Source organism: Burkholderiales bacterium (genome assembly GCA_036262035.1).
In the GTDB taxonomy this organism is placed as follows: Bacteria; Pseudomonadota; Gammaproteobacteria; order Burkholderiales; family SG8-41; genus JAQGMV01.
In genome coordinates this window covers 1-46,637 of record DATAJS010000016.1, presented here as the reverse complement: position 1 = coordinate 46,637, position 46,637 = coordinate 1, and the positions used below count along the sequence as shown (strand labels likewise).

The window sequence follows — 46,637 nt, the reverse complement described above, 5'->3', positions numbered from 1 at the left end:
GCTGCTTGCAAGTGACGGGCGGTTGAACGAGTCGAGCTGGTGCGGCGAGTTCGCAGCGCCGTCCTTGTCGGGCGTCGCAGGGTTCCGATGCCGCAGCGGCAGCGCAGGCAGCGGCGCGAGGAGGGCGGGAAGGGTGTGGGGGATGCGGCGCGGATTCCAGTGAGCACGCGGAGTGTTCAGGCGGTTCGACAAAGCGACGCCGGAACACCAGATCGACGGCGCCGGGCCGCGGCGCGGCTCACATGCGTGCAGCGACTCCCGCCGGATGGCGCGGCAGCACGAGCCTGAACATCGTCTCGCCGCCTGAAGAATCGACCTCCAACCCGCCGCCGTGGGCGCGCGCGATGGCGCGGGCGATGAAGAGGCCCAGCCCGAGGCCTTCGCCGCGCTGCGCGTGATGGCGTCCCGAACGGAACGGCTCGAAGATGCTCGGCAGGATCTCGCCCGGAATCGTGCCGGCGTTGCGCACTTCGACCGCGACACGCTGCTCGTCGCCGGTGACCCGCACACGCACGTCGGAGCCCGGCGTGCCGTGCTGCATCGCGTTGGAGGCGAGGTTCGAGATGGCCTGCAGCACGCGATGCTCGTCCCACTCGCCCCGGCCGTCCACTTCGCAATCGAGGGTGATCCTGCGGTCGCGCGCGATCGCCTCGAGCTCGTCGATGATCTGCCGGCACATCGCGCGCAGGTCGGCGGGTTTCGGCTCGATCGGGATGCCCGCCCCTTCGCGCTCGCGCGACAGGTCGAGGAGATCGCCGACGATGTGCTGGATGCGGTTCACCCCGCGAGTGACGATCTCGGCGTGCCTCGTCACGACGCCGGCGGGATCGGGGATGGTGCGCAAGCCGCGTGCTGCGAGCTGGATCGCGTTGAGCGGATCGCGGATATCGTGGCTCACGATCGCGAGGATCCACTTCTCGAAATCGCGGGCGAGCGCGAGCTGTTCTTCGCTGTGCTGCTGCAGCGCTTCGTGCGCCATGCGGCGCTCGTCGACGTCGACGCAGCTCCCGATGAAGCCCGCGAACGCCCCGCCGTCGTCCGCGAACGGCACGCCGCGATCGAAGATCCAGCGGTAGACGCCGTCGTGGCGGCGCAGCCGGTACTCCATCTCGAACGGCTCGCGCCGCCCGAAGTGATCGAGGTAATACGCGACGCAGCGCTCGAAGTCGTCGGGATGGACGCCCTCGGCCCAGCCGTCGCCCATCTCCTGCGCGAGCGTGCGGCCGGTGAACGCGAGCCACGTCTCGTTGAAGTAGTCGCATTTGGCGTCGAGGCCCGAGCGCCAGACCAGCACCGGCGAGTGCTCTGCCAGCAGGCGGTATTCGGTGGCGGTGAGCGCGCGATTCATGCGGGCGAATATGCCGTAAGGCCGCGGGCGATCACTGTTTTACGCCGAGCCGCTCGGCGAGCTTTTCGTAGAGCTGGTATTGCTCGCGCACGAACTGGTCGGTCTCGGCCGGCGAGCGCACGGCGGGTATGGCGCCCAGCTTCTCGACGCCGGCGAGGTACGCCGGGTCGCGCGCGAGCTTTCCCATCACTTCGGTCCAGACGCCGACGACCCCGAGCGGCGGCAGGCCTCGCGGTCCGGCGAGCGCGGACCACGCCGCGAGCTGCTCCATCTCGGGCCAGCCGAGGCTCCTCGCGGTCGGCACCTTCGGCAGCTCCTTGAGCGGCTGGCGCGTCGTCGTCATCAGCGCCTTGAGCGTGCCGGCCTGGAACTGGCCGAGCATCGCGCCGAGGTTGCTGCACACGAACTGCACCTGGCCGCCGACGAGCGCGGCGGTGATCTCGCCCGAGCCTTTGTACGGAACGCCGACCGCGGCGTCCTTCGGCAGGCCGGCGAGGTTGAACAGATACTGCGGCCCGAAGTTCTGGATCGTCCCGTCACCCACCGTGCCGAAGTTGAGCTTGCCGGGATGTTTGCGGATCTCCGCGACGAGGTCTTTCATCGACGCGTACGGCGCATCGGCTTTCACCGCGCACACGTACGGATTGATGTCGAGCAGCGAGATGAAAGTGAAGTCGTTCGCCGCGTAAGGCGTCTTGCGATCGGTGGCGGGCAGGATGACCTGGTTCGCGATGCGCGTGAGCAGCAGGCGATAGCCGTCGGGCGCGGCGTTGCGCACCGCGACCGTGCCGATCGAACCCGAGGCGCCGGGCTGGTTCATCACCACGACGGTCTGCCCGAGATGGCGCGAGGCGTGCTGCGCGAGGTTGCGCGCCGCGAGGTCCGCATCGCTGCCGGCGGTATACGGCACGACGAGCAGGATCGAGCGGGTGGGATACTGGGCGTGGGCGGCCGCCGCGAACACGAGCAGCGCCGTGAGAGCGAGTGTTCGAATCATCATCCGCGGCAGTATAGCGGGGGCGCCCGGGTCTCGCGCCTGGTTTACTATTCACGCGGCATTCCGACCGATGGACAGTGCCGTGACACGTATGCATCGAACCCTGCGCCGACGCCTTTTGGCCGTCTCGCCGCTAGTCGTACTGGCGCCCTGGTCGGCGCTCGCGGCCCTGAAGGCCGATGAGCCTTCGGGCGAACCGCACTTCCGCGATCAACTGCGAGGCGCACTCGACGAGCTTCAACGCTCCGGCCATCCCGCGATCCGCCGGTTGTATGTGGCCGCTGCGGCGTCTCCCGCAACCATCGCCTTCCGCCGGATGACGGACGATCCCGCAACCTGGTCGAACGACGGCGATCCCGATCGCGGCCATACCGAGCCTGACGACGGACGTCCGAAACGCGAGGGCCGCACCGAGCCGACGAACGCCACGATCTTCATTCCCATCAGCGCCGTCGAGCCCGGCAGCGCCCGCTGGAAGAGCGGGTTGCTCGTCCACGAGCTGGTTCACGCGCTCGATCTCACGAGCGGCCGCTACAACCGTGATTACACCGTGCGCGAGCGCCGGGCCGTGTTCATCCAGAACATCTGGCGCGAGCACGTCGGGCACCCGCTTCGCGTCTCGTACCATCGCCGTTTCGCCACTCTGGACTATCAACACGCTTCCGCGCACGGACAGGTGACGGAGTATCTGCAGTACATCTTTTCGCGACCCGACTTCCCGGCGCCGCCGCCCGCACCCTAGCTCCGATCCGGCCGCAGATATCCCGAACGCGACGAACGGACCCAGGGCAAGTCCGATCAGGTGTCGATGTCGTTGCGAGGAGCGATCGCGGCCGACGCGGCGTCTAGTCCACCTTGACGGCGGCGAGCGCCACGATCTGCCGATAGCGCTCGACCTGGGCCTTCGTGAACTCAGCGAAATCGGCGGGCGCAAGGACGTCGACTTCGACGCCGGCGCTTTGCAGGTGCGCCGCGACCCTGGGGTCTTTCACCGCTTTGGCGAGCGCGGCGTAGAGCTTGTCGACGATCGGCTTCGGCGTTCCCTCGGGTGCGTAAAAGCCGTGCCACGCGAAGGCGGTGAAATCGGCGATGCCGGTCTCCTTCACCGTCGGCAGGTCGGGCAAATACGAAAGGCGCCTGGCGCCGGTCGCGGCGAGGAGCCGTATGCGGCCCTGCTGCAGCATCGGCGTGAGCGGCTGATAGGGATAGAACATGACCGCGACCGCCCCGCTCCCGAGATCGATGAGCGCCTGCGGAACGCTGTTGTACGGGATATGGACGAGCTCCACGCCGGCCTTGATGTTGAACAGCGCGCCTGAGAGATGCGCCGTCGTCCCGTTGCCCGACGACGCGTAGTTGAGCTGGCGCGGGCGGCTTTTCGCATACTTCACGAGCTCGGACACCGACTTGACCGGCAGCGACGCGCTGACGGCGAGCACGAAGCTCTGCGTCGAGATCCGCACGATCGGCGCAAAGCTCCTGACCGGATCGTACGGCAAGTCCTTGTACATGCTCGGCGCGAGACCGTGTGTCGGCGCGTTGCCCATGAGCAGCGTATAGCCGTCGGGCGTCGCTTTCGCCACGAGACTGGCGCCTATCGTTCCGCCCGCGCCCGCGCGATTGTCGACGACGACCTGCTGTCCCAGGTACTCGGAGAATCTCGGCATGATCTGCCGCGCAGTGATGTCGATGTTCGATCCCGACGCGAAAGGCACGACCATGCGGATCGGCCGTTCCGGATATTCCGCCGCAGCGACCGTCGCCGAAAACGCGAACAGCCCGACGAGCGCCGAAGCGCCCCGCCCGATCGAATGCATGCCTGTCATGACGTCACTCCTCACTTATCGTTGTTTACCGCCGCGCCGCCGGAAAGACGCGCTCGAGCAGCTCGGACGCTGCCTTCACCATGATTTTTGCGGCGTACCCGAGCGACACCAGGTTGTAGCCTTTCGCAATCGCCGCCTCCGCGACCTCGACGGTACCGGCGTAGGTGCCGCTGAAGATCGAATGTTCCCGGGCGATCGCGATCGAATCGTCCATCGCACGTATCACTCGCGCATCCGATGCCACGTACGTGGGCTGGCCGCCGTGATCGATCGTCAGATCGTTGGGGCCCACGTAGAGCATGTCGATGCCGGGCGTCGCCGCGATCTCGCGCATGTTTTCGACGCCTTTCACCGTTTCGATCAGCGCGATCTTCACGATCTCGCGCTCGTACGACGCGAAGTAGTCGGCGCCCCCGTAGAGCAGGCCGCGTGTCGGTCCCCAGCTCCGGCGGCCGCGAGGCGCGTAGCGGCACGCCTCGACGAAGCGCCGGCAATCGGCCGCGGTTTCGATCTGCGGACAGATGACGCCGTAGGCGCCCGCGTCGAGCACGAAGCCGATCTCGGCCGGATCGTTCTGCGTGACGCGGACGAGCGGCGCGCCGTCGCCGAGCGAGAGCACCTGCAGCATCTGCACGGCGGTCGCGCGGTCTATCAGGCTGTGCTGGAGGTCGAGCGTGAACGAGTCGTATGGAAGTCGCGCCAGCGCCTCCACCGAGACACCCCAGCCGAGATCGATCCACAGGCATGAAGCGGGTTTGCCCTGCGCCCAGAGCTGACGGAGCTTGTTCGGCCTCATCATTCAGTGTGCGGCCGCCCGGGGCTCGCAAATCGTGGTTCGGAGGAACTTGCGCAACTGATCCTTCGGATAATCGGCGCGACCCGAATGCCACGCGGAGCGGTTCTCCCACATGATCGTGTCCCCGGGACGCCACTCCTGCTCCCACTGAAATTCCTCGCGCGAGCACCAGTCGAAGATCTCTTCGAGCAGCGCGTCGCTGTCCTCGCGCGCCAGGCCGGCGATGGCAAGCGTATGGTGGGGATTCACGAACACCGATTTCCTGCCGGTCTGCGGATGAATCCTGATCACGGGATGTGTGACGTCGTTCATCCTCTTCAGCTCGTCCGCGCCGACGATGCCCTGCGTCTGGCTCTTGCGGCCGCGCAGCCTGAAGAGCGCCAACTTCCCGTCGACGCGGCGCTTCAGGCTCTCGGGCATCCTGTCGTAAGCCAGGTACATATTCGCGAACATCGTGTTGCCGCCGCGGTCCGGCAGCGCCACGGCGTGCAACAGCGTCGCCTTCGGCGGCACCGCTTCGAACGTACCGTCCGAATGCCAGCCGACGCCGCGCTCGGCGCCGACGCGATCGTACTTTCCGCTCGCGTCCTGGTTCGTCATGACGACGACCTCGGGCACTTCGGGATGGCGATAGTCCTTCGCGATGTGCTCGCGCAAAGGCCCGAAACGGTTGCCGAAAGCGCGCAGCTCGTGAGCCGACATCGGCGCGTCGCGAAAGCGCAGCACGAGGTGATCGAGAAAGGCCTGCTCGACCGTCCGGAATTCTTCATCGCTCATCGGCGATCGCGGATCGAACCCGCGCACCTCCGCACCCAGCACAGCGCCGAGCTTCCTGATTTCGACCATATCCCCTCCGTTGGCGGTCGAGCAACCATAGCAGCGGGCGGACTTACGGGGGAAATACCAGGCGCGTATGCCGTCTATACGAGCCGCGGTATACCGGACGCAGGCATGTTGGCGCCCGGCCACAGGCCGCCGGCAATCAACCCGGAGAGACTCTCCCGCGCGAGCCCCGCGATCTCGCGCGCCGCCCGCGATACCGCGCTGCCGCTGCGGCTGACGAAGCACACTTCGCGACGAACGCGCGGATCGACGATGCGGGCGGCGAACACCCCGCGTCGCGACATGTCGCGGCGTATCGTCGCGCCGGACAGTATGGTGAACCCGGCGCCGTCGAGCGCCATCTCCCTGCGGATCGCGACCGAGTCGATCTCCGCCACGACGTTCAACCGGACCTTGCGCGCCCGCGCCATCTGCTCGAGCTCTTCCCTGAAACCGTTGGTCCGGGCGGACAGATAAAGAGGGACGTGCCGCAACTCGCTGAAGACGATTTCCGCGGCCGTGCTCTTGCCGAGGCATTGCCGGGCAACGGCGCTCGTGCCGACGACGAAGAGGTCTTCGGAGAAGAGGTCGGTGCTGCGTATGCCGCGCCCGGCAGGAATCGCGTAGGACAGCGCGAAGTCGATGGACTCGGTGCGCAGCAGATCCGGGATGTCGCTGCTCATGAGCTCACGGATCTGCAGGTGCACTCGAGCCAGCCGTTTCGCCGCGAGCGCGACGAGCACCGGCGCCAGAACGGGACCGATCGTTTGCGCAACGCCGATGACGACCGAGCCGGTCGGCTCGCGCACGTCGTCGCGCAACCCTTCGCGCACCGATCTGAGATCGGCCAGCAACTCCCGGCATTGCGCCGCCAGCGTCTGCCCCAGCTCGGTGAGCCGCACACCCTGCGGCCCCCGCGCGAACAGCTCACCGCCGACTTCGCCCTCGAGGAGACGCATCTCGCGCGAAAGCGCCGGCTGCGCGACGTGCAGCTCGCTCGCCGCGCGAGTGACCGAACCGAGCTCGGCCACCGCGACGAAGTAGCGCAGCCGCTTGAGATCGAAGCTACTCACCGGGCGAGTCTACACGGCTCTGTTATTCTCGCCGGCACCAGTAACTCCTGTGGATTCGCCGTGAAACCTGCCCTGCTCGCGCTGCTGTTGTGCTCTCCATTCGTCGTCCATGCGCAGTCGTTCCCGACCAAACCGATCCGCATCATCGCCACCGCGACGGCGGGCGGCGGCGTCGACACCAGCGCGCGTATCGTCGCGCAGGGCATGCAGGACACGCTCGGGCAGCCGGGCGTGGTCGAGAACAGGCCCGGCGGCGGCGGCGCGGCGGGCAGCGACTTCGTCGCGAAGTCGGCGCCCGACGGGCACACGCTGCTCGCGATCTCGATCAGCCATGCGGTGCTGCCGAGCTCGCACAAGAACCTGCCGTACAGCCCCGAGCGCGATCTGACGCCGCTCGCGGTGATGGTGAACTCGCCCAACATCCTCGTCGCGCATCCGTCGCTGCCGGTGAAGTCGATCAAGGAGCTGATCGCGTACGCGCGCACGCGCCCGGGCCAGATCGACTACGCGTCCTCGGGCAACGCCAGCCCTTCGCATCTCGCGACCGAGAACCTCAAGCTGCTCGCGAAGATCGACCTCACGCACGTGCCTTATAAAGGCACCGCGCCCGGACTGAACGACGTGCTCGCCGGACGCGTCTCGCTCATGTTCACGAGCATCATCTCGGCGCGCCATTTCGCCGACGCGGGCAAGGTGCGCGTGCTGGCGACGGCGGGCACGAAGCGCGCGGCCGCGATGCCCGACCTGCCGACGATCGGCGAGTCGGTGCCGGGCTACGCCGTCGACGTGTGGTACGCGATGCTCGCGCCGAGCGGCACGCCGCGGCCGACGCTGGAGAAGCTCAACGCCGCGATCGCGAAGATCCTGCACTCGCCCGACGTCACGAAGAAGCTCGCGGCCATGGGTCTCGAGCCGGTCGCGGATGACCTGGCCGCCACCGACGCCTACATCAAGTCCGAGATCCGCAAGTGGGCGCGCGTGGTCCAGGCCGCGAAGATCACCGCGAATTGAGGAGCACGCCATGCGCAGCCGCTACGCCATCGATTTCCACACCGCCCGCGAAGCGTTCGCTTCCGGCAAGGACACGCCGCGCGACTATCTCGAGCGCTGCATCGCGGCCATCGAGTCGCGCGACCGCGACGTGCGCGCGTTCGTGACGCTGGGTCTCGACAACGCGCGGCGCGCCGCCGACCTTGCGACCGCGCGCTATCGCGAAGGCCGGCCGCTCTCGGCCGTCGACGGCATGCCGATCGGCGTGAAGGACATCATGGAGACCGCGGACCTGCCGACGCAGATGGGCAACGCGATCTACAAGGACTGGCAGCCGCGCTGGGACGCGGCGTGCGTGCACGCGCTGCGCTCCGGCGGCGCGGTCGTGGTGGGCAAGACCGTGACGACGGCCTTCGCCGGCGGGGAGACCAACGAGACCGGCAATCCGCTCGATCTCGCGCGCACGCCCGGCGGCTCGTCGAGCGGCTCCGCCGCGGCCGTCGGCGCGGGCATGGTGCCCGCCGCCCTCGGCACGCAGACGCAGGGCTCGACGATCAGACCCGCCGGTTTCTGCGGCGCGTTCGGCTTCAAGCCCACGCACGGGGCCCTCACCATGCAGGGCGTGCACCCGATCTCGATCACGCACGATCACCTCGGCGTGATCGCGGCGAGCCTGGAAGACCTGTGGTCGGTCGCCTCGCGGATCGCGCTCGGCGTCGGCGGCATGCCGGGCGCGCCGGGCCTGGACGGCGCAGGCGATCTCCCGCCTGCGCGGCGTCCGCGCCGCCTCATCGTTCAGCGCACCCACGCCTGGGAGACCGAGGTCGACGCGGCGACGAAACAATCGTTCGAAGCGCTGTGCTCGACGCTGCGTGCGCGCGAGGTCGAGCTCGTGGACAGCCGTGACGAGCCGCGCTTCGCCGCGGTCGAAGACGAATTCTTCGGCGGCTTCGCCGAGCGCTCGGTCGACATCAGCGCGTACGAGATGAAGTGGCCTTACGAGCAGTACCTGGCGAGGCACCCGGACCTGCTGGAGACGCGCCAGAAGAGCCGCCTTGCGCGCGCCCGCGAGATCACCCCGGCGCTCTACGCCGAGCGCCTTGCGGAGAAAGCGGCGATGAAAGCGCGCGTGAGCGAGGCCATGCAGGGCGCCGACGCGATACTCACGCTCTCTTCCTCAGGCCCCGCTCCGGTCGGCCACGGCCATACCGGCAGCCGCGCGTACCTGCTCTTCGCGAGCTTTCTGCACCTGCCGGCCTTCAGCCTGCCGCTGCTGCGGTCGGCCGACATGCCGGTGGGCGCGCAGCTCATGGGGCATCTGCAGCGCGACGGCGATCTCGCAGCGGTCGCGCGCTGGATCTCGGAAGCGTCCGCTCAGCCCTGATCGTCGATCGGCTCGGCCGCATCGGCGCACTTCATGAGCTCCGCGGCGAGCGCGCGGCTCGCCGCTCCCGAGAGCACGACCGGCGCGGCGACGCTCACGCCGTTCAGCGCGGACGCGATCTCCAGCACCAAGCGCGAGCCCTGCGTGCGCACGCGCACTTCCGCGCTGTCGACGTCGGTCCCGTCGGCGTCCTTCAGCTCATTCGCAAATTCCGGCTCGATCACTTCGTGCTTGAACATGGGTTCCCCCCTCGACGTGTGCCGAGACTATGGCGCCCGAGTATTGCGGTCACGTCTCGAAACGGCCCGCAAACCATGGAGTGAAGACCAAGGTTCCGGGTTCATCTGTGTTGTTCGAGCGCAACGCGAAGGCGCGCGCGAAGCGCGCGGCGGCGTAAATGTGTAGCGATGCGATGAACGATCGTTCGATACTCTGCACAGCTTCCATCCGGAAGCGCGCGTGCGGTTGGTTTGCCGCGCGCATTTTCGACATCGTCATCGAGGAGATCTCATGAATAAAAAGGTACTGGCAGCGGCTCTTGCCGGCGCGTTCGGCGCACCGGCCCTGGCGCTTGCTCAGTCGAGCACGGTGCAGGTGTTCGGCACGCTGTACGTCGAATACACCGTTCGCGCCGATCAGGCGGACGCAGCGGCAGGGGTATCGCGCAGCAATGCGGACTTCATCCAGACCCCCGGCAGCGAAATCGGCTTCAAAGGGGAAGAGAAGCTCGGCGGCGGTCTGTCGGCGTGGTTCCAGTGCGCGAGCACGGCGGATCCGCGCGGCCAGAACCAGGACGGCTGGTGCTCGCGTAACAGCGCGCTCGGCCTGAAAGGCGGCTTCGGCAACGTCTTCATCGGTAACTGGGACACGCCGTTCAAGCGCACGATCAGCCCGACGGCCGTCGGCGGCAACGACACCGGTATCTTCGGTACCGCGTTCCTGCTGACCGGCAACTCGACGACGACCGCAGTCGGCGGTGCGCGCACGACGTTCAAGCGTCGCCAGAACAACCTGATCACCTACGACAGCCCGACGTTCGCCGGCTTCCAGGTGATGGCGGCGTTCACGTCGTCGCAGACCTCGACCGGCACGCTCGAAGCCGCGACCAACAACAAGGCGCGCGTGATGTCGATCGGCGGCCAGTACTCGGCCGGCCCGCTGTACATTTCGGCCGGTTTCGAGCAGCTCCGCGACTTCGCGGGCGCGGGCGGCCCGGACAGCAGCAAGGACAACGCGTGGCACGTCGGTGCGGCGTACACCTGGGGTCCGGTGCGCTTCGGCGGTCAGTACACCGAGCAGCGCTTCGACACCACCGCGGGTGACGTCAAGGCGAAAGCCTGGCACGTCGGTGTGGACTGGCACATCGTCGGACCGCACGGTCTGCGTGCCGCGTTCACGCAAGCGCGTGACATGAGCGGTCCCGCTGGCTTCGCGACGCCGGTCGTCGCCGGCGTGGGCGGCTCGTTCGTCGCCGGCCCGGCGGGCGGCTCCGGCTATCGTCCCGGCCCGGGCAACGATACCGGCGCGAATCTCGTGCAGGTCCGCTACGTGTACACGTTCAGCAAGCGCACCGAGTTCACGCTCGGTTACGTGCGTCTGGACAACGACAACAACGCCGGTTACCGCCTCGGCGGCCTCGGCGGTGCCATCGTCAACGGCCAGAACGAAGACGCGATCGCTTTCGCGGTCCGCCATCGCTTCTAAGCACGACAGCAGTAATGAAAACGGGCGCTTCGGCGCCCGTTTTTTTTTGCCCTCGTCGTGCGGCTAGGTCACGGTTCCACGCTCGCCGCTTCGAACGCGACGATGACGGGCAGCACCCCGCGTTCCTCGGCGTCGCTGCGTGCATCCACCAGCAGCGTGAGCGTGCGCTCCATGCGTCCGAGCGCGTCACGCAGCTTGCGGATGTCGGCGAGCTTGCGCGCGGCGAGGTCGAGGCCGGCCTGATGCTCGCCCCGCGTGTCCGACGCGAGGAGAAGCTCGCCGATCTCGGTCAGATTGAAACCGCACTGTTGCGCGTGCTTGATGAAGGCGAGGCGTCGCACCGAGCGATCGTCGTAGAGCTTGTAGCCCGACGCGGTCTTGGTCGCCGCCGCAAGGAGTCCCTGCCGTTCGTAGAAGCGGATGCTGTCCGCGGTGACCTGCGCGCGGTGGGCCAGACGGCCGATGGTATACAACTCGTGTTCCCCGATGCTTTCCCGAAATGCCCCCGGACGATACCACGCCCCGCCCCTCACATACAGAGCCTTGAAGCATGGTCTTACCTCATCGCATTGCTCGTTGCGCTCTGCGGGCGGCAGTTGCTATCTTTCGGGTGGGCCGCTTCTGCGACCCATCTCCTGTAACTTCACCGACGAGCCTCCGGGGAGTTGGCGGATCGTATCTGGTGCAAGCCCGACCCGCGAAGGTCGGGCTTTTTTTTGCAGTATCGGCCGACGGGCTCGGGTGATCTTGCGTCTCATGCCGCGCTCGCGATAAATTCGGCGTGATGGGCGCGCTACGCGCCACAAAAAGAAGCGGAACGCACCCCGCGGTCCGCACAGAGGAGGAAGTAAGTAGATGAAGAAGTCCCTATACGCGCTTTCAGCGCTATTGCTCACCTCTTGCGCCGCGACGACCGAGCAGTCGTCGACGATGTCGGCGGCGGAGCTCTCCGATTGCCTGCAGCCGAACCGGCGCGTGATGGTCGAGGTGAACGGCCGCGTGGCGAAGCCGCCCGCCAAGAAGCCCGAAGCCAAGGCCGAGGCCGGGAAGCCCGAGGCCAAGCCGGAGGCCGCTTCGACGGCTAAAGCCGAAGCCGCGCCGCCCAAGCCCAAGAAGCCCGAGCTCGCCACCTTCACCCAGCAGACGTACGTGCAGGGCAACAGCGCGTTCGATCCGAACAGCGCCACGCTCAAGGACGGCGGCAAGCAGGAGCTCGACAAGCTGGTGGCGCTGCTGAAGAAGCGCGCGGTTCAGGTCGGCGCGATCATCATCACCGGCCACACCGACCGCCTCGAGACCGGCAACAAGGACCTCGACGAAGCGCGCGCGGTCGCGGTGAAGGACTACCTCCAGACCAAGGGCCTCGACACCAAGCTCATGTTCTGGGAAGGCAAGGACTCGAAAGAGCCCGTCGCCGTCACCAAGTTCTGCACCTAAGGCCTCCGCGGGCCGCGATCGCACGATCCGGCCCGCCGCTTCAGCTCACCCGCTTCCTCAGGTCCTCGGTCACGTCGCCGGCGTTGCGTCCCGCGTTCACGCCGACGTAGACCTTCTCGATCCGGCCTTCGGGATCGACGAGAAACGTGTTGCGTTTGGCGAAGCGCAGAAAGCCGAGGTTGACGAGCGAGCCGTAGCGCTTCGCGATCTCGCCGCCGACGTCCGCGAGCAGCGGGAACGGCAGCGCGTATTTCTTCGCGAAGCGCGCGTGGCTGTCGGCGCCGTTCACGCTGATGCCGCACACCGCGGCGCCCAGCGCTTCGAGCTCGCGCATCGCGTTGCGATAGCGCATCGCCTGCTCGGCGCAGCCGGGCGTGTCGTCGCGCGGGTAGAAATACAGCACCAGCCACTTGCCGCGGTACTTGCCGAGGCTGTGCAGCGTGCCGTTCTGGTCGGGCAGGGAAAAATCCGGCGCGGGATCGCCGCGCCGGGGTACCGCCCTGCTACTCCACATCAATGTGCGGCCGCGACGGGCGTGTGCGCCTCGAGGAAGGTGCGCACGTGTCGCACCGCTTCGGCGATGCCCTCCGGCGTGTCCTTCCACGGGAAGATGCTCGCCTCCGCGTTGGGCGCGAGGCGCGCGCTCTCCATCGCGACCGCGTAAGGGTGCGGCGGCGTATCGTCGGGCAGCACGAGGATCGGCGTCCTGCAGCTCTTCACGAAGTCGCGCGTCACCGTGAACACGAAATCGGGATTGGTGCAGTACATGCTCTTCAGGAACGCGTCGCACGTCTGCATCGTGGTGTCGGGACGTCTCGCGACCACGCCCGGCGCCCAGCCCTTGATGTTGTTGTTGTAGAAGAGGTCGGGCAGCTCGGGGCGGTAGCCGCTCGGCTGCGCGGGTATCGCGGCGACGATGCGGTCGGGCGCATGCTTGATCAGGTTCCAGATGAACGGGCCGCCGATGCAGAAGCCGAGCACCATGAATTCGTGGATGCCCAGGTGGTCCATGAGCCCGAGCATGTCGTCGGTGTACGAGTCCCACGGCCGCTCGACGTCGAGCGGACCGGTCGACTCCCCGCCGTTGGCGTTGCGCAGGTCGAACGAGACGCAGCGATACTCGTTCTTGAATTCCTCGATCGGGTTGAACGGCGCCTTGGTCGCGTGGTAGGCCATGTTCGAGTTCAGCCCGCCGCCGGCGATGAGCAGCAGCGGGAAGCCCGAGCCGGTCACTTCATAGCGGATGCGTGCGTCGCCTCGTTCGTAGAACGGCATGTGTCTCCTCCCTCGTCCGGGTCGTGTGCGGTTGACGATAGCACGAACGGAAGAGCCGACTGTCGTCGGGAAAGCTACGTGCGGCCCTTGGTCTCGCGCCTCGCGCGGCGGCGCTCCTCGGCATGAGGTCTGGACTTGGCCGCGCGCCGCCGCTCCATCGGACCGCCCGCCGGCGTCTGCCGCCGGCGCGGGAACTGGGCGAGCTGGCTGCGGGCGTGCACGGAAAATTCGCTGTCGCGAAATCCGTAGTTGCGTGCGTCGTCCATGCAGCGCGCGAGCTCGGCGTGGTCGTGGACGCCCTCGCGCACGACGCCGCCCAGGTCGTCGACGCAGTACCAGCGCCACTCGTCACGCACGCCTTGAAAGAAATGCCAGTCAGCCACTTACGTCACCCGTCGGGCACTTATGCCTCAGGCTGCAAACCGTATGCCGACTCTGTAGCATAGGAACGCGTCACTTCACAAAAGCCGGGGGAGGCAATATGAAGGACACGACCAGGGGCATACGGTTCGCGCTCGCCGCCGCCGCGGCGATCTGCGCGACACTGGCGATCGTCGCGTGCCGGACGCTGCCGGCGCAGCTCGATCTCGACGCGGCGGACCCGGCGCCGCCGAAGCGGATGGTGACGCAAGGCACGGCGACCCGGGTCGTCGCGCAGAACCTCACGAAGTGCGCGCATACGAATCCGAAGATGAACGTGCGCGTCGCCGCGGTCGGCGAGATCGCGGCGAGCGACGGCACCGTGCTCACGATGCCCGCGGCGACCGCGCTGCAAAGAGGCGAAGGGCCGCTCTCCCACGATCTCTACAACGAATGCAACCAGGTGACGCCGGCGAACGCCGCCGCGGTCTCGACCGCGAACGTGCCGGTGATCGAGATCGATCCGGACGGCGTAGTGGTCACCGGCTTTATCGTCGCCGACAACTACTACGAGATGTACGTGAACGGCAAGCTCGTGTCGGTCGACAACACCCCGTACACGCCGTTCAACTCGGCGATCGTCAAGTTCAGGGTGAAACGGCCGTACACGATGGCGTTTCTGGTCGTCGACTGGGACGAGCACCTCGGCGTCGGCATGGAGGTGTTCCCGGTGCCGGTGACGCCGAAGACCAACAAGTACTACCCGGGCGACGGCGGCCTCATCGCGAAGTTCAGCGACGGGACGGTCACCGACAGCACGTGGAAAGCGCAGAGCTTCTACATCGCGCCGCTCGTGGATCCCAGGGAAGTGGTCGACCGCGGCCACATCCACGACACGCCCAACCTCGGCGGGCGCACGCATCCCTACGCGCGGCGTCCGACGTGCGAGGACAAGTGCTACGCGGTGCACTACGCGATTCCCGCGAACTGGCAGTCGCCGCGATACGACGACCGCTACTGGCCGCGCGCGTGGGAATTCACCGACCAGGAGATCGGTGTCACGAACCTGCCCGCGTACACGCGCTACCCCGAGCTTTTCGAAGGCGCGCGCTGGATCTGGTCGCAGAACCTCGTGCTCGACAACGTCGTCATCGCGCGCAAAACCGTCCGCTGATTAAATCCGGGGCAGAGTCAGATTTCTCGCGCCTAATGTGACTCTGACCCGGATTTTCGGTTGCGGAGCACGGGGCGCAGCGACTCGGCCGCGTCGAGGATCATCTCCTCGGTCGTGTCCCAGCCGACGCACGCGTCGGTGACCGAGCAGCCGTAGATCAGCTTCGACACGTCCTCGGGTATCGACTGTTTGCCCTCGACCAGGTTGGACTCGATCATGATGCCGACCAGCGAGGTGTTGCCGAGGCGCACCTGGTTGACGACGTCCTTCATGACGAGCGGCTGCAGCGTGTGGTCCTTGTAGCTGTTGGCGTGCGAGCAGTCGACGATGATGTTCGCGGGCAGCTTCGCCTTCCGGAGCGCCTTCTCGGCCATGGTCACCGACACGGTGTCGTAATTGGGCCGCCCTTCCCCGCCGCGCAGCACGAGGTGTCCGTAGCGGTTGCCGCCGGTGCGCACGATGGACACGCGCCCTTCGCTGTTCAGTCCGAGGAAGGCGTGCGGCCGTGACGCCGACACGATCGCGTTGATCGCCACCGTCACGTCGCCGTTGGTGCCGTTCTTGAACGCGACCGGCGTCGACAGGCCCGACGCGATCTCGCGGTGCGTCTGCGACTCGGTGGTGCGCGCGCCGATCACCGTCCACGCGATCAGGTCGCCGAGATACTGCGGCGAGATCGGGTCGAGCGCTTCGGTGCCGGTCGGCAGGCCGAGCTCGCACACGTCGCGCAGGAACGCCCGCGCGTTCGCCATGCCGCGCTCGACGTGGAAGGAGTCGTCCATGTCCGGGTCGTTGATGTAGCCCTTCCAGCCCACGCTGGTGCGCGGCTTCTCGAAGTACACGCGCATGACGAGCAGCAGCGTGTCCTTCACCTTCTCCTGGAGGGCGTGCAGGCGCTGGGCGTATTCGAGGCCCGCTTTCGGGTCGTGGATGGAGCAAGGTCCCACCACGACGAACATGCGGGGGTCCTTGCGGTCGAGGATGTCGCGCAGGTTCGTGCGCTGCTGCACGACGACGCCGGCCGCGCGCTCCGACAGCGGCAGGCGCCGGTGGAGGTCCTCCGGCGTCGGCATCGCGTCGAAGGACGTGACGTTGATATTTTCGAGGAGAGTCGGGTTCATTGCGGCACTTCAGGCTGTTCGTGATCGTTCGAACGCCGCGTGCCGCCGACCTCCGTCAGACCAGGCCGGCCTCCAGCTCCGCGGCTTCACGCGTGCGACAACGGCCGATCACGATCGCCCTCGCCGCAACCCACACTTCGTAAATCCACCCGCCCGCGGATGATTCGTAGATCGATACGCGCCTCATGACGGTGCCCGTTGCAGAATGCCTCAACGAACATTCGGCAACGGCCGTGCCGGCGCGCGGCGGGCAGAGGGCGCATCGTACGACGCTTCGTGAGATTTTGCACATCGGCGCTGCACGCGCGGCCGGCATGTCGGGCAATCGCGACAGCGTCAGCGCGTCGCGGCCGCGGGCCGCCGGGCATGCCACGCGATCGTGGCGCGGCGCTCTCCCGGCACGATGTCGGCGAGCGTATAGCGGTCGAGCTCGCGATAGAACGCCTGCTGCGCGCCGCGCAGCGCCGACTTCAGCGTGCACGACGGCGCGATGCCGCAGCCGCCGGCGTAGCCCTCCGACAGGCAGTCGAGCACGTCGAGCGTCTCCTCGGTCTCGCGCACCACGCGCCCGACGTTGATCTCGCCGGGCCGGCGCGCGAGCGTCACCCCGCCGCCCTTGCCCCGCACCGTCTCGAGGTAGCCGAGCCCGGCGAGCTGGTGCACGAGCTTCATCACATGGCTGCGCGGGATTTGATAGCCCGCGGCGATGTCGGCGACCGTGCAGCGCGCTCGTTTCCGGGCGACGTACATCAACACGCGCAGCGCGTAATCGGTGTGCTTGGTGAGCTGCATGCCCGTGATGCTGCGCCACCTTCCGCGCGATCGTTTGATCGAGATCAACCCGCCTCCACGCGACGCGGAGCAGTATCCGCTCCAAAGATACCTCTCAGATGGATCTTCAAAACGCAAACGTACAGAGACAGGAGGTCTCAAAAATGAACGCAACACGCAAACTGTGGCGCTGGCTCGGGATCGTTTTCCTGATGTCCTTCGCCGCGCTCGGCTGGATGGGCCGCGAGATCTACCTCGCGGCGCCGCCGATTCCGACCAAGGTCGTCAGCGAGTCCGGCGAAGTGCTGTTCGGACCGGGAGACGTCGAGCGCGGCCAGCAGGCCTGGCGCGCCGCGGGCGGCCAGCAGCTCGGCACCGTGTGGGGTCATGGAAGCTACGTCGCGCCCGACTGGTCGGCGGACTGGCTGCACCGCGAGGCGGTGGCGCTGCGTGAAGCGCTCGCGCAACAGCAATACCGCAAGCCCTACGACCAGCTCGCGCTCGACCAGCGCGCGGCGATCGATGCGGGCATGAAGTCGCAGATGCGCGCCAACACCTACGACGCGCAGACCGGAACGATCTCGGTTTCGAATGCGCGTGCGCGCGCACTGCGCGAGACCGCCGCGCATTACGAAGGCCTCTTCGGCGACGACCGCGCGCTGGACACGCTGCGCGAGCAGTATGCGATGACCGCGGGCTCGCTCGCCTCGGCCGAAGACCGCAAGGCGCTCGCCGCGTTCTTCTTCTGGTCGTCGTGGGCCGCCGGGACCGACCGCCCCGGCGAGACCGGCCTCTCCTATACCAGCAACTGGCCGCACGAGCCCCTGATCGACAACACGCCGACCGCCGGCAACGGCATCTGGTCGGTCGTCAGCGTGATCCTGCTGATCGCCGGCATCGCGGGCCTGATCTGGTACCACACCGCGCACAAGGAAGAAGCCGATCCCGTCGCGCCGAAGACCGATCCGCTGTCGCTGCTGAAGCCCACCGCTTCGATGCGCGCGACGCTGAAGTATTTCTACGTGGTGATCGGGCTCATCCTCGCGCAGGTCGGCATGGGCATCGTCACCGCGCACTATGCGGTCGAAGGCAGCAGCTTCTTCGGCATACCGCTCGCGGAGGTCCTGCCGTATACGGTGAGCCGCACCATACACACCCAGTTCGCGGTGCTCTGGATCGCGACCGCGTGGCTCGCGACGGGGCTTTACATCTCGCCCGTCCTGTCGGGCTACGAGCCGAAGTATCAGAAGCTAGGGGTCGACGCTCTGTTCTGGGCGCTCATCTTCGTCGTCGTGGGCTCGACCGTCACCGGCTGGCTCGGCACGCTCCAGCGCCTCGGCGTCGACTACTCGTTCTGGCTCGGCAACCAGGGGCTGGAGTTCACCAGCATGGGCCGCGTGTGGCAGATCCTGCTCTTCGTCGGTCTCCTGTTCTGGCTCTTCCTCATGGGCCGCGCGCTGATGCCGGCGCTGAAGAAGCCCTCCGAGAGCCGCGGCCTGATCGCGATGGTGTTCATCTCGGCCGCGTGCATCGGCCTGTTCTACGCGACGTCGCTCACGTGGGGCCCGCGGACGCACTACTCGATGGTCGAATACTGGAGGTGGTGGCTGGTGCACCTGTGGGTCGAAGGCTTCTTCGAAGTGTTCGCCACCGCGGTCGTCGCCCTCATCTTCTCGCGCCTGGGCCTGATCCGTACCGCGACCGCGAACACCGCCATCGTGCTCGAGACGATCGTCTTCCTGTTCGGGGGCATCCTCGGGACGCTGCACCACCTCTACTTCACCGGCACGCCGACCTCGGTGATCGCCGTCGGCGCGGTGTTCTCCGCGCTCGAAGTGGTGCCGCTCGCGCTGATCGGCTTCGAAGGCTATCGCAACTACCGGCGCAGCCAGGCCGCACCGTGGGTCTCGGCGTACAAGTGGACGATCCTCTCGTTCGTCGCGGTCGGCTTCTGGAACACGGTCGGCGCGGGGCTGCTCGGTTTCGCGATCAACCCGCCGATCTCGCTCTACTACGTGCAGGGCCTCAACCTGACGGCCGCGCACGGCCATGCCGCGCTGTTCGGGGTCTACGGCATGCTGGGCCTGGGCCTCATGCTGTTCTGCCTGCGCGGCCTCACCGAGCGTGCACGCTGGTCCGACGCGCTGCTGAAGCCGACGTTCTGGTCGCTCAACATCGGTCTGGCGATGATGGTTTTCATGTCGCTCCTCCCGGCCGGCGTCTATCAGGCGTGGGCCAGCGTCTCGAAAGGCCTGTGGTACGCGCGCTCTCCCGAGATCGTGCATTCGAGCGTGATGGAGACCCTGGTGTGGCTGCGCGTCCCGGGCGACATCGTCTTCGCGCTCGGCTGCGGGCTGCTCGCGGTGTTCGCGGTGAAGCTGCTCGGACGCAGGAAGACTTCAGTCGGACGGCTCCGCGCCGCCCCGGCCGAGACCTAGGACTAATCGGGGACAGACCCCGATTTACGGTGAAAGCCGCGGCCTTGCCGCGGCTTTCGCGCTTCTTACGAGGCGAGCGCCTCGCGCCTGGCGCGGAATTCGTGCATGTACTCGAGCGAGCGGCCGATATTGGCCGCTCGCGCGTACCACTGTTCGGCCAACGCCTCCGGCAGATGCTTCGCCAGAGTCTCGCGGAACAGCGCGAGCCAATCGACGAGCAGCGCCGGCGTGAAGCCCGCCGCGGCATGCTTGTCCGCGACGCGGTAAGGCTGGTCGCGATAAGGCTTGCCGCCCAGCGTGACCCACCAGAAGTGCGCGAGATGCCGCTTGTGCTCGTCCCAGTCGTGGACGATGCCGAACGGCACGCTCAGCGTCGGATGGCGCTGGATCGCGTCGTAGAAGTCGCTGACGACACGGCTGACGGTGTCCGGGCCCAGCAGATGGGAGATGTCCTGCATGGCCTGATTATATCACCACGTGATGTATTCAGCTTCGATAGGAAAGGAGGTTCAAGGAGGGAAACCTCGGTTTCCCTCCTTGGCGTAACCGGCGACCGCGAGCGCAGCGAGCGGGTAGCAGCGCGACCGCGAGCGCAGCGAGCGGTGCTACGCAACTGCCGCGAGCTTGCGCGACTGCGCGAGCATGTAGGTGCAGGCGTCGGCCGGCATCGGTCTCGCGACGTAATAGCCCTGCATCTCGTCGCAGCCGCGGTGCCCGAGGAAGGCCGCCTGGTCCGCGGTCTCCACGCCTTCGGCCACGACGATGAGCCCGAGCGCGTGCGAGAGCGTGATGACCGCTTCGGCGATCGACGCGTCCTCCGCGTCCTCGGTGACGCCCGTGGTGAAGGCGCGGTCGAGCTTGACCGCGTCGATCGGGAAGCGCTTGAGGTACGCGAGGCTCGAGTAGCCGGTGCCGAAGTCGTCGATCGCGATGCGCACGCCGAGGGCCTTGAGCGTGCGCAGCGCGGCCGCGGCGGCCTCGGGATTTTCCATCGCGGCGCTCTCGGTGATCTCGAGCTCGAGCAGGTGCGCCGGCACGCCGTGATCGTCGAGCGCGCGCCGCACGACGTCGGTGATGTTCTCGTGGCGCAGCTGCACCGCGGACAGGTTCACCGCGATCGGCACGTCGCCGATGCCGGCGTCGGCCCACTCGCGGAGCTGCGAGCACGCGGCGCGCAGCACCCATTCGCCCACCGGCACGATGAGCCCGGTGTCTTCGAGCAGCGGAATGAACTTCGCCGGCGGCACCAGCGTGTCGGCCGACATCCGCCAGCGCAGCAGCGCTTCCACTCCGGTCACCGCGCCGGTGCGCACGTCGGCCTTCGGCTGGAAGTGCAGCACGAGCTCGGAGCGCGGGATCGCGTAGCGCAGGCGGTTCTCCATTTCGAGCCGCGCGGCGGCCTGGCCGTCGAGCGCGCGCGAATAGAGCTGGAACGTGTTCTTGCCCGCGGCCTTGGCGCGATACATCGCGACGTCGGCGTTGCGGATAAGGCTGTCGGCGTCGGCGCCGTCGAGCGGATAGGTCGCGATGCCGATGCTCGCCGTGACGTACGCCTCGTGGCCGTCGAGGTCGAGCGTGCCGGAGAGCGCGTCGAGCACTTTCTGCGCGACGACTTCGGCGTCGCCCGCGCTGGCGAGCTCGGTCAGCACGATCGCGAACTCGTCGCCGCCGAGCCGGCCGACGGTGTCCTCGCCGCGCACGCACGCCTTGAGGCGCTCCGCGACGGTCTGCAGCAGGCGGTCGCCCATCGCGTGGCCGAGCGTATCGTTCACGATCTTGAAGCGGTCGAGGTCGATGAACATCACGCCGACCGCGCGCTCACGGCGCGTCGCCTGCTCGAGCGCGTGGCGCAGCCGGTCGTGTATCAGGCTGCGATTGGGAAGATCGGTCAGCTTGTCGTGCGTCGCGGTGTGCTGGAGCGCGTGCTCGAGGCGCTTGCGCTCGGTGATGTCTTCGGCCACGCGGATGAAGTAGGCCGGCTCGCCGCCCGGATCGCGCACCATCGAGATCGTGCGATGCAGCCACTTGATCGAGCCGTCCTTGCACACGCAGCGGCGCTCGGCGCTGATCGTATCGATCTCGCCGGCGATCAGCCGCTTTCGGTTGACCGCGCCCTTGCCGACTTCGTCGGGATGCGAAAGGTCGTGCATCGACATGCCGAGCAGCTCCTCGCGGCTGTAGCCCACCATGCTGCACAGCTTCTCGTTCACGCGCAGGAAGCGATCTTCCAGCGTGGTGTGGGCGATGCCGATGGCCGCCTGCTCGAACGTCGCGCGGAACTGGGTTTCGCTCGCGGACAGCGCGACGAGCGCGCGGTTGCGGCGGCTCACGGCGGCCAGGAGCAGCGCCGCGAAGAGCACCACGACGAACGAGAGCGCGCCGGCGGCGACGAAATAGTTGCGGCGGTTACGTATCGTCGGCGCGAGCACTTCCGCTTCCGAAGTGGCGACCGCGACGATGAGGGGATACTCGCCGATGCGGCGGAAGCTCTGCAGGCGCGGCACGCCTTCGACACGGCCGGCCGTGATGAACGAGCCGCTGTTCGCCACCCTTGCGGCCTTGATCAGCGTCGAACCGCTCATGTCGACGCCGACCGTGGCGACGTTGCCGGCGCGGCGCGCCCGTGCGATGCCGTCGAGCCCGACCAGATGGATGAGCCCCTGCTCGCCGATGTTCGCCTTCTCGTAGAAATGGAGGAAGTAGCGCGGATCGACCAGCGCGCTCACGACGCCGCCGAAGCGGCCGTCCGGCTTGTCGATCCGCCGCGACATCGGGATCGCGGCGTTCTGGTAGCTGCGCGAGACCAGCGGCTTGCCGATCTTCAGCTCCGGGCCGGGATCCGCCGCGTGCGCCTTGAAATACTCGCGGTCCGCTATGTTGAGCGGGACCAGTGCCTGGCTCGAAACCACGAGATCGCCGTGCTCGTCGACCACCACGATGTTCGTGAACAGCCGCCCGTCGATCAGGCCGTCCTCGATGAGCCCCGCGATGTCGACCGCTTTGCCCGAGCGCTCGTACTCCCTGCCGAGCAGGAGCAAAGCCTCCTCGACGTCGCGGATCGTGCGCACGGTCTGCTCCTCGAACGCGATCACGAGGTTGGAGTTCTGCCGCATGGCCGCGTCGATGACCTGCTGGCGCTCGCGGTCGGACTGGAACACCGCAGCCCACCACAGGGCGCCGATGATCGCGAGGCTGACCGCTACGACGGCCGTCTCGATGCCGTGGAGGCGCGCGAGCATGCCGGCGAGGCGCGAAACGGCCTGCCGTGCAGCGCGCGGTTCCTGTGTGGGCATCGGTTTCATGGTCGTGCCCGGAAGATAACGGCAATCCCCGCCGAACCATGGGCGCATTAGGCGTGAAAGTTCGTGCCTTTTTCACGGTTTGGCTTCAGTGGGGCGTCCCGGCCCGCTGCCAAGACCGAACCGGACCACGACATCGATCGGGCGGTCGCCCCGAAAGCGGGCAGCGCGGCGAGGCTGAAGACGAGCGCGAGGACCGCGTGGATACGGCATGACGTCATGACGGATCCCCCGTTTGACGTTTTCGGTCCAGGCGCGTCGGGGATCGGGCAAACTTTGTCGAAGGCCGCGCGTTTGTCGTATTCTCCGGCGACGGCCTCGCCGTCCATAAAAGGAGAATCCCATGGCACTGCAACCCGGCTCCCAAGCGCCGGACTTCTCGCTCGCTTCGCACAACGGGGACACGGTCTCGCTCTCGAGCTTCCGCGGCCGTCCCACCGTGGTCTCTTTCCTGCCCTTCGCCTTTACGGGTGGATGAAAGAACCAGGTCCAGGGGTTCCGTGCGAACCTCGATGAGTTCAAGAAGCTCAACGTCGAGATCCTCCAGATCAGCGCGGACACGATTCCGAGCCTGAAAGTCTGGGCGGAGCAGCTCGGCGGCATACCGTTCCCGCTGTTGTCGGACTACTGGCCTCACGGCGCGATCGGCAAGGCCTACGGCGTCTTCAACGACGAGCGCGGCATCGACAAGCGCTCGGCCTTCGTCGTCGACGCGAACGGCAAGATCGCGTGGTCGAAGGAGTACGCGCCGGGGACGATCCCGGAGAGTCCCGAGCTTTTAGCCGAGCTGAAGAAGCTGTAACCCGCCGGGTGCGCTATCGCGCACCTGCGGCGCGGTGCGCTCGCGCGCACCTACGGGCAGCCGATGGCATACCGTAGGGTGCGTGGTAACGCACCGCGCCTTTCAAAGCCTCCGTTCCCGAGCGGCACGCCGCATGCTTTTGCGCTCAGCATGCACGCCGCAGCGGAGATCAACGCGATCCTCAACGCCATCGAGATCGGCGTCTACGGCATCGACGCCGCGGGGCGGTGCACGTTCATCAACAAGGCCGGGCTCGACATGCTCGGTTACGCGCCCGACGAAGTGGTGGGCGCGAACATGCACGCGCTCATCCATCACACGCATCCCGACGGCACGCCATACCCGGAGCCCTCCTGCCCGCTCCTGCAGACGCTGGAGACCGGCCGCCCGGTTCAGCTCGACAACGAGATGCTGTGGCGCAAGGACGGGAGCTTCTTCAACGCCGAATACGCGGCGTTCCCGGTGTTCGACGAGAACGTCGTCACCGGCAGCGTCGTCACCTTTCAGGACACCGCCAGCAGAGGGCAGGCGAGAAAGCGCCTCGCGGTCCAGATCAGCGTAAGCCGCATCCTCGCCGGATCGTCCGAGCTCGATACCGCGATGACGCAGGTGCTCGGCACCATCGGCGCGACGCTCGGCTGGCACGTCGCGACGTTCTGGGAAGTCGACGAAGGCGCGGGCGTGCTGCGGCGCGCCGCCGGCTGGCCGGGCGCGGACGGCGGCGGCGAATCGTTTCTCGCCGACACGCGCGAGGTGACGTTCACGCGCGGCAGCGGATTGCCCGGCCGCGTGTGGGAGATCGAGACGCCGTCGCACATGTCCGACCTCGCGAACGATCCGTGCTTCGCGCGCCGCGAAGCGGCCCGCGACGCGGACCTGCGCTCGGCCTTCGCGTTTCCGCTGAAGACCGGAACCCAGACGGTCGGCGTCATCGAGCTCTTCAGCCGCCGCTGGCAGCACTTCGACGACGACTTCCTCGAGAGCATCTCGACGCTCGGCCACCAGATCGGCCAGTACCTGCGGCGCAAGCGCGCCGAAGAGCAGCTGCGCGAGAGCGAATCGCTGAAAGCCGCGATCCTCGCGACCGCGATCGACTGCGTGATCTCGATCACCGCCGACAGCCGCATCGTCGAATGGAACGCGGCGGCCGAGCGCACCTTCGGCCACACGCGCGAGGAAGTGCTCGGCAGGACGATGCCCGAGCTCATCATCCCCGAAGAGCATCGCGCCCGGCATTACGCGGGCATCGCGCGCTTTCTCGAGACGGGCAAAGGCCGGCTGATGGGCAAGCGCATCGAGATCGAGGCGCTGCGCCGCGACGGCACGCGCTTTCCCGTCGAGCTCGCGATCACGTCGGTCGCGCAGAAGACCGCGCCCTACTTCACCGCCTACGTGCGCGACATCACGGTGCGCAAGCAGTACGAGCGCGACATCAAAGCGGCCAAGGAAGAGGCCGAAGAAGCCAACCGCGCCAAGAGCCAGTTCATCGCGAACATGAGCCACGAGCTGAGGACCCCGTTGACCGCGGTCATCGGCTACGTCGAGATGCTCGAAGAGGAAACCGAGGACCGCGGACTCGCCCAGATGCTCGACGACCTGCGCAAGGTCAACGCCAACGCGCGCCACCTGCTCTCGCTCATCAACGACGTGCTCGATTTCTCCAAGATCGAGGCCGGCAAGATGGACGCGCACCTCGAGCGCTTCGATGTCGCCGCGCTCGTGAAGGAGCTCGGTGCGACGGTCGAAGCGCTGGTCGCGAAGAACGAGAACACGCTGCGGATCGAGCACGGACCCGGCCTCGGCACCATGTGCTCGGACGCGGTCAAGGTGCGCCAGAGCCTCATCAACCTGCTCTCGAACGCGGCCAAGTTCACCGAGCGCGGCACGGTGACGCTCGAAGTCGAGCGCGCAGGCGCAGGCGACGACGGCACGATCGTCTTTCGCGTACGCGACACCGGCATCGGCATATCGCGCGAGGAGATCGGCAAGCTCTTCCGGCGCTTTTCCCAGGCCGACGCTTCGACGACCCGCCGCTTCGGCGGCACCGGTCTCGGGCTTTCGATCACGCGCGCGTTCGCCGACATGCTCGGCGGAAAGATCGAGGTCGAGAGCGAGCCCGGCCGGGGCACGACGTTCGAGCTCAGGCTCCCGGCGAACGCGCCCGCGGCGCGGCCGCGGCCCGTGGAGCACGCGCAGCTCGCCGGCAGCGCGTCGGGAAGCGTGGTGCTCGTGATCGACGACGATCCGCACGCCCGCGCGCTGATCTCGCGCTTCCTCGTGCGCGAAGGTTACGCGGTGCAGACCGCGGGCGACGGCGCCACCGGCCTCGACCTCGCGCGCAAGCTCGAGCCGTGTGCGATCCTGCTCGACGTGATGATGCCGCACATGGACGGCTGGGCCGTGCTCTCGGCGCTGAAAGCGGACAGCGCGACGGCCGACATCCCGGTCATCATGACGACGATCGTGCAGGAGAAAGGCCTCGCCTACTCGCTCGGCGCCGCCGACTACCTCACCAAGCCGATCCGGTGGCCGCGGCTCGCCAAGGTGCTCGCGAGGTACCGTTCGCGGCACGCCGCGCCGCGCGCCCTGATCCTCGACGATTCCACGGCGCCCGACGAGGTCTACGCGCAGCTCGAGGCCGAAGGCTGGAAAGTCGAGCACGCGCGCGACGAAGAAGCGTTCTTCGACCGGCTGCGCGAGAATCCGCCGGCGCTCGTCCTCGTCGATCTCGACATGTCGGACATCAACGGCTTCGCGGTGATACGCGAGCTGCGCAAGCGCGATGCTTTAAGCGAGATGCCGATCGTCGCGCTGAGCGCGCAGGACCTCACCGCCGACGAATGCAAGCGGCTCGAAGGGCGGGTACAACAGATCGTGAACACGGAGCACGACGTCCAGCAGGCGCTGTCGTCGGTGCTGCGCGAGCTGCCGGGAAGAGACCGGCGAGAAAAGGAAGGTCATGGCGAAGATACTGCTCGTTGAAGACCACCAGGAGATCTGGGATTTCCTGTCGCGGCGCCTCAAGCGCCGCGGCTACGACGTCGACGTCGCCGAAGACGGGCAGCAGGGGCTCGACCACGCGCGCGCCGACAAGCCCGATCTCATGCTGCTCGACATGAACCTGCCGGTGATCGACGGCTGGACCGTCGCGAAAGAGCTCAAGGGCGACGAAGCGACGAAGGCCATGCCGATCATCGCCCTCACCGCTCACGCCATGGCGGGCGATCGCGAGAAAGCGCTCGCCTCGGGCTGCGACGACTATCACGCGAAGCCGGTGGATTTCTCGCAGCTTCTGAACCAGATCGAGGCGCTGCTCGGCAAAGAAAATGGATCCCCGCCTGCGCGGGAATGACGGTGTAGCATCGTATTCCCGACCCGCGGATGAGTCATCGTCATTCCCGACCCGCGGCAGCGGAAGGGATCGGGAATCCATTCTTCATTCAAAGTCAAAATGGATCCCCGCGTACGCGGGAATGACGATCTTTTCCGCCTACACGGGAATGACGCCTTAATCCACCGCCGCGAAGAAGCGCTGCTCGAGCGCGCGGCAGACGTCGCGCGGGAGCTGCAGCCGCGCCGCGAGGTAGCGCAGGTACTGGCGGTTGACGAGCTTGCGGCGGTCGATCGCGAGCAGCGACGCGGCGTAGGCGATCGCGCCGGTCTGCACGTCGCCCACTTTCGCGAGCGCCTGCGCGAGCGGTTTCGGCCTGTCGAGCGCGTCGTCGACGCTCTCGATCTGCTCGGGCGTCGCGTTGAGCCGCTCGAGCGCGCTGCGCACCCGGTCGCGCTCCTTGCCGTCGACCGTGCCGTCGGCCTGCGCGGCGACGATCATCGCGTGCACGAGGAGCTCGACCTCGGCCGCGTCGAGCTTGGCGAGATCGATCGTATAGGGCACGAGGAGCTGCTGGCGGTTGCGCAGCCAGCCGAACAGCACCTTGGCCGCGACGATCTCGACCAGCGGCTCGTCGTGCTCCGCCGGGCCCGCGGGACGTTCGGGCTCTTCGGTTCCCGCTTCGACCGCTTCGGGCAGCTCGCTCAAGTCTTGTCTTTCGCCACGGTATCGGTGAGCTCGCGCAGCGCTTTCTGCACGACTTCGTTGCCGACGAGAAGGTGCCGCGACAGGTCGGAGAGCGTGATCCAGCCCACGACGTGCTTCGCGTCGTCGAGCACGGGAAGCCTGCGGATGTTCTGCGACGCCATCAGGTCCATCGCGGTGTTCACGGGGTCTTCGGGCGTGCAGCTGAAGATCGTCTTGGTCGCGACGTGCGCCACCTGCGTGCGGCGCGGGTCTTTTCCCTCGGCGACCACCCGGTAGAGGATGTCGCGATCGGTGATGACTCCCTGGAGGTTCTCGGCGGTGCCGACCGGCAGCGCACCGACGTCGAGCTCGCCCATCATCGATGCGGCTTCCTGCACGCTGACGTACGGGTCGACGAACTCGACGTTCTTCGCCATGAGATCTGCAACTTTCATGGTTTTCCTAACGAGCGGCCAGCGGCCAGAAAGCGGCGATCAGGGGAACGCCCGCGACGACGATGAAGATCGACAGCGGCAGGCCGAGCTTCCAGTAGTCGCCGAAGCGGTAACCGCCCGGCCCCATCACGAGTGTATTGCACTGATGTCCGAACGGCGTGAGGAAGTCGCACGCCGCGCCCACCGCCACCGCCATCAGGAACGGATCGGGGTTCAGGCCGAGCCGCTCGGCGAGACCCGCGGCGATCGGCGCGACCATCAGCACCGTCGCGGCGTTGTTGAGGAACGGGGTGACCGCCATCGCCGCGACGAGCATGAGACCCAGCGCCGCCATCGGCGGCAGCGGCCCGGCGGCGACGTGCAGCCAGCCCGCGATGAGGTCGGTCGCACCGGTGGTACGCACCGCTTCCGAGACCGGTATCAGCGCGGCGAGCAGGATGAGGATCGGCCACTCGACGGTCTCGTACGCTTCCTTCAGCGTGACCGACTTGGTCAGCACGAGCGCGACCGCGGCCGCGAAGAACGCCATCGCGATCGGCAGCACGTTGGCGACGACCGCGGCGATCGTGGCCGCGAGTACGAGCAGCGGTATCCAGCGGCGCCGCCCGCGCCCGAGGGCGATGTCGCGCTCGGCGAGCGGCAGTATGCCGAGCCGCTGGAGCGTGTCGGGCAGCACGTCGATGCGCCCTTGCAGCACGATCACGTCGCCGGGATGGAAGCGCACCGAGCGCAGGCGCTGCTCGATGCGCTCGCCGCTGCGCGAGAGCGCGAGCACGTTCACGTCGTAGCGCTTGTGCACGTCGAGCTCGATCAGGTTGGTGCCGACGAGCGGCGAGTCGCCGGTGACCACGCCTTCGACGACGCCCACGGTGTCGGCATCGGGCGCCTTCTCCTCGCCTTTCTGCCGGGCGAGCTCGAGCCCGGCCTGGCCCATCACCTTTTCGATCGCGACGGGCTCGCCTTCGAGCAGCAGCACGTCGCCGGCGCGCAGCTTGAGCGCGGGCGTGGGCTTGTAGCGGCGGAAGCGCTCGCGCACGATCGTCGTCAGCTCGACCTCGCCTTCGCCCATCTTTTCGACGTCGCTCGCGGTCTTGTCGACGAGCGGCGAGTCCTCGGCGATCACCGCCTCGACCACGTAGTTCTCGATGTTGATCGCGGCGTCGATCGACACGCCGGCGCGCCGGTCCTTGGGCAGCAGCCGGTAAGCGAACGTGAGATAGATCAGGCCGACGACCGAGATGCCCAGGCCCACCGGGGCGTAGTCGAACATGTTGAAGGGCTGCCCGAGGATCTCCTCGCGCACGCGCGAGACGATGATGTTGGGCGAGGTGCCGACCATCGTGATCAGCCCGCCCATCAGCGATCCGAACGAAAGCGGCATCAGGAGCTGCGCGGGGGAAGTCTCGGATTTCTTCGCGAACTGGAGGGCGACGGGAAGCAGGATCGCCAGCGCGCCGACGTTCTTGATGAAGGTCGAGAAGACGATGACCGCCAGCACGAGCACGAACACCTGCGAGCGGGTGGTCTTGAGGTACGGCGCGAGCGGCCGGATCGCGAGCTCGGTGATGCCGGAGCGCGCGACGGCGGCGCTGACGACGAGCGCGGAACCGACGATGATCACCACGTCGTCGGAAAAGCCCGCGAACGCTTCCTTCGCCGGCACGATCCCGACGAACACCGACGTCACCAGGGCGAGCAGCGCGACGACGTCGTAGCGTATGCGCCCCCAGACGAACCCCGCCATCATGAGGCCTACGATGATGAACGTGAGTGCCTGGGGTAGCGTCATTGCGTTGCCTGATAGTCGGTCAGGCCGACCATATAGCAACGCCTATGCCTTGGCAGGCCGACAGCTCGCACACGGAGAGACACGGAGGGCGACACGGAGGACACGGAGGACACGGAGGGGCAACCCCGGAGGACCCGGAGCTGTCCATCGGTCGTCATTCCCGCGCAGGCGGGAATCCATTTTTACTTCGATGCTTCGAGAATGGATTCCCGATCGCTTCCGCTGCCGCGGGTCGGGAATGACGACGGTTCTGTTCCCTCCGTGTCCCCCGTGGTCAATGCGTTGGTTTTAAAGAACCCGGGGCACCGTGACCCCCACGAGCGTGTCGCGGGTAAGAATCTCCGCCAGCCTGTCCTCGGACCATCCTTCGGTGCCGGCGGGGCGCATCGGGATGACGACGTAGCGCATGTCGGCGTTCGAATCGTGCACGCGGACCGTGACGCCGTCCGGAAGCTCGGTGCCGAACTCCTTCAGGACCGCCCGCGGCTCGAATACCACGCGCGAGCGGTAGTTGCGGCTCTTGTACCAGGTGGGCGGCATGCCGAGCAGCGCGCGCGGATAGCACGAGCACAGCGTGCACACGATGACGTTGTGGACCTCGGGCGTGTTTTCGACGGCGATGAGCCGCTCGGCTTCGAGGTCTATCCCCATCGCGGTCACGGCGGCCTTGCCGTCTTCGAGGAGCCGCCTTTTGAATTCCGGATCGACCCACGCGCGCGCCACGACCTTCGAGCCGCGGAACGGAAAGTCGGTCTCGAAGCGCTCCATGCGGGCGCGGATCTCTTCGGCGGTGACGACGCCTTTCTCTTCCAAAAGCTCCTGCATGGCGCGGCTCATGATCTCGAACTCGCCGGGCGGGCCGTCGTCAGGATCAACGATCGGGGCGTGGTCGTCGTGGCTGTGATCGCCGTGGTCGTGAAGGTGCTTCCGGCCGGCGTAGTAGTCGAATTTGGTGTCGGACATGGTTTTCTCGCTATACGGGCTCGAGCCAGTGCTCGAAGATCTCCATCTCGATGATGTCGCGCTCCGGGCCTCGGTAGTCCTGCCACACGTGCTTCTGCGGAAAGCGCACGCGGTAGAGCACCTTCCTCGGCTCGCCGTCGAAACCGTACGCGAGCTCCTCCGGATTGGGAAAGGCGCCGCAGACCCGCTCGATCACCCCGGTCTTGCCGCGGATGTAATACGGTGTGCGGCGGTGGCCCGGCGGAAAGGCGCGCTTCACGACGACGCGGTCGCCGACGTTGAAGCGCCGTCCCGGCGACGGTGCGTAGGTCGAAGGCAGCGGCCGGTCGCTCATCGCTGCACGGCCTTCTTGATCGGCGATTCCATCTCGTCGGGCACCTCGAACCGGGCGCGGATCTCGGCCATCTTCTTCTGCAGCTCGGCCTCGGTGATGAGGCCCTTCTCCAGCAGTATCGTGCGCAGCGCCGAGGTCGTGATCTCGAAATACTGGAGCTGGGAATACCGCGCACCGAGTCCTTCGGCCGCGCGCCGCAGCTCGTCGGTGCAGAGCACTTTCTTCCGGTTGAGCAGCGAGCGCAATGCGTTCGCCTGCCGTTCCCAGAACTTCATGCCGTGATCGACGGTGTCGACCGGTCCTGCCGGATCGCCGCCGATGTCCTGCGGCCCGCGGTTGGGTTGTGTGTCGCTCATGGGTCTCCTCCTGCGGGACGAACTTGCCAGCGTAGCGGGGTGAAGTCAAACGGCTGTCGCGAAGCGGGCACGGCGCCTGCACCGGCAGGGCAGGACTTGCCGAAGTCAGAACGCCGAAAGCCCAGCATGCAGAACCTCCGCCGCCTCTTTGCCTGGACCTCCAGGGACGCCCTTTCACGACTCTCCTGCCAGCGCCTGCTCTCGCTCTTCCTGGTCGTCGTCGTTCCCGGCGGACTGGTCGTACCGATCTGCTACGGCCTCTACGGCGCCCTGCGGCTCACGCTGTCGGGCAAGGCTGCGACACGCGTAGCGTCTCGTGCAGCGGCGCCCGCGGTCGCGCCATCCGCGAGAGGCGCCACGCTCACGCGAGCGCCTCTCTCAGAACGATGACGGCGAGCGCGCCGACGGTGCAGCCGACCGCGACCAGCGCCGCCGCGGCGAGCGCCGGGGCGCCCCTGCGGCTGCGATGCGCGGCGTCGTGGATGAGCTCGTATGCGAGGCAAGCGAAGTAAATAGCGGCGCAGCTCAGCGCCGTGCGCGTACCGTCGAGGGGCCGCGGCGCGAGCAGCAGCACGAAGGCGGGATACTTGAGGACGACGATATGCGCGCCGACGAGGCCTGCGCGCGCTTGAGGCGGCTGCGTGTACCACGCGCCGTAGAACGCGCACAGCGCGAGAAACGCCGCGACTGCTCCCGCGCCCGAAAGCACCGCGAGCAGCGCGAACGTCGCGGTGAATGCGACCCACGCCGCCGCGCGAAACGCGGCGGCATGCCCTCCGCGATCCCCGGCCACGTCGGCCAGATCGTCCCACAGCCTGAATTGGAGCAGGAGCAGCAGCGCCACGAGCGCCGCCATCGCAGCCCACAGTGCGCCGGGATGACCGGCAGCCGCGCTCGCGAGCACGACGAGGAAGGCGATCGGCACGAAGCGCACGCCCGGCATGCCGCTGCCGATGCGCAGCCCGAGCGACTCGGCGTACGATCTGGACCCCACCCGGCTCTCCGACGGACACACTCCTGGCGCATGACAATAGCGTATCTTCGTTCCCAAGTACAGAAGTATCGCGGGCGATGAATCGATGGCCGAACGCACGCCCCTATCGGACGAAGAGCGCGCCGTCCGGCGCGCCAGGCGCGAAGCGCGGCGCGAGAAGCAACGCGCGCAGAACGTCGTGCGCGCGAAGGCGATGCACGAGGCTCGGCTCGAGTACGAAGCGGCGCACGCGGGAGAGACGGCAAAGACCGGGCGCAGGACGAAGCAGCCCGGCATCGAAGCGCACGTCGGCTGCTCGGGCTGGTTCTACTGGCACTGGCGCGATCGCTTCTATCCCGACGACGTGCCGGGCCACCGCTGGTTCGAGTACTACGCCAGCCGCTTCTCGACCGTCGAGCTCAATGCGCCTTTTTATTCATGGCCGACGGTCGGTACCGTCGCGACCTGGAAGCGCCAGATCGGGAGACGCCGCTTCCGCTACGCGATCAAGGTGAACGAGCTGATCACCCACACCCGGCGCTTTGCGCGCACCGATACGCTGGTGAAGGACTTCGGGCTGATCGCGGACCTGCTGGGGAAAAGCTTCGGCTGCTTCCTGTTCCAGCTCCCCCCGAGCTTTCGCTACTCCAGGCCCGCGCTGATGCGCATCGTGAGGCAGCTCGATCCGGCGCGCCGCAACGTGGTGGAATTCAGGCATCGCAGCTGGTGGAACGACAAGGTCTATCGTGCGTTCGAGGACTGCGGCGCGATCTTCTGCTCCACGAGCGGTCCGCGGCTGCCGGACGAGCTGGTGAAGACGGCCGCGGACGTGTACGTGCGCTTTCACGGCACGAAGCGCTGGTACCGCCACGATTACACCGATGAAGAGCTCGCGGTATGGGCGGCGCGCATCCGCGCGAGCGGCGCGCCGCGCGTGTGGGCGTACTTCAACAACGACCGTGAGGGCTACGCGATCAGGAACGCGCGCACGCTGCTGCGGCAATTGAAAGAGCGATGAGGCGCTATTTCGGAGACCTGCTCCTCGCCGGCACCGCCGCGACGCTCTTCAGCGGCCTGCCGTCGACGCTCTACGCGTTCGTACGCCACGAGGACATCTCGGAAGCCACGCGCGCCGCGGGCGCGATGCTGATCTCGCCGGCGTCCAGCCTGCTGCAATTGTTCGAAGCCGCCGCGGTGGTGCACGTCGCGGTGTCGTTCTTCTGGGCGGCGCTCCTCGTGCGCTTCCTGCCGCGCCGTCACGTCGTCGCCGGCGCCGTGGCGGCCGCGATCGCGATCGGCATTGTCGACTTGCGCGTGATCGCGCCGCTTCTGTTCCCCGAAGTGGCGCGCCTTGCGTTCTGGCCGCAGATGGCCGATCACGTGATGTGGGGTCTTTGCCTCGGTCTCGCGCTCGCGTGGCGCGCGAGAAAGATCGCCTAACTCGCTTCGGTCAGGTACTCCCGGCCGAGCGCAGTGAGCTGCAGGCCGCCTTCCACGAGCTTGATCGCGAGACCTTCCTGCACCAGGCGATCGGCGATCGGCGCGGGAAGATCGGGTTTGACGGGAGCTTCGGTGTCGAGCTTACGCAGCCACGCGAGCTCGTCATCGCTCAGCTTCGCATCCATGCAGGCCTCCTTGTTATCGCGCCGCGTGACGCGGCGTCGCGGGATGCTCCAAGGATGCAATATAGCTGCCTGCGGAAGCCTTACTCTGCCGCCAGGGACACGGTGACCTCTCCGTTCCCGGCAACGGCCGTGGTCTTGCCGACGGGCTTGGGGTCTTCGATCTGCGACGCTGCCCAGAAACCCCAGAGCAGACCGGCGATCATGACGACGGGATTGGTGATGCCGACGAGCAGCGCGATCGAACGCACCGAGAAAGGCGAGCCGACGATCGTGTTCGCGCGCTGCAGATCGACCCGTTGCTGGGGTTCCATCGGCACCGCTTCGAGCAGGTTGCCCACCACGCCTTTGTAGATCGCCTGATCGGGCCGCTGCGAGAGCACGCGCTCCTGCGGCGATTGCGTCTCCACGGCGGCCGGTGTCTCCACCACGGCCGGCAGCTCCACGACGGCCGGCAACTCCGCGACGGCCAGAGGCGCCACGACCGACTCCGCGCTCGGGGCCGCTTCCTGCGCGAGCGCTCCCGGCGCGCCGAAGGCGACGACGAACGAGAGCAGCAAGGAGGCGAGCGTTTTCATGGTCGTGTGACGGCAGCTCAAGGCCACGCATCCTGAATATCGGCCGCAATCCCGATCGCTGAAGGCCGAAACCGTGGAAAACCTCACGCGCTGTCCCATTGTGCGCCTGTGGCATCATCCCGTGTATCGATTTTCCTGATTTGCCTCATGCTCACTTCCACCCACTGGGGCGTCTACGACGTCCACGTCGAGCGCGGCGAGATCGTGCGCGTCGATCCGTTCGTGCACGATCCGGATCCCTCCCCCATCGGCCAGTCGCTCGTCGGCGCGGTCACCGGCCCGGTCCGCGTGCGCAGGCCCGCGATCCGCAGGAGCTGGCTCGAGCACGGTCCCGGCGCGGCCACCGAAAAGCGCGGCTGCGAGCCTTTCGTCGAAGTGAGCTGGAACGAAGCGCTCGACCTCGTCGCGAAAGACCTGCAGCGTGTGACGCAGACCTACGGCAACAGCGCGATCTTCGCGGGCTCGTACGGCTGGTCGAGCGCGGGCCGCTTCCACCACGCGCAAAGCCAGGTGCACCGTTTCATGAACGCGATCGGCGGCTATGTCGCGCACGTGGGCACCTACAGCCTCGGCGCCGCGCGCACGCTGCTGCCGCGCATCCTCATGGACATGGACGCGATGCGCACGCAGCACACGCCGTGGGTGGAGCTCGAGAAGCATTGCCGGTTGATGGTCGCGTTCGGCGGCATTCCGTCCAAGAACGCGCAGGTGAACAACGGCGGCGTGAGCCAGCACCTCGTGCGGCCGGCGCTGAAGCGCATGGCCGAAGCGGGCACGAAGTTCGTCAACGTCTCGCCGCTGCGCGGCGACCTCGCCGACGCGCCGGGCGCGGAATGGATCGCGATACGCCCCAACACCGACACGGCGTTCATGCTCGCGCTCGCGCACACGCTCATCCGCGAGAACCTGCACGACCGCGCGTTCCTCGACCGCTATACCGCGGGCTTCGAAGCGTTTCGCCGTTACGTGATGGGCGAAACCGACGGCGCGCCGAAAAGCGCGCAGTGGGCTGCGGGCATCTGCGATGTGCCCGCTTCGGCGATCGAAGCGCTCGCGAGGCGCATGGCCGCGAACGCGACCGTCGTCAACGTCGCGTGGGCGCTTCAGCGCGCGGACCACGGCGAGCAGCCGTACTGGCTCGGCATCACGCTGGCGTGCCTGCTGGGACAGGTCGGGACGCCGGGCGGCGGTTTCGCGCTCGCCTATGGCCCGCTGAACGCCGAAGGCACCGACGGCCGGCCCTTCTCCGGCCCGGTGCTGCCGCAGGGCACGAACCCGGTGAAGACGCCGATCCCGTGCGCGCGCATCACCGACATGCTCGAGAATCCGGGCGCGCCATATGATTTCAACGGCCAGCGCTGCATCTACCCCGACATACGGCTCATCTACTGGGCGGGCGGCAACCCCTTCCACCACCACCAGGATCTCAACCGCTTCGTGCGCGCGTGGCGCAGCAAGCCCGAGACCATCGTCGTCAACGAGCAATACTGGAACGCCAACGCGAAATTCGCCGACGTGGTGTTCCCGGCGACGACGATGCTCGAACGCGACGACGTCGGATCGGCCTCGCGCGAACGCTACATGATCGCGATGAAGCGTGCGATCGATCCGGTCGGCGAAGCTCGCGACGATTACGACATCTTCGGCGGCCTTGCCGAGCGCCTCGGCGCGAAGGATAAATTCACCGAAGGCCGCACCGCGAGCGCCTGGTTGCGCCATCTCTATGAAGTCTCGATGGAGCGCGCGCGGAAGTTCGACATCGACCTGCCGTCGTTCGAGGCGTTCTGGTCGGAGGGCTACATCGAGCTGCCCGCGCAGAAAGAGCCGGCGGTGATGATGAAGCCGTTCCGCGACGATCCGGACAAGAACCGGCTGCCGACACCGTCCGGAAAGATCGAGATCGGATCGTCGGCCATCGCGTCGTTCGGTTACGACGACTGCCTCGGCCATCCCGCGTGGTACGAGCCCGCCGAGTGGCTGGGGTCGGCGCTTGCGCAGCGCTATCCGCTGCACCTCGTCTCGCACCAGCCCTCCACGCGGCTGCACAGCCAGTACGACCACGGCCGCGTGAGCCTCGCGTCCAAAGTGCAGGGGCGCGAAGCCATGACGATGCATCCCGAGGACGCCGCGGCGCGCGGGCTCGAAGCGGGAGACGTCGTGCGCGTCTACAACGATCGCGGCGCGTGTCTCGCCGGCGTGAAGATCGACGACGGGGTAAAGCGCGGCGTGGTGGTGCTGCCGACCGGCGCGTGGTTCGATCCGCTCGATCCGGCGACGCCGGGATCGCTCGAAAAGCACGGCAACCCCAACGTGCTCACGCTCGATAAAGGCACCTCGAAGCTCACCCAGGGCTCGAGCGCGCACACGTGCCTGGTCGAGGTGGAGCGGTACGACGGCGAGTTGCCGCCGATCACGGCGTTCGATCCGCCTGCGTTCGTCGAGCGGTCCGCCTAGCCGTCATTGCGAGGAACGAGCAGTGACGAAGCAATCTCGAGTCGCTCGGCCCCGCTTTCGTGCGCCACGGGATTGCTTCGTCGCGCTGCTCCTCGCAATGACCGCATCCGCTGTGCTCGCTGCCGATACCTACCCCGCCCGCCCCATCCGCCTCATCGTCTCCTTCGCTCCCGGCGGCAGCGTGGACGTCGTCGCGCGCCTCGTCGGCAACAAGCTTTCCGAAGCGTGGGGCCAGCAGGTCGTGATCGACAACCGTCCCGGCGCGGGAGGCAATCTTTCCGCGGAGATCGCCGCGCGCGCGGCGCCCGACGGCTACACGCTCTACCTGTGCAGCGCCTCGCTGGTGGTGAATCCCAGCCTGTATCGCAAGGTCGGTTACGACCCGGTGCGCGACTTCGCGCCGGTGACGCTGCTCGCCTCGGTGCAGGGCGTCCTCGTGGTCAATCCGGGGGTGCCGGCGAAGAGCGTGAGCGACTTCATCGCGCTCGCGAAGAAATCGCCGGGCCGCATCAACTACGCCTCGACCGGCAGCGGCACTTCCGGCCATCTCGCGATGCAGCTCTTCAAGACCATGGCGGGGATCGACCTCGTGCACGTTCCTTACAAGGCCGCGGGACAAGCGCAGGTCGACCTCATCGCCGGACAGGTGTCGGCGTGGATCCCCACGATTCCGGGCGCCCTGCCGTTCATCAAGGCGGGCAAGATGAGCGCGCTCGGCGTATCGGGCGCGAAGCGCTCGCCCGCGCTGCCCGACACGCCGACGATCGCCGAAGCTGGCTTGCGGGGGTACGAAGCGAGCACATGGTATCCGGTGCTCGCGCCTGCCGGCACGCCGCAGGCGATCGTGGCGAGGGCGAACCGGCAGCTCGCCGCCATCGTGACGGGCCGTGACCTCGCGGATCAGCTCCTGCAATCCGGTGTGGAGCCGATCGGCTCGACGCCCGACGAGCTCGCCGTGCACATACGCACCGAGCTGCCGAAGTGGGCGAAGTTGATCAAGGCCGCCGGCCTGCGCCTGGATTGACGATGGAAAGACGCAGGCTCAAGGCCGGCCAGGCGATCACGCCCGAACAATTCGAAGAGCTCACCGACACCGAGCTCGTGCGGCTGATCCCGCGCGCCTACCGCGACTACTTTCCCGGCAAGGATGCGTGCGGCGACGGCTTCTTCTACCTGCACGACGGCACCGCGTGGAGCTTCTACCGCGGCGGGTTCCTGGACGAGTAGCCGGCGCGACATGGGATTCGAGATCGTCGTCGTGGTACTGCTCGTCGCGCTCGGCGCGTTCTGGCTGACGAGCCTCAGGGTGCGCGAGGCGGCGGTCCAGGCCGCACACGTCGCGTGCGATTCCGAAGGCCTGCTGCTGCTCGACGACACCGTCGCGATCCGCACGATCCGCTTCGGCCGCGACGACGAGGGGCACGTGCGCCTGCAGCGCACCTACGACTTCGAATACAGCGATACCGGCGACAACCGCCGCAAGGGCAGCGTGGTGATGCTCGGCACGCGCGTCGTGGTGTTCAACGTCGGCGTGCGCGAGGCGGATGTCGTGCCTTTTCCCGACCGGCGGGCGCGCTAGGGCCCGGAGAGGGGCAGCCGCGTCTCGGTGATCTCGTGCAGCCGGCCCTGCTCTTCGAGCGCGCGCTCGAGGATGGTCACGAAGCGCACGAAGCGCGGCATGCCGGCGTAGATCGTCGACTGCAGGATGACTTCCAGCACCTCGCGCGGCGTCGCGCCGTGCTGCAACGCGTTGCGGATGTGGTTCTCGGCCTGATGGAACTCGCCGGCGACGAAGAGCTCGCCGACGATGCACAGGATCCGCGTGCGGTCGTCGAGCACGCCGCGCGAATACATTCCCGCGTAGATGTAGTCGAGCCACAGCTTGTTGAAGTGCGGGTCGACGCGGTCCATGCGCTCGACGCTCGCGATGTGGTGCGTCGGCTGCAGCCGCAGGCCCGGCGAGAGGCTGCGCCAGCCGTACTTGCGCAGCAGCGCTTCGCGCTTCGCGACCTGCTGCGGCGGCGTCTCCCATGCCGCGCGTTCCGCTTCGAGCGAGCGCGCCGGTCCGCTGGGCGGAAGCTGCTGCTGCGTCACCTCGTCCATGCGCCCGAGGCCATCGACGACGCGCTTGAAGACGCGCGCCGCACGCTTCGCCTTGGCGTAGCCGAAGTACACCGTCGTCTGCAGCACGACTTCGAGCACCTCGCGCGGGGTGGCGCCGGCGTTCAGCGCGTTGTGGATGTGGCCGGCGAGCTCTTCGGTCTCGTCCATCGCCACGAACTGTCCGACGACGACGAGCGTGCGCGTGCGCTCGTCGAGTATGCCGCGCTTGAACAGGCCGCCGCGGCTGAAGTCGTGCAGCAGCTTCGCGTAGTGCGGATCCAGCTCGTGCGCCCACGCGAGATCGTCGAGCCCTGTGCGCTCCATCCTGGTTCTCCTTCCCCCTGAGCACAGGATATTACAAACCGCTGGTTACCGCATAAACACCCGTCCGTCCCCTTATAATTCCCCGATACACCAGAAGGAGGAACGGCCGCGCATGTGGACCGCCGCACAGCTTTCGTCGATCGACCAGATGCTGAACCCGCGCTCTATCGCGGTGATCGGCGCCTCGCCCAAGGGCGGTTACGGAGGACGTCTCCTCACCGCGCTGCTGCGGTCGAAGGACCGCGTGCGCGTCTACCCGGTCAATCCCAATTACGACGAGATCGGCGGGGTCAAGGCTTACCGCAACATCGCCGACTTGCCCGAGGCGCCCGATCTCATGGGCGTGGTCGTCCCCTATCAGAAGGTGATGGACGTGCTGCGCGAAGGGCACGCCAAAGGCAACCGCGCGGCGGTCGTCATCTCCGCGGGCTTCGCCGAGCGCGGCACCGATTCCGGACTCGACCTGCAGCGCAAGCTCGGCGCTTACGCGCGCGAATCGGGATTGCGCATCGCGGGCCCCAACTGCCTCGGCCTCGCCAACGTGCGCGACGACATCTGGGCGACCGCCTCCTCGCGCACCCTCGGCGGCCTGACCGGCCACATCGCGCTGGTGTGCCAGAGCGGCGCGACGGCGTTCGGGCCGTTCCTGCTGCGCGCGGTCGATTCGGGCATCGGCCTCTCGCACATCATCTCGACCGGCAACGAGACCGACCTCGATTTCGCCGACTTCGCGCGCTACCTCGTCGACGATCCCGGCACGCGCGTGATCGCGGGCTTCGTCGAAGGCTTCAAGGACGTGCGCAAGTTCATCGCGATGGCGGAGCTCGCCGCCGACCGCGGCAAGCCCATCGTCCTCATCAAGATCGGCCGCTCCGAATCGGGCTCGCAGGCCGCGCGCTCCCACACTGCCGCGCTCACCGGCGCCGACGAGCTCTACGATGCGGTGTTCAAGCAGTACGGCGTGATCCGCGTCACCGATTACGACGAGCTCCTCGAAGTGAGCCACCTCCTCGCCAATTCGAAGAAACCGAAAAAGCGCGGCGTGACGGTGGTGTCGCACTCGGGCGGCATCAGCTCGCTGACCGCCGACATGCTCGGGCTCGCCGGGCTCAGCCTGCCGCCGCTGTCCGACCGCGCGCGCGACGGCATCAACGCCATCCTCAAGAACTTCGGCTGGGCGGCGAACCCCGCCGACATCACCGGCTTCGCGCGCAAGGACGAGCTCGTCGACATCATGAATTACATGATCGAGGAGCCGGAGGTCGGCACCCTGGTCGTCGCCAGCGCGGGCGCGGGCAACCAGCCCCAGCACGTCGTGGCGCTGCGCGACCGCACCGACAAGAACGTCGCGTTCTTCCACACCGCGAGCCGCAACGACGCCAAGGCGCTCGATCCGCTCAAGCAGGCGAACATCCCGATCTTCTACACGCCGGATGCGCTCGCGCGAGGCCTGCGATACCTGATCGACTATCACGCATGGCGCGACGCGCGCGAGGCGCGCGGGATCAGCCAGGGCGTCACGATCGAGCCGCAGCAGCAGGCCGCGCTGGAGAAGGTGCGCGGCCGCGGCGCGCTGTCCGAAAGCGAGAGCAAGCAGCTCGTGACCGCGTGGGGCGTACCGGTCACGCGCGAAGTGTCGGCGCAATCCGCGGGCGGCGCGGTCGAAGCCGCGCGGCGGCTGGACTATCCGGTGGCGATGAAGATCGATTCACCCGACATCCTGCACAAGACCGAAGCCGGGGCGGTGCGGCTGGGCCTTGCCGACGACGATGCGGTGCGCGCGGCGTACGAAGAGATCGTCGCGAACGCCAGGCGCTACGCACCGAACGCCGCGATCAACGGCGTATCGGTGCAGGAGATGGTGACCGGCGGCGTCGAGACCATCGTCGGCGTCAAATACGACGCTCAGCTCGGCCCGATGCTCGTCTTCGGCAGCGGCGGCGTGATGGTCGAGGTGTTCGGCGACATCGCGACGCGTCACTGCCCGATCGGGCGCGCCGAAGCGCTGGACATGATCGACGAAGTGAAAGGCGCCAAGCTCCTGAAAGGCTTCCGCGGCAAACCCGCGGCGGACGTCGAAGCGCTGGCCGAAGTGCTGGTGCAGGTCTCGCAGATGGCGGTGCAGCTCGAAGGCGAGCTCGCCGAGCTCGACATCAATCCGCTGATCGTGCTGCCGAAGGGCCAGGGCGTCAAAGCCGTCGACGCGCTGGCCGTGATGCGGGCGGGCTGACGTACAAGGCAACGGCACCGGTGCGGGGTGAAGCCCGCGGCCGATGCCGCGCATGGTACGAAGAAGCGCGATGCCGGCGGAGCCGAAGCTCCGCCACCCGCTATCTTCCGCGCCCTCGCAGACCGCCGAGCAGCGAGACGACGAACAGCACGAGGAAGATGAAGAACAGCACCTTGGCGACGCCCGCCGCGCCGGCCGCGATGCCGCCGAAGCCGAACAGCGCCGCGACAAGGGCGATCACGAAGAACACGAGTGCGTAGTGCAACATACGAGGCTCCTTGAGTTTTTGTCCGTCTGCAGGACCATGCCCCTGTCTTTGCAACGCCTGTGCCACACCCCGCAATACCGTCGAAGGATATGCGATGCCTAAACTCGAATCGCGCGTCCTGGCATTGAGCTGTCTGCTATTTGCGACAGTCGCCGGCGCTCAGCAATACCCGACCAAGCCGGTGCGCGTCATCGTTCCCGTCGCCGCGGGCGGCAACGTCGACATCATCGCGCGCACGCTCGCCGCGAAATTCAGCGAGAGCCTCGGCCACCAGGTGATCGTCGACAACCGCCCGAGCGCGAGCAGCCTCGTCGGCACTCAGCTCGTCGCGAAGTCGCCGCCCGACGGTTACACCCTGCTCGCGATCGCCAATACCTTCGCGTCCGCGCCCGGCATCGTCTCCAGCGCCGGCTACGATCCGGTGAACGATTTCGTCGGCGTGTCGCAGACCGCGCGCATCCCGATGGTGCTCGACGTCAATCCGAACCTGCCGGTGAAATCGGTGAAGGAGCTGATCGCCCTCGCCAAGGCGCGTCCCGGCCAGCTCGCGTATGCGTCGTCCGGAACGGGATCGACGGGACACATCGCCGCGGAGCTCTTCTCGCGGCAGGCCGGGGTGAAGATGCTCCACGTCCCTTACAAAGGCAACGCGCAATCGCTCGTCGATCTCATCGGCGGCCAGGTCATGGTGATGTTCGACCAGATCAGCACGTCCACGCCGCACATACGCTCCGGCAAGATACGTCCGCTCGGCGTGACGACGCTCACCCGTGCGCCGCTCTTTCCCGATCTCCCCACGATCGACGAATCGGGTCTCAAGGGTTTCGAGGACGTCACCTTCAACGGCCTCGTGGCGCCGGCGGGCACGCCGGCGGCGATCGTCACGCGCCTGCACGGCGAAACGGTGAAGGCGGTGAAACAGCCAGACGTGCGCAAGCGCTTCGAGGAACAGGGCATAGAGCTTGCGGCGAGTCAGTCCGCCGATGCGTTCACCGCCTACATCAGGTCTGAATCCGCGAAGTACGCGAAGCTGGCGAAGGAAGCAGGGATCCGGGCCGACTGATCGAGCGACCCGGGATCGCCGCGTCGCGCCGTCGCGCTCCTCGCGATGACGTCATTGCGAGGAGCGCAGCGACGAAGCCATCCCGCGGCGCACGACCCTTGCTTGCGCCCCTGACCTAACGTTCAACCAAGAACATGCAGGTCGACGACATCCGTGCGCAGGAGCTGAAGCTCGCGGCCGAGGCGCTCGCGGCGGTGCCGCTGTTCGCCGGCCTCTCCCCCGTGGATCGCGCCAAGCTCGCCGGCGTGCTCGAGGAGCGCTGGCTCGATCCCGGCGGCGTCGTGTTCGAGGCCGGCACGCGGGCCGACGCGCTGTACATCCTGCGCGAGGGGACGGCGGAACGGCGTGTCGCGGGCTCTCCCATCGACATCGTCCGGCCGCCCGCGATCTTCGGCGAGCTCGCGCTCATCACCAACGCGCCGCGATCGGCCACCGTCGTGGCGGTGACGCCCATCCATCTGTGGGTGCTGCCGCGCTCGCGCTTCGTGCCGCTGCTGCGGGCGGAACCCGAGCTCATGCTGCATCTCTCCGGCGCGGTCGGGATGGACCTCGCGCGCACGCGCCAGATCCTCGGCGAGCTCCAGAGCGAGCTCGACGCGTGGCTCGACGAGCGGCTGGAAGAGCTGACCGACGACGAGCGCGATCTCGTCGAGGCCGGCGCGCTGTTCGAGCGGCCGCCGCTGCGCGTGCTGCAGCGGCTTGCCGCGATGGAGCCCGCGCTCGCGAGCCTGCAGCAGCTCGCGGAAGGCACGCCCTCGTCCGGCTCGACGACGCCCAGGATCGTCCACAGGATCGGCGGGGCGACGTCGGCGTCGGGATTGTGGCGGCGGGACGAGCTCGGCGTGTACGTGCCCCCGTCGGTTCGCAAGGCGCTGCGGCGGCGGCTGCGCGCGGATCACCGCGAGCTCGCGCTGCAGACGCGCGTGCACGCGGTCGCGCGGCAGCTCGAGAGCGAGGGTTACCTCGAAGACGCCGCGCTCGCGTATGCGGCGGCGGGCGCCGAGGCCGATGTGCGGCGGCTCGGCGGCGCGCCGGCCCCAACGCAGGAACAACCGGTGACCGCCGCGCCGGCGCCGCAGCGCAAGCGCGACGGGCGCCGCATGGTCCCGTGGCTGTGGAGCGCGGCTTCGGTGCTGCCGCTGCTCTTCTGGGGTGTCGACCCGCCCGCGGGTCTCAGCGAGGCGGGCTGGCGCATGCTGCTCACGGTCATCTCGGCCGCGGTGCTGTTCGCCGCCGAGCTGCTGCCCGAAGCGGTCGTCGCGCTTGCGCTGCTCGCGGTGTGGACCGTCACCGGCATCGCCGCGCCGCGCGTCGCCCTCGACGGCTTCGCGACCCAGGCGTGGGTGCTCGTGCTGGCGGTGCTCGCGGTCGGCGTCGCGGTCGGCAACTCCGGATTGCTTTACCGCGTCGCGCTGATCGCGCTCGGCAGGAAACCCGCGAGCTTCACCTCGCGCTGCGTCACCCTCGCGCTCGTCGGGACCGCGGTCACGCCGACGCTGCCCAACGCGACGAGCCGCATGGCGCTCGCCGCGCCGCTCGTACGCGAGGTCGCCGCGGCGCTCGGCTACGCCGCGGGCTCGCGCGCGGCCGCGGGTCTCGCGCTCGCGGCGCTGGTCGGCTTCGGCCAGATGTCCGGCCTGTTCCTGACGGGCTCGTCGGTCGGACTGCTGGTCCACGGCCTCCTGCCCGATGCGGCGCGCGCGCAAGTCGGATTCACGTACTGGTTCGTCGCCGCGCTGCCGCTGCATCTCGTGCTGTTCGCGACGTCGATGATCGCCGTCGTCACGCTCTATCGCCCCGTGGAAACCCTCGCCGACGCGACGCACCGTCTCGCGCTCCAGCACGAAGTGCTCGGCCCGATGCGCCGCGACGAAATCTGGTGTCTGGGCGTGCTGGTCGCGCTCATCGCCGGCTTTCTCAGCGAGCCGCTGCACGGCATCCACGGCGCATGGATCGGCGTCGCCGCGCTGCTCGTGCTCGCGGCCGTGCGGCGCCTCGACGCGAACATGCTGCGCACCGGGGTCAACTGGAACTTCCTCGTCTTCTTCGGCGTGATCACGAGCCTCGCGACCTTATTCACGCAACTGAAGATCGGCGACTGGCTGGGCACCGCGCTCGCGGAACCGGTCGCCATGTTGAAGGGCAACGCCCTCCTCTTCTGCATCGCGCTCACGCTCCTCGGCTACCTGCTGGCGCTCGTCGTGCGCTGGCAGGCCGCCGCGCCGCTGCTGACGCTGGTCGCGATGCCGGTGGCGGCAGCGATCGGCATCCATCCTTTCGTCGTCGCGCTCATCTCGCTGGTCGCGACGCAGGTGTGGTTCCTGCCGACGCAGAGCACGGTGTATCTGGCGCTCTATCACGGCTCGGGCGAGCTCTACACCTTCGCCTCGGTGCGCAGGCTCGCCTGGGCGTGGGGCGCATTCGTTCTCGTGTCGGTCGCAGCGGCAGTGCCGGTGTGGCGCTGGATGGGGCTCATCCGTTGATCCGGCCGCGGCCGCTTCACAGTGACATCACGCGGCGGGTGTTAGCGTGAGACCATGCCTTGCCCGCGTGCGCTTCGACTGGCCGCCGCGGCGGCGTACGTGTCCGCCGCGCCCGTGCTGCACGCGGACGAGCCTGCGCCGTGGTACGACGACGTGCACACGCGCACCCAGCTCTTCATCGGCGCGAGCGCGGCAGGGGTCGCCGCCTACGGCGCGACGAAGTGGTGGGACAACGGCTTCAGGGATTTCCGGTCGCACGGCGAAGGGTGGTTCGGCTCGGGCACCGAAAAAGGCGGCGCCGACAAGCTGGGGCACGCTTTCGGCACATACACCGGCGTGCGCGCCGGAGCGCAGGCGCTGCAATGGATGGGCAACAGCCGCGAAGACGCGCTCAGGCTTGCGACGACCACGACGCTCATCGTCTACACCGGTATCGAAGTCCTCGACGGCTTCTCGAAGCAGTACAAGTTCAGCCACGAAGACCTGATCGCCAACTTCGTCGGTGCAGGCCTGGGCTGGATCACGCACCGTTATCCCAGGCTCGACGCACTGATCGACTTTCGACTGTACTACCGCGAGTCTTCGCAGGCGAAAGCGAACGGCAACTGGGCGCCCTTCGACGATTACAACGGGCAGCGCTACCTGTTGGCGTTCAAGGCTTCGGGTGTGCCGGCGCTCGACGCGCATCCGGTGCTGCGTTACGCCGAGCTCGTCGTCGGCTACGGCGTGCACGGCTACGATCCGCCCGCGGCCGCGAAGAGCCGCCACCTCTACGGCGGGCTCGCCATCAATGTCGCGCGCCTGCTCGACGACACCGCTTTCAGGCACAGCAAGGAAAGCCCCGTGCGCGCAGGCACGGGACTCTTCCTCGAGCTCTTTCAGATCCCGGGGACCGTCGCGTTCGTCGACAGGAAGCTATAAAAGGAAAGGAGGTCTCGGAGGGAAACCTTGGTTTCCCTCTGAGGCGTTTACCGGCGCGGAAGCGCAGCGCCCGCTAGCGGGCGCTC

At 67.6% G+C, this 46,637-nt stretch carries 50 protein-coding genes; 21 read left to right on the top strand and 29 right to left on the bottom strand.

The features are described from left to right. From VHP37_20235 to VHP37_20225, 3 genes are all read right to left on the bottom strand, one after another. Window positions 1-192, bottom strand: a 192-nt coding sequence (locus tag VHP37_20235) for a hypothetical protein (protein ID HEX2828695.1), incomplete at its 3' end; no start/stop codon positions are given. Between the two features lie 46 nt (window positions 193-238). Further along, window positions 239-1,348: a PAS domain-containing sensor histidine kinase gene (locus tag VHP37_20230; GenBank protein ID HEX2828694.1), complete on the bottom strand. Its 1,110-nt coding sequence runs from the start codon at window positions 1,346-1,348 to the stop codon at window positions 239-241. Between the two features lie 31 nt (window positions 1,349-1,379). Next, the gene (locus tag VHP37_20225; protein HEX2828693.1) at window positions 1,380-2,345 is read right to left on the bottom strand and encodes a tripartite tricarboxylate transporter substrate binding protein; all 966 of its coding nucleotides are present in this window, start codon (window positions 2,343-2,345) and stop codon (window positions 1,380-1,382) included. A gap of 70 nt (window positions 2,346-2,415) precedes the next feature. Between VHP37_20225 and VHP37_20220 the strand changes: the two genes are divergently transcribed. Further along, the gene (locus tag VHP37_20220; protein ID HEX2828692.1) at window positions 2,416-3,087 is read left to right on the top strand and encodes a hypothetical protein; all 672 of its coding nucleotides are present in this window, start codon (window positions 2,416-2,418) and stop codon (window positions 3,085-3,087) included. A 103-nt stretch (window positions 3,088-3,190) separates the two neighbouring features. Here VHP37_20220 and VHP37_20215 read toward each other — a convergent pair whose 3' ends face one another. From VHP37_20215 to VHP37_20200, 4 genes are all read right to left on the bottom strand, one after another. After that, complete coding sequence (locus VHP37_20215; protein HEX2828691.1) at window positions 3,191-4,171, bottom strand: tripartite tricarboxylate transporter substrate binding protein; 981 nt, start codon at window positions 4,169-4,171, stop codon at window positions 3,191-3,193. Window positions 4,172-4,196: 25 nt separating this feature from the next. Then, window positions 4,197-4,970 (bottom strand): aldolase/citrate lyase family protein, encoded by a 774-nt coding sequence (locus VHP37_20210; GenBank protein ID HEX2828690.1) that lies wholly within the window; start codon window positions 4,968-4,970, stop codon window positions 4,197-4,199. Continuing rightward, window positions 4,971-5,813, bottom strand: coding sequence for a TauD/TfdA family dioxygenase (locus VHP37_20205; protein HEX2828689.1), 843 nt, complete (start codon window positions 5,811-5,813; stop codon window positions 4,971-4,973). It lies immediately after the preceding gene. A 74-nt stretch (window positions 5,814-5,887) separates the two neighbouring features. After that, entirely contained in the window at window positions 5,888-6,862 is a 975-nt protein-coding gene (locus VHP37_20200; protein HEX2828688.1) for a LysR family transcriptional regulator, read from the bottom strand. Window positions 6,863-6,922: 60 nt separating this feature from the next. Here VHP37_20200 and VHP37_20195 point away from each other — a divergent pair, with 60 nt between their 5' ends. Together VHP37_20195 and VHP37_20190 are read left to right on the top strand one after the other, a co-directional pair. Then, on the top strand, window positions 6,923-7,873 hold the full coding sequence (locus VHP37_20195; GenBank protein HEX2828687.1) for a tripartite tricarboxylate transporter substrate binding protein: 951 nt from the start codon (window positions 6,923-6,925) through the stop codon (window positions 7,871-7,873). Between the two features lie 10 nt (window positions 7,874-7,883). Further along, on the top strand, window positions 7,884-9,236 hold the full coding sequence (locus tag VHP37_20190; GenBank protein HEX2828686.1) for an amidase: 1,353 nt from the start codon (window positions 7,884-7,886) through the stop codon (window positions 9,234-9,236). Here the strand turns inward: VHP37_20190 and VHP37_20185 are convergent. Together VHP37_20185 and VHP37_20180 are read right to left on the bottom strand one after the other, a co-directional pair. Continuing rightward, window positions 9,227-9,475, bottom strand: a complete 249-nt coding sequence (locus VHP37_20185) for a hypothetical protein (protein ID HEX2828685.1) — start codon at window positions 9,473-9,475, stop codon at window positions 9,227-9,229. The two genes, VHP37_20190 and VHP37_20185, sit on opposite strands and share 10 nt — an antisense overlap. 49 nt (window positions 9,476-9,524) lie before the next feature. Next, window positions 9,525-9,734 carry a hypothetical protein gene (locus tag VHP37_20180; protein ID HEX2828684.1) on the bottom strand — a complete coding sequence of 70 codons (210 nt, stop codon included), beginning with the start codon at window positions 9,732-9,734 and terminating at the stop codon, window positions 9,525-9,527. A gap of 12 nt (window positions 9,735-9,746) precedes the next feature. Here VHP37_20180 and VHP37_20175 point away from each other — a divergent pair, with 12 nt between their 5' ends. Continuing rightward, window positions 9,747-10,940 (top strand): porin, encoded by a 1,194-nt coding sequence (locus VHP37_20175; GenBank protein ID HEX2828683.1) that lies wholly within the window; start codon window positions 9,747-9,749, stop codon window positions 10,938-10,940. Between the two features lie 68 nt (window positions 10,941-11,008). On the opposite strand, the gene VHP37_20170 is transcribed toward VHP37_20175, so the two are convergent. Continuing rightward, window positions 11,009-11,413: a MerR family transcriptional regulator gene (locus VHP37_20170; GenBank protein HEX2828682.1), complete on the bottom strand. Its 405-nt coding sequence runs from the start codon at window positions 11,411-11,413 to the stop codon at window positions 11,009-11,011. Window positions 11,414-11,795: 382 nt separating this feature from the next. Between VHP37_20170 and VHP37_20165 the strand changes: the two genes are divergently transcribed. Next, window positions 11,796-12,377 (top strand): OmpA family protein, encoded by a 582-nt coding sequence (locus tag VHP37_20165; GenBank protein ID HEX2828681.1) that lies wholly within the window; start codon window positions 11,796-11,798, stop codon window positions 12,375-12,377. A gap of 40 nt (window positions 12,378-12,417) precedes the next feature. Here the strand turns inward: VHP37_20165 and VHP37_20160 are convergent, their stop codons facing one another. The 3 genes from VHP37_20160 to VHP37_20150 all read right to left on the bottom strand — a co-directional run bounded on the left by VHP37_20160 (window position 12,418) and on the right by VHP37_20150 (window position 14,035). Beyond that, window positions 12,418-12,891, bottom strand: coding sequence for a peroxiredoxin (locus tag VHP37_20160; GenBank protein HEX2828680.1), 474 nt, complete (start codon window positions 12,889-12,891; stop codon window positions 12,418-12,420). Next, window positions 12,891-13,652: an alpha/beta hydrolase gene (locus VHP37_20155; GenBank protein ID HEX2828679.1), complete on the bottom strand. Its 762-nt coding sequence runs from the start codon at window positions 13,650-13,652 to the stop codon at window positions 12,891-12,893. The genes VHP37_20160 and VHP37_20155 overlap by 1 nt, the downstream gene beginning before the upstream one ends. A gap of 74 nt (window positions 13,653-13,726) precedes the next feature. Further along, the gene (locus VHP37_20150) at window positions 13,727-14,035 is read right to left on the bottom strand and encodes a hypothetical protein (GenBank protein HEX2828678.1); all 309 of its coding nucleotides are present in this window, start codon (window positions 14,033-14,035) and stop codon (window positions 13,727-13,729) included. A gap of 98 nt (window positions 14,036-14,133) precedes the next feature. On the opposite strand from VHP37_20150, the gene VHP37_20145 reads away from it, so the two are divergent. Further along, window positions 14,134-15,186, top strand: a complete 1,053-nt coding sequence (locus VHP37_20145) for a hypothetical protein (GenBank protein HEX2828677.1) — start codon at window positions 14,134-14,136, stop codon at window positions 15,184-15,186. Window positions 15,187-15,218: 32 nt separating this feature from the next. On the opposite strand, the gene VHP37_20140 is transcribed toward VHP37_20145, so the two are convergent. After that, window positions 15,219-16,307, bottom strand: coding sequence for a 3-deoxy-7-phosphoheptulonate synthase (locus tag VHP37_20140; protein HEX2828676.1), 1,089 nt, complete (start codon window positions 16,305-16,307; stop codon window positions 15,219-15,221). Between the two features lie 336 nt (window positions 16,308-16,643). Beyond that, a complete protein-coding gene (locus VHP37_20135) occupies window positions 16,644-17,099 on the bottom strand; it encodes an Rrf2 family transcriptional regulator (protein HEX2828675.1) in 456 nt (151 codons plus the stop codon). A 143-nt stretch (window positions 17,100-17,242) separates the two neighbouring features. Here VHP37_20135 and VHP37_20130 point away from each other — a divergent pair, with 143 nt between their 5' ends. Continuing rightward, complete coding sequence (locus VHP37_20130) at window positions 17,243-19,516, top strand: nitric-oxide reductase large subunit (protein HEX2828674.1); 2,274 nt, start codon at window positions 17,243-17,245, stop codon at window positions 19,514-19,516. A gap of 65 nt (window positions 19,517-19,581) precedes the next feature. On the opposite strand, the gene VHP37_20125 is transcribed toward VHP37_20130, so the two are convergent. From VHP37_20125 to VHP37_20115, 3 genes are all read right to left on the bottom strand, one after another. After that, window positions 19,582-19,974 carry a group III truncated hemoglobin gene (locus tag VHP37_20125; GenBank protein HEX2828673.1) on the bottom strand — a complete coding sequence of 131 codons (393 nt, stop codon included), beginning with the start codon at window positions 19,972-19,974 and terminating at the stop codon, window positions 19,582-19,584. Between the two features lie 147 nt (window positions 19,975-20,121). Next, a complete protein-coding gene (locus VHP37_20120) occupies window positions 20,122-22,809 on the bottom strand; it encodes an EAL domain-containing protein (GenBank protein ID HEX2828672.1) in 2,688 nt (895 codons plus the stop codon). A 56-nt stretch (window positions 22,810-22,865) separates the two neighbouring features. Further along, entirely contained in the window at window positions 22,866-23,144 is a 279-nt protein-coding gene (locus tag VHP37_20115) for a hypothetical protein (protein HEX2828671.1), read from the bottom strand. Between the two features lie 14 nt (window positions 23,145-23,158). On the opposite strand from VHP37_20115, the gene VHP37_20110 reads away from it, so the two are divergent. From VHP37_20110 to VHP37_20100, 3 genes are all read left to right on the top strand, one after another. After that, window positions 23,159-23,617, top strand: coding sequence for a redoxin domain-containing protein (locus tag VHP37_20110; GenBank protein HEX2828670.1), 459 nt, complete (start codon window positions 23,159-23,161; stop codon window positions 23,615-23,617). A 150-nt stretch (window positions 23,618-23,767) separates the two neighbouring features. Then, the gene (locus tag VHP37_20105; GenBank protein HEX2828669.1) at window positions 23,768-26,599 is read left to right on the top strand and encodes a PAS domain S-box protein; all 2,832 of its coding nucleotides are present in this window, start codon (window positions 23,768-23,770) and stop codon (window positions 26,597-26,599) included. Beyond that, the gene (locus tag VHP37_20100) at window positions 26,577-26,969 is read left to right on the top strand and encodes a response regulator (GenBank protein HEX2828668.1); all 393 of its coding nucleotides are present in this window, start codon (window positions 26,577-26,579) and stop codon (window positions 26,967-26,969) included. The genes VHP37_20105 and VHP37_20100 overlap by 23 nt, the downstream gene beginning before the upstream one ends. Window positions 26,970-27,125: 156 nt before the next feature. On the opposite strand, the gene VHP37_20095 is transcribed toward VHP37_20100, so the two are convergent. The 6 genes from VHP37_20095 to VHP37_20070 all read right to left on the bottom strand — a co-directional run bounded on the left by VHP37_20095 (window position 27,126) and on the right by VHP37_20070 (window position 31,532). Further along, window positions 27,126-27,656: a DUF533 domain-containing protein gene (locus VHP37_20095; protein ID HEX2828667.1), complete on the bottom strand. Its 531-nt coding sequence runs from the start codon at window positions 27,654-27,656 to the stop codon at window positions 27,126-27,128. Further along, entirely contained in the window at window positions 27,653-28,090 is a 438-nt protein-coding gene (locus VHP37_20090) for a CBS domain-containing protein (GenBank protein ID HEX2828666.1), read from the bottom strand. Before VHP37_20090 ends, VHP37_20095 begins: the two co-directional genes overlap by 4 nt. 7 nt (window positions 28,091-28,097) lie before the next feature. Further along, entirely contained in the window at window positions 28,098-29,879 is a 1,782-nt protein-coding gene (locus VHP37_20085) for an SLC13 family permease (protein ID HEX2828665.1), read from the bottom strand. A gap of 288 nt (window positions 29,880-30,167) precedes the next feature. Continuing rightward, window positions 30,168-30,842 (bottom strand): nitrile hydratase subunit alpha, encoded by a 675-nt coding sequence (gene nthA / locus VHP37_20080; GenBank protein ID HEX2828664.1) that lies wholly within the window; start codon window positions 30,840-30,842, stop codon window positions 30,168-30,170. Between the two features lie 10 nt (window positions 30,843-30,852). Next, window positions 30,853-31,176 (bottom strand): SH3-like domain-containing protein, encoded by a 324-nt coding sequence (locus tag VHP37_20075; protein ID HEX2828663.1) that lies wholly within the window; start codon window positions 31,174-31,176, stop codon window positions 30,853-30,855. Then, window positions 31,173-31,532: a hypothetical protein gene (locus tag VHP37_20070; protein ID HEX2828662.1), complete on the bottom strand. Its 360-nt coding sequence runs from the start codon at window positions 31,530-31,532 to the stop codon at window positions 31,173-31,175. The genes VHP37_20075 and VHP37_20070 overlap by 4 nt, the downstream gene beginning before the upstream one ends. Before the next feature lie 126 nt (window positions 31,533-31,658). Between VHP37_20070 and VHP37_20065 the strand changes: the two genes are divergently transcribed. Beyond that, on the top strand, window positions 31,659-31,922 hold the full coding sequence (locus tag VHP37_20065) for a hypothetical protein (protein ID HEX2828661.1): 264 nt from the start codon (window positions 31,659-31,661) through the stop codon (window positions 31,920-31,922). On the opposite strand, the gene VHP37_20060 is transcribed toward VHP37_20065, so the two are convergent. Beyond that, window positions 31,894-32,526 carry a hypothetical protein gene (locus VHP37_20060; GenBank protein HEX2828660.1) on the bottom strand — a complete coding sequence of 211 codons (633 nt, stop codon included), beginning with the start codon at window positions 32,524-32,526 and terminating at the stop codon, window positions 31,894-31,896. The genes VHP37_20065 and VHP37_20060 overlap by 29 nt on opposite strands. Before the next feature lie 85 nt (window positions 32,527-32,611). On the opposite strand from VHP37_20060, the gene VHP37_20055 reads away from it, so the two are divergent. Together VHP37_20055 and VHP37_20050 are read left to right on the top strand one after the other, a co-directional pair. Further along, the gene (locus VHP37_20055; GenBank protein ID HEX2828659.1) at window positions 32,612-33,523 is read left to right on the top strand and encodes a DUF72 domain-containing protein; all 912 of its coding nucleotides are present in this window, start codon (window positions 32,612-32,614) and stop codon (window positions 33,521-33,523) included. Then, the gene (locus VHP37_20050) at window positions 33,520-33,945 is read left to right on the top strand and encodes a hypothetical protein (protein ID HEX2828658.1); all 426 of its coding nucleotides are present in this window, start codon (window positions 33,520-33,522) and stop codon (window positions 33,943-33,945) included. Before VHP37_20055 ends, VHP37_20050 begins: the two co-directional genes overlap by 4 nt. Here the strand turns inward: VHP37_20050 and VHP37_20045 are convergent. After that, window positions 33,942-34,130, bottom strand: a complete 189-nt coding sequence (locus VHP37_20045) for a hypothetical protein (GenBank protein ID HEX2828657.1) — start codon at window positions 34,128-34,130, stop codon at window positions 33,942-33,944. The two genes, VHP37_20050 and VHP37_20045, sit on opposite strands and share 4 nt — an antisense overlap. 80 nt (window positions 34,131-34,210) lie before the next feature. After that, entirely contained in the window at window positions 34,211-34,726 is a 516-nt protein-coding gene (locus VHP37_20040) for a hypothetical protein (GenBank protein ID HEX2828656.1), read from the bottom strand. Window positions 34,727-34,852: 126 nt separating this feature from the next. Here VHP37_20040 and VHP37_20035 point away from each other — a divergent pair, with 126 nt between their 5' ends. The 4 genes from VHP37_20035 (at window position 34,853) to VHP37_20020 (ending at window position 38,738) form a co-directional block, all read left to right on the top strand. Further along, entirely contained in the window at window positions 34,853-37,159 is a 2,307-nt protein-coding gene (locus tag VHP37_20035) for a molybdopterin-dependent oxidoreductase (protein HEX2828655.1), read from the top strand. 97 nt (window positions 37,160-37,256) lie between these two features. After that, window positions 37,257-38,183, top strand: a complete 927-nt coding sequence (locus VHP37_20030; GenBank protein ID HEX2828654.1) for a tripartite tricarboxylate transporter substrate binding protein — start codon at window positions 37,257-37,259, stop codon at window positions 38,181-38,183. A 2-nt stretch (window positions 38,184-38,185) separates the two neighbouring features. Further along, the gene (locus tag VHP37_20025; GenBank protein HEX2828653.1) at window positions 38,186-38,386 is read left to right on the top strand and encodes a hypothetical protein; all 201 of its coding nucleotides are present in this window, start codon (window positions 38,186-38,188) and stop codon (window positions 38,384-38,386) included. 10 nt (window positions 38,387-38,396) lie between these two features. Then, window positions 38,397-38,738 (top strand): DUF3301 domain-containing protein, encoded by a 342-nt coding sequence (locus VHP37_20020; GenBank protein HEX2828652.1) that lies wholly within the window; start codon window positions 38,397-38,399, stop codon window positions 38,736-38,738. Here VHP37_20020 and VHP37_20015 read toward each other — a convergent pair. Continuing rightward, window positions 38,735-39,586, bottom strand: coding sequence for a carboxymuconolactone decarboxylase family protein (locus VHP37_20015; protein ID HEX2828651.1), 852 nt, complete (start codon window positions 39,584-39,586; stop codon window positions 38,735-38,737). The genes VHP37_20020 and VHP37_20015 overlap by 4 nt on opposite strands. A gap of 112 nt (window positions 39,587-39,698) precedes the next feature. Here VHP37_20015 and VHP37_20010 point away from each other — a divergent pair, with 112 nt between their 5' ends. Then, window positions 39,699-41,816: an acetate--CoA ligase family protein gene (locus VHP37_20010; GenBank protein HEX2828650.1), complete on the top strand. Its 2,118-nt coding sequence runs from the start codon at window positions 39,699-39,701 to the stop codon at window positions 41,814-41,816. Between the two features lie 100 nt (window positions 41,817-41,916). Here VHP37_20010 and VHP37_20005 read toward each other — a convergent pair whose 3' ends face one another. After that, the gene (locus tag VHP37_20005; protein ID HEX2828649.1) at window positions 41,917-42,084 is read right to left on the bottom strand and encodes a DUF1328 family protein; all 168 of its coding nucleotides are present in this window, start codon (window positions 42,082-42,084) and stop codon (window positions 41,917-41,919) included. Window positions 42,085-42,178: 94 nt separating this feature from the next. Here VHP37_20005 and VHP37_20000 point away from each other — a divergent pair, with 94 nt between their 5' ends. From VHP37_20000 to VHP37_19990, 3 genes are all read left to right on the top strand, one after another. After that, the gene (locus VHP37_20000; GenBank protein ID HEX2828648.1) at window positions 42,179-43,147 is read left to right on the top strand and encodes a tripartite tricarboxylate transporter substrate binding protein; all 969 of its coding nucleotides are present in this window, start codon (window positions 42,179-42,181) and stop codon (window positions 43,145-43,147) included. A gap of 134 nt (window positions 43,148-43,281) precedes the next feature. Then, window positions 43,282-45,630, top strand: coding sequence for an SLC13 family permease (locus VHP37_19995; protein HEX2828647.1), 2,349 nt, complete (start codon window positions 43,282-43,284; stop codon window positions 45,628-45,630). 99 nt (window positions 45,631-45,729) lie between these two features. Next, on the top strand, window positions 45,730-46,551 hold the full coding sequence (locus VHP37_19990; GenBank protein HEX2828646.1) for a DUF2279 domain-containing protein: 822 nt from the start codon (window positions 45,730-45,732) through the stop codon (window positions 46,549-46,551). Window positions 46,552-46,637: the final 86 nt, after the last annotated feature.

What these genes read in the sequence shown, in the direction of transcription:
- nthA (HEX2828664.1), bottom strand. Translation starts at nt 30,842, where the DNA reads ATGTCCGACACCAAATTCGACTACTACGCCGGCCGGAAGCACCTTCAC.
- VHP37_20225 (HEX2828693.1), bottom strand. Translation starts at nt 2,345, where the DNA reads ATGATTCGAACACTCGCTCTCACGGCGCTGCTCGTGTTCGCGGCGGCC.
- VHP37_20190 (HEX2828686.1), top strand. Translation starts at nt 7,884, where the DNA reads ATGCGCAGCCGCTACGCCATCGATTTCCACACCGCCCGCGAAGCGTTC.
- VHP37_20205 (HEX2828689.1), bottom strand. Translation starts at nt 5,813, where the DNA reads ATGGTCGAAATCAGGAAGCTCGGCGCTGTGCTGGGTGCGGAGGTGCGC.
- VHP37_20185 (HEX2828685.1), bottom strand. Translation starts at nt 9,475, where the DNA reads ATGTTCAAGCACGAAGTGATCGAGCCGGAATTTGCGAATGAGCTGAAG.
- VHP37_20210 (HEX2828690.1), bottom strand. Translation starts at nt 4,970, where the DNA reads ATGATGAGGCCGAACAAGCTCCGTCAGCTCTGGGCGCAGGGCAAACCC.
- VHP37_20115 (HEX2828671.1), bottom strand. Translation starts at nt 23,144, where the DNA reads ATGGACGGCGAGGCCGTCGCCGGAGAATACGACAAACGCGCGGCCTTC.
- VHP37_20165 (HEX2828681.1), top strand. Translation starts at nt 11,796, where the DNA reads ATGAAGAAGTCCCTATACGCGCTTTCAGCGCTATTGCTCACCTCTTGC.
- VHP37_20090 (HEX2828666.1), bottom strand. Translation starts at nt 28,090, where the DNA reads ATGAAAGTTGCAGATCTCATGGCGAAGAACGTCGAGTTCGTCGACCCG.
- VHP37_20105 (HEX2828669.1), top strand. Translation starts at nt 23,768, where the DNA reads ATGCACGCCGCAGCGGAGATCAACGCGATCCTCAACGCCATCGAGATC.
- VHP37_20005 (HEX2828649.1), bottom strand. Translation starts at nt 42,084, where the DNA reads ATGTTGCACTACGCACTCGTGTTCTTCGTGATCGCCCTTGTCGCGGCG.
- VHP37_20175 (HEX2828683.1), top strand. Translation starts at nt 9,747, where the DNA reads ATGAATAAAAAGGTACTGGCAGCGGCTCTTGCCGGCGCGTTCGGCGCA.
- VHP37_20035 (HEX2828655.1), top strand. Translation starts at nt 34,853, where the DNA reads ATGCTCACTTCCACCCACTGGGGCGTCTACGACGTCCACGTCGAGCGC.
- VHP37_20055 (HEX2828659.1), top strand. Translation starts at nt 32,612, where the DNA reads ATGGCCGAACGCACGCCCCTATCGGACGAAGAGCGCGCCGTCCGGCGC.
- VHP37_20010 (HEX2828650.1), top strand. Translation starts at nt 39,699, where the DNA reads ATGTGGACCGCCGCACAGCTTTCGTCGATCGACCAGATGCTGAACCCG.
- VHP37_20030 (HEX2828654.1), top strand. Translation starts at nt 37,257, where the DNA reads ATGACCGCATCCGCTGTGCTCGCTGCCGATACCTACCCCGCCCGCCCC.
- VHP37_20180 (HEX2828684.1), bottom strand. Translation starts at nt 9,734, where the DNA reads ATGACGATGTCGAAAATGCGCGCGGCAAACCAACCGCACGCGCGCTTC.
- VHP37_20125 (HEX2828673.1), bottom strand. Translation starts at nt 19,974, where the DNA reads ATGCAGGACATCTCCCATCTGCTGGGCCCGGACACCGTCAGCCGTGTC.
- VHP37_20155 (HEX2828679.1), bottom strand. Translation starts at nt 13,652, where the DNA reads ATGCCGTTCTACGAACGAGGCGACGCACGCATCCGCTATGAAGTGACC.
- VHP37_20215 (HEX2828691.1), bottom strand. Translation starts at nt 4,171, where the DNA reads ATGACAGGCATGCATTCGATCGGGCGGGGCGCTTCGGCGCTCGTCGGG.
- VHP37_20050 (HEX2828658.1), top strand. Translation starts at nt 33,520, where the DNA reads ATGAGGCGCTATTTCGGAGACCTGCTCCTCGCCGGCACCGCCGCGACG.
- VHP37_20140 (HEX2828676.1), bottom strand. Translation starts at nt 16,307, where the DNA reads ATGAACCCGACTCTCCTCGAAAATATCAACGTCACGTCCTTCGACGCG.
- VHP37_20145 (HEX2828677.1), top strand. Translation starts at nt 14,134, where the DNA reads ATGAAGGACACGACCAGGGGCATACGGTTCGCGCTCGCCGCCGCCGCG.
- VHP37_20100 (HEX2828668.1), top strand. Translation starts at nt 26,577, where the DNA reads ATGGCGAAGATACTGCTCGTTGAAGACCACCAGGAGATCTGGGATTTC.
- VHP37_20160 (HEX2828680.1), bottom strand. Translation starts at nt 12,891, where the DNA reads ATGTGGAGTAGCAGGGCGGTACCCCGGCGCGGCGATCCCGCGCCGGAT.
- VHP37_20000 (HEX2828648.1), top strand. Translation starts at nt 42,179, where the DNA reads ATGCCTAAACTCGAATCGCGCGTCCTGGCATTGAGCTGTCTGCTATTT.
- VHP37_20220 (HEX2828692.1), top strand. Translation starts at nt 2,416, where the DNA reads ATGGACAGTGCCGTGACACGTATGCATCGAACCCTGCGCCGACGCCTT.
- VHP37_20230 (HEX2828694.1), bottom strand. Translation starts at nt 1,348, where the DNA reads ATGAATCGCGCGCTCACCGCCACCGAATACCGCCTGCTGGCAGAGCAC.
- VHP37_20085 (HEX2828665.1), bottom strand. Translation starts at nt 29,879, where the DNA reads ATGACGCTACCCCAGGCACTCACGTTCATCATCGTAGGCCTCATGATG.
- VHP37_20120 (HEX2828672.1), bottom strand. Translation starts at nt 22,809, where the DNA reads ATGCCCACACAGGAACCGCGCGCTGCACGGCAGGCCGTTTCGCGCCTC.
- VHP37_20070 (HEX2828662.1), bottom strand. Translation starts at nt 31,532, where the DNA reads ATGAGCGACACACAACCCAACCGCGGGCCGCAGGACATCGGCGGCGAT.
- VHP37_20020 (HEX2828652.1), top strand. Translation starts at nt 38,397, where the DNA reads ATGGGATTCGAGATCGTCGTCGTGGTACTGCTCGTCGCGCTCGGCGCG.
- VHP37_20130 (HEX2828674.1), top strand. Translation starts at nt 17,243, where the DNA reads ATGAACGCAACACGCAAACTGTGGCGCTGGCTCGGGATCGTTTTCCTG.
- VHP37_20135 (HEX2828675.1), bottom strand. Translation starts at nt 17,099, where the DNA reads ATGCAGCTCACCAAGCACACCGATTACGCGCTGCGCGTGTTGATGTAC.
- VHP37_20015 (HEX2828651.1), bottom strand. Translation starts at nt 39,586, where the DNA reads ATGGAGCGCACAGGGCTCGACGATCTCGCGTGGGCGCACGAGCTGGAT.
- VHP37_20065 (HEX2828661.1), top strand. Translation starts at nt 31,659, where the DNA reads ATGCAGAACCTCCGCCGCCTCTTTGCCTGGACCTCCAGGGACGCCCTT.
- VHP37_20025 (HEX2828653.1), top strand. Translation starts at nt 38,186, where the DNA reads ATGGAAAGACGCAGGCTCAAGGCCGGCCAGGCGATCACGCCCGAACAA.
- VHP37_20075 (HEX2828663.1), bottom strand. Translation starts at nt 31,176, where the DNA reads ATGAGCGACCGGCCGCTGCCTTCGACCTACGCACCGTCGCCGGGACGG.
- VHP37_20045 (HEX2828657.1), bottom strand. Translation starts at nt 34,130, where the DNA reads ATGGATGCGAAGCTGAGCGATGACGAGCTCGCGTGGCTGCGTAAGCTC.
- VHP37_19995 (HEX2828647.1), top strand. Translation starts at nt 43,282, where the DNA reads ATGCAGGTCGACGACATCCGTGCGCAGGAGCTGAAGCTCGCGGCCGAG.